This is a genomic window from Sphingopyxis granuli NBRC 100800 (genome assembly GCF_001591045.1).
Classification (GTDB): domain Bacteria; phylum Pseudomonadota; class Alphaproteobacteria; order Sphingomonadales; family Sphingomonadaceae; genus Sphingopyxis; species Sphingopyxis granuli.
This window is the reverse complement of the sequence record NZ_BCUA01000002.1, coordinates 57672-115342: the sequence shown is the minus strand read 5'-3', so window position 1 is coordinate 115342 and position 57671 is coordinate 57672. Positions and strand designations below refer to the sequence as shown.

Sequence of the window (57671 nt, the reverse complement as noted above, 5' to 3'; positions counted from 1 at the left end):
CGCCGCCCAAGCTGGTCGTGATGATCGCGGTCGATCAGTTCTCCGCCGACCTGTTCGCCCAGTATCGCAGCCATTTTACCGGCGGCCTCGCGCGTCTCGCTTCGGGCGTGGTGTTTCCGTCGGGCTATCAGGCGCATGGCGCGACCGAAACCTGCCCCGGCCATTCGACGATCCTGACCGGCAACCATCCCGCGCATACTGGCATCGTCGCCAATAATTTCTTCGACCTGTCGGCCGCGCGCGAGGACAAGCGGCTCTATTGCGCCGAGGACGAGACGGTGCCGGGCACGAGTTCGCGCAGCGGCCAATATGCGCCGTCGGTCGATCATCTGATGGTCCCGACGCTCGGCGACCTGATGAAGGCGAACGACCCGCGGGCGCAGGTCGTCTCGGTCGCGGGCAAGGATCGTGCCGCGATCATGATGGGCGGACGCCAGGCCGACGAGTTGATGTGGCTCGCGCCGGCCGGACTCACCAGCTATCGCGGCCGGGCGCTGTCGCCGACCGCGACGCAGGCGGGTGCGGCCATCGCCGCCGCGATCGCGCAATCGCGCCCTGGCCTGACGCTGCCCGCCGACTGCGCCGCGCACGACATCGCGATCCCGATCGACAAGGGCGGCACCGTCGGCACCGGCCGGCTGGCGCGCGACGGCGGCGATTTCCGTCGTTTCATGGCCTCGCCCGAAGCTGACGGCGCGGTGCTCGCGGCGGCGACCGCGCTGCGGCAGGCGCGCAGGCTCGGCGAGGGCGAGGCGACCGACCTGCTGATCCTCGGCCTGTCGGCGACCGACTATATCGGCCACGGCGTCGGCACCGAAGGCAGCGAGATGTGCCTCCAGATGCTCGCGCTCGACCGCGAACTCGGCGATTTCTTCACCCGGCTCGACGCGACCGGCATCGACTATATGGTCGCGCTGACCGCCGATCACGGTGGGCACGACATGCCCGAGCGCAATCGCCAGAACGGCTGGCCCGCCGCCGAACGCGTCGCGCGGACGCTCGACCCCGCGGCGATTGGCAAGGCGGTGGCCGAGAAGCTGGGCCTGCCACAGCCGCTCTTCCACGCCGACGGTCCGTTCGGCGACATGTATCTGTCGAAGGCGCTGACCCCGGCTCAGCGCAAGACGGCGCTGGCCGAACTCGTCGCCCGTTATCGCGCGCATCCGCAGGTCGAGGCGGTCGTGACCGCCGAAGAATTGGCTTCGCGCCCGATTTCGAAGCGCGCCGCCGACACTTGGAGCCTGCTCGACAAGCTGCGCGCCTCCTACAACGCACAGCGGTCGGGCGACTTTATCGTCGTGCTCAGGGACCGCGTGACGCCAATCCCCGAATCGGGGCTCGGCTATGTCGCGACGCACGGGTCGGTCTGGGATTACGACCGGCGCGTTCCGATGCTCTTCTGGCGCAAGGGGCTCGCCGGGTTCGAGCAGCCCAATGCGGTGATGACGGTGGACATCCTGCCGACGCTCGCCGCGCTGATCGGCCTGCCGCTCGACATGAGCAAGGTCGACGGCCGCTGCCTCGACCTGCTGTCGGGGCCCGAGAGCAGTTGCCGCTGAGGGACGAGAGACAAGGATCATGACAAAGGTTTTGCGGGATTTTTCCGGCCGGATGCTGCTGGTCGGCTGTGGCAACATGGCGGGGGCGATGCTCGACCGCTGGCTGGCGGCGGGGCTCGATCCGGCGCGCGTCGCGGTCGTCGATCCGGCCGCGAAGCTCCGCGACGGGGTCGCGCTCCATGCGACGCTCGCCGACTGGCAGGCGGCCGACGGCGCTGCCGACTGGGTGATGCTCGGCATGAAGCCGCAGCAGCTTGGCGAGGTCGCGGACGCGCTGGCGCCGGTCGTGACCGGCGATACCCATCTCCTGTCGATCCTGGCGGGCGTCTCGCTCGCGGACCTCGCCGCGCGCTTTCCGGCGGCCCGGGCGCAGGCGCGCATCCTGCCCAATCTCGCGGCGCGGATCGGCGCGGGCGTGTCGGCGCTCGCCACCAGCGGCGATGCCGACGGCGCCATGCTGACGGCGATGCTGGCGGCGCTCGGCCAGGTCGTCACGCTTGCCGACGATTCGTCGATGGACCTGATCACGGCCTTCACCGGCAGCGGTCCCGCCTTCGTCTTTCGGCTGATCGAGGCTTATGCCGCCGCCGGCGAGCGGCTCGGCCTGTCGAACGAGGATTCGCTGACACTGGCGGCCGCGACCTTCGGCGGCGCGACCGCGCTGCTCGACGCCAGCGGCGAAAAACCCGGTACGCTCGTCGCGCAGGTCGCGAGCAAAGGGGGGACGACGCAGGCGGGACTCGACGTGCTCGACGAGGATGGCCAGCTCGTCGCGTTGATGACCAACGTCCTGCGCGCGGCGCGCGACCGCGGCCGCGAGCTCGCCGACCTGGCGCGCGGCGAGGAATAGGCTTTCCGGCCGCGCCCTGGAGTCAGGCTTCTTTCCCCAGTTTCGCGATCCGGCCGCGATCGCGCGGCGGCAGCAGCGCTTCGTTGACCTGCCAGAAACCGGTGACCGCCGACTGCCCCGCGTGGGTGTAGGCGCGGCTCATCGCGTCGCGGAGTTGCGAGAAGATCGCGCTTTCGAGCTGGCGTCCCTCGGGGGTCAGCCGCAATTCCTTCTGCCGTCGGTCGCGGTTGCCCGGCCGCGTCGCGAGCAGCGCGCGCGCCTCCATCTCCTTGATCACGCGTCCCAGCGACTGCTTGGTGATACCGAGCAGCGCGAGCAGGTCGGAGATCGTCAGCCCCGGCTGGCGCGCGATGAAATAGAGCGCCCGGTAATGCGCGCGGCCCAGGCCGTTTTCCGCCAGCCGTGCGTCGATCGTCCGCCACAGCGCGGCGTGGCCGAAAAACAGATATTCGATGCCCCGGCGGACTTCTTCCTCGCGTAAGAAAAGAGCGGAAGCGGCGGGGACTTGCGACAGGAAATTTTCCTCGGCCATGGCGACTCCCGTTGCGCCTGCGCCCTTGCTTTGGCAAGAGGCGCGCACCGATCCACCCCCAACGAACAGGTCATCCATGTCCGCTCCCGCCTTTGCCCGTCTGCCGCATCCCAATCCCACGGCACAGGATGCCCGTGCGGCGGCGATCGCGGACCCGGCGTTCGGGCGCGTCTTCACCGACCATATGGTGTCGATCCGCTATGCGGAAGGAAAGGGCTGGCACGATGCGCAGGTGATGCCGCGCGGCCCGTTGCTGCTCGACCCCGCGACAGCGGTGCTCCATTATGCGCAGGAGATATTCGAGGGGCTCAAGGCCTATCGGCTCGACGACGGGGCGATGGCGCTGTTCCGTGTCGAGGCCAACGCTGCGCGCTTCAACGCCAGCGCGCGCCGCATGGCGATGGCCGAACTGCCGGAGGAATTGTTCATCGAGGCGGTGAAGCAGATCGTGCGCGTCGACGCCGACTGGTTCCCGCAGGTGGAGGGCGGCGCGCTCTATCTGCGTCCCTTCATGTATGCGAGCGAGGTGTTCCTCGGCGTCAAGCCGGCGGCCGAATATCATTTCCTCGTCATCGCTTCGCCGGTCGGCAACTATTTCAAGTCGGGCGCCCCCGCGGTCTCGCTCTGGGTGTCGGAGGACTATACGCGCGCCGCGCCGGGCGGCACCGGCGCCGCCAAGTGCGGCGGCAACTATGCCGCGAGCCTCGTCGCGCAGCAGCAGGCGATCGCCAAGGGGCACGACCAGGTCGTTTTCCTCGACGCGGCCGAGCATCGCTGGATCGAGGAACTGGGCGGGATGAACATGTTCTTCGTCTTTGCGGACGGCAGCCTCGTCACCCCGCCGCTGACCGGCAGCATCCTGCCCGGCATCACGCGCGACGCGATCATGACGCTGGCGCGCGACGCCGGCCTGACGGTGCGCGAGGAACTCTATGCGATCGACCAGTGGCAGGCCGATGCGGAAAGCGGACGCCTCACCGAAAGCTTCGCCTGCGGCACCGCCGCGGTGGTGACCCCGGTGGGCAGGGTGGCGCGCGGCGCGGGCAGTTTCACCATCGGCGCCGGCGGCCCCGGACAGGTGACGGCGATGCTGAAGGAAAAGCTGGTCGACATCCAGCGCGGCCGGGCGGCGGACCCCCACGGCTGGGTGACGCGCCTCTAGGGCCGCCTTGCCAACCCTTCGCGAAACGCTATAGAGCGCGCTCGCACCGGCCGTTGGGGCGTAGCCAAGCGGTAAGGCAGCGGTTTTTGGTACCGCCATGCGCAGGTTCGAATCCTGCCGCCCCAGCCAGCCGGATACTGGTCGAATCACTTTAAGATTCGGCCGAAAAGGTGGGTTTTCAGGCAACAGACGGGTCAGAGGGATCGAGACAGATTCCGCCAGTTTCGGACTGGTTTGGACAGATATTGTTACTCGATTTGTTACCTGTTTTCCTGCCTCGGGGAGCCGGCGATGGAGTCGGTCATGTCCAGGAAAGGTAGTTTTACGCCTGCGTCGATCGACGCGCTCAAGACAGGTTCGCTCGGTGATCCCTTGATGCCGGGCTTGAGGATCGCCCCCGACCTGACGCGCCAAAAACTCGCGCGCCCATTCGATCGCGCTCGGCCCTTGGGGATGGACGTTGATGGCTTCGAGCAAAAAATGCACAAAATTTACGGCAATTCTTCCGTCGTGCATCGTTGGGGTGAACGGGAGCGAAAAAGACGAATGACGTGAACCGGGAGAAGCGCGCGAGAATCATGGCTTGGGTGGGGCGGGAAATCCTGCCGCACGAAGCCGCCACGGCTGAAACTAACGCCGTCCCGTGCCGTAATCGATTCTGATACGGACCCAGGCGCCGACCAATAGCTGTCCGCCGCGTCGCGGAGGTCGCACCCTGAATTGCCAGGCTGCGGCAAGCACCGCGCGATTGATCTGCGATCCGCTTGGATATTCGTCGAGTCCGACGCAATCCTCTACACGGTAATCGAGTGCTGTGCGGCAGGCGATCAGGCCCCAGCCGGGGCCGCTGGCGGTGGATAGATAGCCGCGCAGTTCGTTGTCACTTGGCTCGCGATACCAGGCGGCGGCATAAAGCGGTTCGCCGTTGGGTGCCGTTCCAACCTGTTCCGTATCGCGGAAAGCAGAGGACCGGCTGCCGCTGTTGGGCGGCCCGTAAACCTTTCCGTCGGACGGTCGGAGGACGGGCTGAGGAGGTTGCGGCGCGGGTGGCCGCTCACTCGGGGTTGGCGGGGGCGGCGCGGCTGTCGGGTTGAGGATTGGCGTGGGCGGAGGCTTAGGCGTTTCCGGTTGCGGCTCGGCAGCCGGCTGTGTCGGCGCAGGTTTCTCTTCGGCTTGCTCGCGTTCCCGGTTGTCCGGTTCGGGCGCTTCTTCGGAATTTCCAGCGGCCTCCAGGGTCACGATCGTGACGCGCTCCTCCCTGTTATCCGTCGGTTTCCCTACGCCGAAGGTGAGGAGCATGAGCAACAGGCCGCCGGTGATCAGCAGGGCCAGGCTTATGGAAAGCGTCCGTCGCCCGGCGCCAATGCCGAGCGGTTCCGCATAGGGAGTGGCCGGAACAGGGATGAATGGAAGCCTTCTTCGGTGGCGGCGGCGTTTGCGCGGGATAGGGGCGCGTCAGGCCGATGACAAGAGCGAGGGCGGGCAAGATCGCGCAGGCGCCGGCCGCCATCATTCGGCTTCAACCGACAGCGGTTTTTGGAGGCCTGGAGAACGTAATCGGCCGGGGTCGTCATGTCGTCCTCGCCGATGACGAACTGGCAGTTGCGCGTTACGCCGGCCGCCCGGCGACCTACGGCGTCACCGTCTCGTTCAAATATTGACGGTATCGGCTCGCGATGATCGGTGCCGGCGGGTGCGCTAACGCATCGCCGGCGCTGATCTCGCCGTCATGGCGACAAATGCGCCGGGCGCCACCGGCGCTGCACGCCTCAAGCTTCGTGCCCCATGGGGGCGCGATCATCATCCCGCTCCGCCTCCGGATGCCGACTCCGCCCGGTCCGTGCCGGCCGTGTTCGATCGGCCGGCCGGTGTCGTCGTTCGATTCCCAATGGATTGACGCGCAAAAAAATTCTTCTAAATAGTCATTAGAATTAATAGCGACACGGGCCAGCTTGAACATCGGCCGCAGGGATGAGGGAAGAAATGCAAATGTTCGAAAATTATTCGTCCCACTGGATGGATGGCGACCTCGAACAGTTCGAGGCGGTGGTCGCGCGCTTCTTTCGCGAACAGGTCGAGCCGAACGACCTGAAATGGCGCGAAGCGAAGCGAACGGGGCGGGACGTGTGGCGCAAGGCAGGCGAACTGGGGATCATCCTGCCCGACGTGCCCGAACAATATGGGGGATCGGGTGGCACGCCGGCGCATATGGCGGTTGTCATCCGCGAGCAGGCGCGCGTCGGCGATGCCGCGTTCGGGGTGATGCTCAGCCACATCGTAGGACACTATATCCTCGCTTTCGGCACCGAAGCGCAGAAGCTCCGCTGGTTGCCCGGTATCGCGAGCGGCGAGGTCATCTGCTCGATCGCGATGACCGAGCCCGGCACCGGGTCGGATTTGCAGGCCATCCGCTGCCGTGCCGACCGGGTCGGAGACGCCTATGTCGTCAATGGCGCAAAGACCTTTATCACGAACGGCCAGCAGAGCGATCTCGTCCTGGTCGTCGCGCGGACGGGCGCCGAGGGGGCGAAGGGGATTTCCCTGATCCTCGTCGAGACCGCCACGCCCGGATTCCGGCGCGGGAAATGCCTCGACAAGATCGGCATCGAAGGCGCGGATACGTCGGAAATGTATTTCGACGATTGTAGCGTGCCGGCGGACAATGTGCTGGGAGGCGTCGAGGGGCAGGGCTTTTACCAGCTGATGGGGCAGCTTCCCTATGAGCGGGCGGCGATCGCGATCTCCGCGCAGGGCGCGATGGAGCGGGCACTGGCGCTGACGCTGGATTATGTGAAGGAGCGCAAGGCGTTCGGCAAGGCGATCGTCGATTTCCAGAACACGCGCTTCGAACTCGCCGACATCAAGGCCACCGTGCTGGCGTGCCGGACCTTCTGCGATCATGTGATCGAGAAATGGGTCGACGGGACGCTCGATCCCACGCTCGCCTCGATGGCGAAATTCTGGCTCACCGACCGGCAGGTCGAAGTCATCGACCGCTGCCTGCAGTTTTTCGGCGGCTATGGCTATATGCGCGAATATCCAATCGCCCGCATGTACACCGATGCCCGCGTGCAACGCATCTATGGCGGCGCCAACGAGATCCAGCGCGAGCTGGTGGGGCGGTCGCTGTAGCGTCCAAGGCCGGCCGAGGGACTCCGGCAGGATCGGTGACGATCCCTTTTTCGGCAAGGAATCGTTCCCCGGCGAAAGCCGGGCCCACGCGGGGCTGCGCTACGCCATCTGGACCCCGGCTTTCGCTGGGGAACAAACCCTTACCTGCCTGAGCTGCCGCAAGGCGCATCCCCTTGGACTGGCCAAGACCTCAGGCCGTAAGACCGCGCAGAAAGATGGCAAGGAAATCGTCCGCGACCTGACTGGGTGCGCGCGATCCCGGGCGATACCATCGGACGATGCCGTTGAACGCGCCGAACAGGATGCGGCTTATATCCTTCTGGTCCGCATCGCGGAGCGTTCCGTCCGCGATGCCGGCCGCGATCATGGCTTGCACCGCCTCGTGCAGTTCGCGCTGACCGACCCTGGTTCGTATCTGGGCGGGCTCGGCCAGTTCCCTGATGTTGAGCCGGACGAAGAACCGTCCGAAATCGTCGCAGATGATCTCCGCATATCGGCGGAAGAAGGCGACGATCTGTTCGCGGCCGGTCTGGTGCCGCTGCGCGCTTTCGACCGCCTCGTTGAATTGCTCGGCCGCCTTGTCCGAACATTGGGTTGCCAGTTCGTCCTTGCTGCGCGCGTAATAGTAAAGGGCGGCGCGGGTGATATCGAGCGCATCCGCGATATCCTCCAGCGTCGCATGCCGAAATCCCTTCTCGGCGAAGACGCGCGCGGCGGCGCGGATAACCTCGTCGTGCCGGTCGAAGAATTTCTGCTTCCGCGGGCGCGGCGACCGTTTTGCAGAGACTGCGTCCATCTTTCGTCCTTCGTTACGGTTGCAGGTGTCGTGGGCGGCAATGACAAACGTCGGGCCCCGTGCCACGCCGGGATGCCCGTTGGTGCCGCCTCTTAATCCGATCCTGCGAAACGATTAATCAGCTTCAACGTCAAATAAACCGCGCGTTGAAATTTGCAATGACGAAGGCCTCTTTATGGCAGAAAGAGGTGCCACCGATTGACAACGAAGCCCAATAAATCTACTAACTGTTCAGATGAAAATAGAGAAGCGGGATGAGGGTATTGCTTCTGGCGGCCATGCCGGGATGCGCTATCAGGTGACTGGAATGCGTGAAGGGGCGATGATGATCGAAGGGGTCGACCTGGCCGCGCTGCGGGTATGGATGGATGGACAGGGCATCGGGACGGGCCCGATCGTCGACGCGCATCCGCTATCGGGCGGCACGCAGAATATCCTGCTGCGCTTCACGCGCGGCGAAGAGGTCTATGTGCTGCGCCGTCCTCCGTTCAATCTGCGCGCCAACTCCAACGAAGCGATGCGGCGCGAAGCGCGCGTCCTGGCGGGCCTTGCCGGAAAGGGCGTTCCGCATCCGCGGTTGATTGCCGCATGTCCCGACGAGGCGGTGATCGGCGCGGCCTTCTATTTGATGGAGCCCGTGGACGGCTTCAATCCGGTGGCGGGATTGCCGCCGTTGCATGCCGGCGACCCGGTGATCCGCCATCGCATCGGCCTGTCGATGGTGGAAGCGATCGCGGCGCTGGGGGCGATCGACTATCGCGCCGCCAGGCTCGAAGGGTTCGGCAAGACCGACGATTATCTGGAGCGGCAGGTCGGCCGCTGGCGGGCGCAGCTTGCCTCCTACGCCGATCTGCCGGGCTGGCCCGGCCCCGATGCGATCCCGGGCGTCGATACCGTCGGGCGCTGGCTCGACAGGCACCGGCCGGCGGATTTCCGCCCCGGGATCATCCACGGCGATTTCCATCTCGCCAACGTCATGGTCCGCCCCGACGGCGGCGACCTGGCCGCCGTCGTCGACTGGGAACTCAGCACGATCGGCGATCCGCTGCTCGATCTTGGCTGGTTGCTCGCGACCTGGCCCGAGGGCGACGTTCCGCGCGCGACCGACGTCGCGGCGACGCCGTGGCAAGGCTTTGCGACGCCGGCGGAACTGGTCGCGCATTATGGCACCGTCAGCGGACGCGACCTCGCCGCGCTCGACTGGTATGTCGTGCTCGCCTGCTTCAAGCTCGGCATCATCCTCGAAGGCACTTACGTCCGCGCCTGCGCCGGAAAGGCGCCGCGCGAGACGGGCGATCGGCTCCATGCCCATAGTGTCGACCTGTTCGCGCGCGCATTGCGCCGCATTGGCTGAAAGGAAGAAGATGAAGGACGATACCGACTTTTCCGGCAAGCGCGTGCTTGTCGTCGGCGGGTCGAGCGGAATCGGCAACGGCATCGCGCACGGGTTCCGCGAACGCGGCGCGCGGGTCCATGTCTGGGGCACGCGCGCCGATGCCGCGGATTACGACCCCGCCGACGGGTCCGACCTGTCGGGCCTCGGCTATGATTGCGTCGATGTCGGCGACCCCGACGCGATCGAGGCCGCGCCCGCGCCGGCTTCGTTTGACGGGGGCCTCGACGTGCTGATCCTGTGCCAGGGGACCGTCGTCTATCGCCGCGGCGAATTCGAGCGCGCGGGTTGGGACCGGGTGATGGCGGTCAATCTCGACAGCCTGATGCACTGCGCGCGCAAGTTCCGCGCGGCGCTGTCGGACGGCAGCGGATCGATCGTCATCGTCAGCTCGGTTTCGGGGCTGAAGGCGAATATCGGCAACCCCGCCTATGCGGCGTCGAAGGCCGGGGCGATCAGCCTGACCAAGACGCTGGGGCAGGCGTTCGCCGCCGACGGCATCCGCGTCAACGGCCTCGCGCCCGGTCTCGTCGATACCAAGCTGACGAAGGTCACGACGCAGAATCCCGCCCGGCTCGAAGGCGCGCTCGCGAATATTCCGCAGCAGCGGCTGGGGACACCCGCCGACATGGCGGGCACCGCCATTTTCCTCGCCTCGCCGCTCGCTTCCTATGTCACAGGCCAGACCATCGTGGTCGACGGCGGGCTGATGCTGTAACGAAAGGCAGAAACATGGATTTCGAATATAGCGCCAGGGTCGCGGCCCTGCTCAAGACGCTCGAAGCCTTCATGGACGAGCATGTCTATCCGAACGAGCGGGCCTATTACGACTTCGTCCACGACCAGAACAATCTGTGGCAGGAATGGCCGCAGATGGACGCGCTGAAGGACAAGGCGCGCGCCGCCGGGCTGTGGAACCTGTTCCTGCCGCACGAATATGGCGAATTCTCTCCGGGGCTTTCCAACCTCGAATACGCGCCGCTGGCCGAAGCGATGGGGCGCGTGCCCTGGGCGAGCCAGATCTTCAACTGCTCGGCGCCTGACACCGGCAATATGGAGGTGCTGGCCAAATTCGGTTCGCCGGACCAGCAGGAACGCTGGCTGAAGCCGCTGCTCGCCGGCAAAATCCGCTCGGCCTATGTGATGACCGAGCCGCAGGTCGCTTCGTCCGATGCGACCAACCTCGAACTGTCGATCCTGCCCGACGGCGACGAATATGTGATCAATGGCCGCAAATGGTGGATATCGAACGCGATGCATCCGCGCTGCGACATCTTCATCGTGATGGGCAAGACGCATTTCGACGCGCCGCGCCATATCCAGCATTCGCAGATCCTCGTCCCGCGCGACACGCCGGGGGTCGAGGTGGTGCGCCATCTGACCGTGTTCGGCTCGCACAATTCGCCGGGCGGCGAGGTCGAGCTGAAGTTCGACAATGTGCGCGTGCCGAAGGAAAATCTGATCCTGGGCGAAGGGCGCGGGTTCGAGATCGCGCAGGGGCGGCTCGGGCCGGGGCGCATCCATCACTGCATGCGCTCGATCGGGCAGGCGCAGCGCGCGCTCGAACATATGGCGCGCCGCGCCGACAGTCGCGTCGCCTTCGGCAGGAAGCTGGCCGACCAGAGCAGCATCCGGCAGGATGTCGCGCGCAGCTTCTGCGAAGTGGAGATGGCGCGGCTGCTGACGCTGAAGGCGGCCGATGCGATGGACCGGTACGGCAACAAGAAGGCGAAGGACCTGATCGCCGCGATCAAGGTGATCGCCCCGACGATGGCGCAGACCGTCGCCGACCGCGCGATCCAGGTGCACGGCGGCATGGGGGTGAGCGACGATACGCCGGTCGCCGGCTTCTTTACGCTCAACCGCTATGTCCGCATCACCGACGGACCCGAAGAGGTGCATATGTCGCAGCTCGGCAAGCAGAAGATCGCCGAATATGTCGCGATGAACGCGCGATAGGCGGCGCATCCGGATTCCGGCGATGCCGGGCGGTGGACGCCCGGCATCGCCTTTCCGTGAACCGCGCTAGCGGGGAAAGCCGTCCGGAAGGGGCGGGTGGATCAGCCCGTTGACCAGCATCATCAGCATGGCGTCCATCAGTTCGCCCGCGGTTTGCGGGCCGTCGCTCGCATACCAGCGGGCCAGCGTGTTCGCCGCCGCATAGAGGGTGAACGCCAGAAGCCGGTCGTCGCAGCTCTGGATCGACCCTTCGGCGATGCCCTCCCGGATCAGCCGCCGCACCATGTCCGTGAGCTCGCGCCGCTGCTCCAGGCTCTTTTCGCGCAACGGCGACGGCAGGTCGTTGGGCGTGGTGAGGGCGAGGCAGCGACCGAAGTCGTCGGTCATGCATTCGGCGTAGAACCGGAAATATGTGATGATCTTCCGGAGCGCGGAGCTGTCCGTATCTTCGCAAATCTCCAGAAAAGCCTTTTTGATCTTCCCGGCGGCATAGATGTTCGCTTCGAGAAGAAGCTCGTCCTTCGACCGCACATAATAATAGAGCGCTGCGGGCGTCATACCCAGTTCGTTCGCGACGTCGTTCAGCGACGACCCGTGATAACCCAGCCGTGCAAACACCCGCGCAGCCCCCTGGATCACGTCGAGCTTCCTCGTGGCGTAGCGACGATTTCTTTTGGGACCGACGGTGGGTGACTGCATGGCGATTCCTAAATGATGGCGAGCGGCCGGCGGGTCGGCCGGGCCGGATCATGTTCCGCCCTCCGCGCGACGACCTGCATGTCGCGGGTGAGCCCTTGGTATCCTTGATGTGGGATCATCCCCCCGGCCGTCCCCCGGCCTTGTCCACCCCCTTTTTCAGAAGACCGTAGCACAGCGGCATGCCGACCCCAAAGGCCGGTATGAATCGCTCGCGAGAGACGGGACACGGGGGTGTTCCTGCCGTTGCGGGGCGCTATCGTAATTGCTGTCCAATGAGTCAAATTAATATGCAGGCTTCCAGGTTCCACAAATGGACATCGTATGGGGTTATTCACAATATTCCGAGAAAAATCGCCGTGATTTTGTACCATCATTGACAGCCCGCTCAAATTATTCTAATGATCGTTTAGGAAAAAAATAGAGGATTCGGGTTGGCGGGCCAAGGCTCTCCCGGATCGCAAATGGAGAGGATGCTGGGATGGATAGAAAACGCATGTTCATGCTGTCGGGCGCGGTTTTCGTTGCGATTTCGGCCGGCGCCGCTTCGGCGCAGGAGGCGCAGCCCGCGCAAGGCGAAAACGAGATCATCGTGACGGCGCAAAAGCGCTCCGAGAATATCCAGGACGTCCCCATCTCGATCGCGGCCTTTTCCAGCGCGCAGATGGAGCAGGCCAATATCGCCGATATTGCCGACCTGGGTCGCGTGGCGTCGAACTTTTCGGTCACCAAGCCGGGACAGGCCGCGAACGTCCGGATTTCCGTCCGCGGCATTGCCTCCTCCAGCAACACGGCGACCGAACCGAGCGTCGCGTCGTTCGTCGACGGCATCTATATCCCGCGCCCCGGTGCCGTCATCACCAGCTTTCTGGACATATCGGCGGTCGAAATCCTGCGCGGGCCGCAGGGAACGCTGTTCGGGCGCAATGCCAGCGTCGGCGCCCTCAGCCTTCGCACGGCGGAGCCCGAGCAGAGCTTTTCCGGCCGCCTGACCGGAGAGATCGGCAACGCCGACCGCTACAAGATCGACGGTTACATCAACGTCCCGCTGTCGGGCAATGTCGCGGTTCGCGTGGCGGCGCTGCGACAGTGGTTCGGCGGATATTGGCACAACCGCCTCGACGGCAAGCAGTTCGGGGGCGCGGACGATTTCGTCACGCGCGGATCGATCAAGGCGGAGTTTGGAAACATCACCTGGCTGGTGCGCGGCGACTATGCCGAGACCAGGGGAGACGGCGGATATAATGCCGACTTCATCGCTTCGTCGATCAGCCCCGCTCAACTCGATGCCTTGCAGGCGCGGCTCGGGGGGCTTCTCCCCGACACCGAAATCGGGGACCGCAACGCGAATTTCGTCCGCGTCGGCGACTTGCGCGACCGGCAATGGGGTGTCAGCAGCGACCTTTCGCTGGATAGCGGCGGGTTCACCTTCCGGCTGATCAACAGCTACCGGGACTGGACCTCCTCGCAGATCGACGGCGACCTCGGCTATCTGCCGGTGCCGCTGGTGACGCGCACCGGCGATTACGACAGCGAGAGCCAGAGTCACGAGCTTCAGATCATTTCGCCCAGCGACGAGCTTCTCGGCGGGAAGCTGGATTTCGTGGCGGGGCTTTATTATTTCGAAGAGGATTATCGGATCGGGGAAGGCTTCAACCTTCAAAGCGGCTTCTGCGGCCTCGCCGCCAGTGCCGCGCAGAGGCCGGCTTGCAACGCCTCCCTGGTTTCTCCCGGCGGCGACGGGGCCACGGACCTTCAATTCTCGCAGAACGTCAAGAGCTATGCCGTCTACGGCCAGTCCACCGTTCATCTGACGGACCGGCTCGACGCCACGCTTGGCGTCCGCTGGACGCGCGATGAAAAGCGCGGCCTGTTCGATCAGAAGGTCAACAATCCCTTCGGCGCGGCGCTGCGGGCCACCGAGCTTACGCCGCTGTCCCTGAACGACAGCAAGGTGACGTGGCGGGCCAATCTGTCCTACAAGCCGACCGACGACCTGATGCTCTTCGCCACCTATTCGACGGGATACAAGTCGGGTGGATTCAATTCGGGCGGCGGCACGCCGGCGCTTGGTCAGCGGCGCCTGTTCGCCCGCGAAGAAGTCGACAATTACGAGCTCGGTGTGAAATCGAGCTGGCTGGACGACAGCTTGCAGGCCAATCTGACGCTCTATCGCATGGACATCGGCGGTTATCAGGACCGCGGCTTCGACGGCACCAGCTTCGTCGTCCGCAATGCCGGCAGCCTGCGGCAGCAAGGCATGGAATTCGACGTCGTCATGCGGCCGGTCCGCGATTTCTCGGTCACTGCGTCGCTTGCCTATCTGGACTCGAAGTTCACCAGCTATGAATTCGGGCCCAACCTGCCCGGCCTTTCGGGAACGCAGGACCTGAAAGGGCAACGTGTGGCCTTCGCGCCGGAGTTCACCGGCAATGTCGCGGCGGAATGGCGCGGCGACATCGGGTCGAACCTCGAATGGAGGATGAACGGCAATATCTCGTTCCTCTCCGACTATTTCAGTTCGGTCAATGACGGGAACCCGCAAACCATCATGGACGGCTTCGCGCAGATCGGTGCCCGATTCTCGATCGGAAGCATGGACGAGCGCTGGACCCTCGCCCTGTTCGGCAACAACCTGACCAACCAGTCCTTTTGCTCGTCCACCGCCTATCAGCTTCTCGACGGTCCCCTGGGACTGCGGAACGGGGTCTTCCCCGGAAGCACGGCGATCCGCTGCATCCACGGCGAGCCGCGAACCTATGGCGCATCCGCCACGGTCCGCTTTTGAGGATCGGCAGCGTGACCGGGTCGGTTGAAAACGGGGGCGGCAGCGTGGCCGCGGTTCGCGCCGCGGTCACAGGCTGCGCCGACCGCCCCGCGATCATAACCCGGCATGCCGAACTCGACTGGGGCGGCACGCTGGAGAGCGCGGCCCGCATCGCCGGCGCGTTGCGGTCGCTGGGTGTCGGGCGCGGCGACCGGGTGGCGATCCTGGCGGCGAACGACGGCCTCTATGTACAGCTTTATCTGGCGATCCCCTGGATCGGGGCCGTGCTGACGCCGTTGAACTGCCGGTGGAGCGTGGCGGAAAATGCCTTTGCCCTGGCCGATTGCCGACCCGCGCTGATGATCGTGGGCGAAGGGTTCGAACAGGCGGCGCAGGACGCGATCGCGCGAAGCGGGCTTTCGCTTCCAGTCGTTTCGTCCGGCGCGCTGCGCCCCGAATGGGTACCGGCCAGCGAGTTTTCGGGACACGCGCCCGTCCCCCCCGAACAGGTGGACGGCGATGCACTGTGGGGCATTTTCTATACGGGCGGGACCACCGGCCGCGCCAAGGGGGTTATGCTCAGCGGAGCGAACGTCGCCGGCAACTCGCAAACCGTGCGCACGCTTGGCGTGTTTCCCGATGGCTGTCGCGCGCTCATCGCGGCGCCGCTCTTTCACCTCGCCGGCGCATCGGCGCTCATGTCGACGATGCTGGCCGGGGGCGCCGCGGTCGTGGCGCCGGGCTTCCATCCCGCCGAAACGCCGCGACTGATCGCCGACAAGGGCGTCACCGACGCCTTTCTGGTTCCGGCGATGATCCGGATGGTCCTCGACGATCCGGGTTTCGATCCGGGCCTGCTGTCGGGCGTGCAGCGGATTCTCTATGGCGCCTCGCCAATGTCGGAGGCGTTGCTCGACCGCATCGCGGCCGCGGCTCCGCACGCCCAGTTCTACCAGGCCTATGGAATGACGGAAACCTCCGCGGCGGCGACGCTGCTCACCCCGGACATGCACCGGGGCGTGAATCGCCGGGCGGGCAAGCACCGCAGCGCCGGCCGGGCGATCCCCGGCACCGAGGTACGCATCGTCGACCCGGCCGGCCGCCCCGTCGCGGCGGGCGATGTCGGCGAGATACTAGTGCGCGGACCGGGCGTCATGCTCGGCTATTGGGAGCAGCCCGAGACGACGGCCGCTGCGCTGGCCGACGGCTGGATGCACACCGGCGACGGCGGATATCTGGACGAAGGCGGATTGCTGTTCGTCGTCGACCGGATGAAGGACATGATCGTTTCGGGCGGCGAGAACGTCTACTCCGCCGAGGTCGAAGCCGTGCTCGACAGTCACTCGGCCGTCGCGCAGTGCGCCGTGATCGCGGTGCCGGACGCCCGCTGGGGCGAGCGCGTCCATGCCGTCGTCGTCTTCCATCCCGACACGGACGCCGGCGAAGATGAGCTGGGGGCATACTGCCGGGACAGCATAGCCGCCTATAAATGCCCGAAATCGTTCGAGTTCGTCCCGGCTCTGCCGCTGTCCGCCGCGGGCAAGGTGCTGAAGGCCGAGTTGCGGGCGCGGCACTGGGCGGGGCGGTCGTCCAACGTCTCCTGACCGAGTTCCATCATTTTTCCAAGGAAGTGAACCGATGAAGAATGTGCATGTTGCCGGTGTCGGCATGATCCCCTTCACCAAGCCGAGCCAGGCCGAGGACTGGGACGTGATGGCCGAAAAGGCGGTTCGGCTCGCGCTGGCCGATGCCGGGATCGGCTATGACCAGGTCGAGCAGGCCTATGCCGGTTACGTCTATGCTGATTCGACCGCGGGCCAGTCCGCGCTGTACCGCGTCGGCATCACCGGCATCCCGATCGTCAACGTCAACAACAATTGCTCGACCGGGTCGACCGCGCTGTATCTCGCGCGGCAGATGGTGGCGTCGGGGGCCGCCGAATGCGTCCTCGCCGTCGGGTTCGAACAGATGAGTCCGGGCGCCATCGGCATGATCTTCAACGACCGGAAACGGGTGATGGACCTGCACCAGTCGGTGCAGGAGGAGATTCAGGGCGTGGCCGAAGGCGTGCCCTTCGCCGCCCAGCAGTTCGGCGGCGCCGGCATCGATTATCAGCAGCGTTACGGCATCGGCGACGAGGTTTTCGGGATGATCGCGGTGAAGGCGCGGCGGCACGCGGCGGGCAATCCGCTGGCGCTGTTCCGCGATCCGCTGACGCTGGAAGAAGTCATGGCCGCCAAGCCGCTCTACGGCCCGGTCACGCGGCTCCAGGCCTGCCCGCCGACCTGCGGCGCGGCCGCGGCGATTCTCGTTTCGCCGGCTTTCGCGGCGCGGCACGGTCTCGATGCGTCGGTGGAAATCGTCGCGCAGGCATTGACGACCGACACTGCCGCCGCCTTCGAAAACCGATCGATGATGAGCGTCGTCGGCTACGACATGTCGAAGGCCGCCGCCGATCAGGTCTATGCGGCGGCGTCGATCGGGCCCGACGACGTCGACGTGGTGGAACTGCACGACTGTTTCACGCCCAACGAGCTCATCACCTATGAGGCGCTCGGCCTGACCGCGGAAGGGACCGCCGAGCGCTACATCCGCGACGGTCAGAACAGCTATGGTGGCAAGCATGTCGTCAATCCGTCGGGCGGCCTGTTGTCCAAGGGACACCCGCTCGGCGCGACCGGCCTCGCCCAATGCTATGAACTGACGCATCAGCTTCGCGGCACGGCCGACCGGCGGCAGGTCGAAGGCGCGCGCGTCGCGCTCCAGCACAATATCGGGCTGGGCGGCGCCTGCGTCGTCACCCTGTACCGAAAGGCCGGCGCGGCATGATCGATCGCGAAAAGCATATCGGGCAGGCGTCCGAACCCCGCACGGTGGAGGTCGAGCGCGGCTTCCTGCGCTTCTTCGCGGAGGCGACCGGGGAAACCGACCCCGTCTATTTCGACGATGCGGCCGCGCTGGCCGCCGGGTTCCGGGCCCTCCCGGCACCGCCGACCTACCTCTTCTCGCTCAACATGGCCGTCCCCGCGAAAATCGGCGCGGTCCTCGATCCGGTGAACGGGATGGGCGTCGATATGAGCCGCATTCTGCATGGCGAACAGAGCTTCACCTATCACCGCCCGATCTGCGCGGGCGATCGCCTGACCTTGGTGACGACGACCCGGGACATCTACGCCAAGAAGGGCGGGGCACTGGAATTCGTCGTTCAGGACACCACGGCGCACGACGAGAACGGCGTGCTCGTGGCGGAAATGGAAAGTGTGACGGTGGTGCGCAATGGCTGAGTCTCTCGCAGTGGGCACCATATTGCCCGAACTCGTTCGCGGTCCGATCGATCGCACCACCCTCGCATTGTTCGCGGGCGCCAGCCACGATCATGTCCGGCTCCATATCGACAGCGACTATGCCCACGACGCCGGGATGGGCGACGTCTTCGCGCACGGCATGTTGTCGATGGCCTATCTTGCGCAGGCGCTGCGCAGCTGGGCGCCGCAGGATCGCATCCGGCGCTGGAACGTGCGGTTCACCGCGATCACCCCGCTCTACGCGACGGTCCGCTGCACCGGCGAGGTGCTGGAGGAAATCGAGATGGACGGCGAGCGCGCCCTGCGCATCGCGATCGCCGCCTTCATCGACGACGGTACGCAGACGCTCGCGGGCGAAGCGCTGGTCGCGGTCGCTTGAAACAACAAGGAAGACGGATATCATGGCATTGAAACTGGAAGGCAAGGTTGCGCTCGTATCGGGATCGGGACGCGGCATCGGCCGCGCGGTCGCGCTGAAGCTGGCTTCGGAAGGCGCGGCCGTCGTCGTCAACGATCTCGACGAGGCGCCGGCGCTCGAAACCATCGCGGCGATCGAGGCCGCGGGCGGCCGCGCGGCGGCGTGCATCGGCAATGTGACCGCGCCCGATTTCGGTGAGCGCTTCGTCCAGACGGCGCTCGACCGGTTCGGCGGCCTGCATATCATCGTCAACAATGCGGGCTACACGCGCGATGCCGTGATCCAGCGGCAGAGCGACGAGCAGTTCCAGGCGATGCTGGACGTGCACACCGTCGCGCCGTTCCGCATCCTGCGCGCCGCCGCCGAGCCGATCCGCCTGTTCGCTAAGCAGGAGGCGGCAGAAGGCCGCGAGGTCATCCGCAAGGTCGTCAATATCTCGTCGATCGCCGGCACGAACGGCAATGCCGGACAGGTCAATTATTCGGCCGCCAAATCGGCGCTGATCGGCATGACCAAGACGATGTCGAAGGAGTGGGGGCGCTATAAGGTCTGCGTGAATTGCGTCGCCTTCGGCTTCATCGAGACGCGGCTGACCAAACCCAATGACGATCCGGATTCGCGCATCGGCATCGAAGGACAGGAAATCCAGGCGGGCGTCCCTCGCCAGATGCTGGAGATGCTGAAGACCGCGGTTCCGCTGGGCCGAGCTGGTCTGCCCGAGGAAGCGGCCGGCGGCGTCTATCTGATGTGCGCGCCGGAGAGCGATTATGTCAGCGGTGAAATCCTGTTGGTCGGCGGAGGCGTCAGCCTCTAGCCATCCTGGGTCGGGCATTGGGAGAAAGAGGGTGAAGGATCGATTCCGCGTGGCGCTGCCAAACCTCGAAAGGACAGTATGATGATCAGATCGATAGCCGCAGCCATTCATGCGGGCTGCCGGTTCGAACTCAGGCAGTCGCGCCTGGGGTTGACCATATTGCTGGGGGGTCTGGCGGTCGCCAGCTTCACCCCATCGGCTATGGCCGCTTTCCATTCGCAGCGCGGACAGGGCGCCAGTGCGTGTTTCTGGTTTGGGCCGTATGTCAAAGACAATCCGGGATTCAATGTCGGTTTCCCCGATACCGGAGCGGCATATTGGTCGGCGAACATCGCCATGCCGGTCGGGTCGAAGATCGTGCTTAGGGGGCAGTACGCACATGCCCGCTACCAATCGGTCAGCGCCTATGAAGCAAATGGCGCGGCGCTTGATTCGCTGACCGACTACCAGATTGCCCCCGACCGGGGCTCGCGTAACCCTTTCCTTCCCGGCGAACGGCGAACGGGTGAGAAAAATCGATCATTCACCGTGGAAATCCGGAACGAAGCTGTCCCTGCCTCAGATCGGGCATCCAACACATTATATGCGAAGGCATCAGCGAGCGATCGGCAAATCCTGATCTTCCGTCTGTATGTTCCCGACCAGAACCGAGACCTGACCGGCGGCGTGGGACTGCCGACGCCAGAGCTCGTGCTCGCCGATGGACGCCGTATGACCGGCAAGGCCGCTTGCGCCGCGCTCAACGTCGCGGCGGAGATCGTACCGATCCCGATACCCACCAAGGCGCAGTACGCGGCGCTTCGCGACCGGCCGGGGGCACCGGATGGTTTCCCGGCCCAGAATCCGCCGGTATTCCATGCCTTCTATAATCCGAAGTTTCGAACCGCGTGCCTGTACAGCCTGAATCCGGGGGTCGACTGTCGTCCCGCCACGGCCCCGGCGCGCGCTGGCGGCCTCTACCCGAACATCGACAACAATTATATCGCTGCCTATTTGAGCCGCCGCTACGGAAAGGTGCTCGTGTTCCGGGGGAAATTGCCGACGGTGCCGACAACCTACAACCGCAACCCGCGGTCGTCGGAGGGGCAGCTGCGCTACTGGTCGATCTGCCAGACCGAAAGCATCGCAACAACCCGGACCACGTCCTGCCTTTACGACGAGCAGGTTCCCATCGATAGCGATCGCAACTATGTGATCGTCAGCAGCCTCGACAGCGACCGTCCCAAGAACGCGACCGCGAAATGCGGCGTTGGCTTCCTGTCATGGTCTGCCGTCGGCGACGGGGCAGGTCATCTCGACGACGCCTATATATATGTGCGCAACTTGCTTCCTTCGTCCAGTTTCTCCCATGCGAACCAGAATACGAAGCTGCCGGGCGATGAGGCGGCGGTGCTGGGCGATTACCTCCCCCGGGGGGAGTATATGAGCATCGAGGAGTTCGAGAAAATGGGGTGCCCGGCCAGTCGCGACGAGCGCTAGCGGGGTATGGCCGACCTGTAATGGCGCAAGGCTGCATGCGCGCTACACGCCGAGGGCGCCAAGGCAGTCGTGGTCCGCCGCCGCGGCGGCAAATCGTCCGGCGACCGCGATGTTGTTTTCCTCGGACTGCATCTCGACCGGGTTCACGGTCCAGAAGAACAGGCCGTAGGCATCGTGCAGGATATAGTCTTCCCATGCCGTCCGCAGCGCGATCGCGGGGCCGCCGAGTGCGTGCAGTTCGGTCAGATAGTCCTGCAGGAGATCGCGCTCGCAATGCCGTCTGTCGTCGATGCTCAGGGTCGAGCCGACGAGATAGTTCACGTCATGCGCCCACGACCCGCGCGCCAGCGTCTGCCAGTCGTAGAAGCCCAGCGCTCCCTCCTCGTCGATATAGGTGTTCCCGATATGCGGATCGCCGTGGAGCAGGCAGAATGGTTCCGTCAGATGCGATTGCCGCAGCCTGTCGAGCGCCGCGCCCATTCGCGCGACGTCGCGCGCAAAGGCGGGAAGCTGGGCCGCGCGCGGCAGCGTCATGATTTTCGCCCAGGTCACCGGCTCGCGCTGCCGCGCTTCGTGCCCGCCGCCCGGCAGGGCGGGGCCGAGGCTGGTGATGGTGTTGAGGAACGCCCCGTTCCACCATCTGGCGTGGATTTTCGCCAGTTGCCGCAACCCGCTGCGCACCGCGTCGACCGCCACTGTTTCGGTGGCGAGGTTGAAATGGATGTCCCGCAGCGTAAGGTCTTCCATGACGATGACCGACTGGCCGGACGCGTCGAATTCGGCGAAAAAAGCCTGCGGACAGCGCATGCCGAGTTCGGGCTGGAGCGATTTGTAAAAGACCGCCTCGTTGATGTAGCGGCCCCGCGGCATCAGATATTCGCTGTTCGGCGAATAGGCGCCCTTGACGCAGACCGATGCGGGCAGGGGGCGGTCGGGGGTGCCGCCCTCGGCGACGATTTCCATGAGCATCTTGGTCCCGGTGCCCTGGATGACGAGGGTGGGTTTCGCCGCATGCACCCTGGCCGCGGGCGCGTGGGTCCGCAGCGCCTGCTGCATCCAGTCGGCGGTGAAATCGTCGAGCGTCTTGGGAAGTGCGAATGCTGCCATCTGTCCGTCCTTGAAAATCATGCCGCCGTGCCGGGTCTTCCCGGGCCGTCGCGGTCGGCGAGAATCATGTCGGCCGCCTTTTCGCCGATCATGATGGCGGGGGCGTTCGTGTTGCCCGAGATGAGCCGGGGCATGATCGACGCGTCGGCGACGCGGAGACCCTCGACGCCCCGGACGCGCAGCCGCGGGTCGAGCACGGCGAGGGCGTCGTCGCCCATCCGGCATGTTCCGACCGGGTGATAGAGCGACGTCCCGCTGGATCTGGCATAGTCGAGAAGCTCGGCGTCGGTCTCGATTCCGGCGCCGGGCCGCAATTCGCTCTCGATATAGGGCCGCAGGGCGGGTTGCGACGCGATGGCGCGCGCCCAGCGCAGGCCCTGGACGGTGACGGACCGATCCTCGGCCTCGGCCAGATAGTTGGGCGCGATGGCGGGATGATCCCGCGGATCGGACGACCGGATCGTCACCGAACCCCGCGATTGCGGCCGCATGTAATAGGCGGAAAAGGTCATGCCGGGCTGGCGTTCGAGCGTCATCGCGATGAACCGCTTGCGCCCCGTCGCCGCCAGGTCGGCGGTCGCGGGCAGGATGTGGAACTGGATATCGGGCGTCTCCAGCTCCGGCCGTGACTTGCAGAAGGCGCCGACCGCCGCCGCCGCGAAGGTCAGAAGGCCGCGGCGCCGGAGCGCATAGCGGGCGATCTGGCCCGCAAGCCGTATCCCTTGCGTCAGCTCGTTGACCGACTTCACGCCGGGACGCAGCCGGAAGGCGGTGGCCACGCCGAAATGATCCTGCAGATTCCGGCCGACCTGCGGACTGTGGAAAACGGGTCGGATCCCGAGGGCGCTCAGCAGGCTGGCGTCGCCGATGCCGGAAAGCTGAAGCAACTGCGGCGAGTTGATCGCGCCCCCGGCGAGGATGATTTCGCGGCGCGCCAGAATCCTGTGGATCGCGCCATGCGCCGAATATTCCACGCCGACCGCTCGCCCGCCCTCGAAGAGTATCCGCAAGGCAAGCGCATTGGTCCGCACGTCGAGATTGGGGCGCGTCATCACCGGATGGAGGTAGGCGACCGCGGCGGAGCATCGCCGGCCGTTGCGCGTGGTCTGCTGATACCAGGTCGCGCCTTCCTGTTCGGCGCCGTTGATGTCGTCCCGCCGCGGTATTCCAGCCTGCCGGCAGGCATCGAGCAAGGCTTCGCCGACCGCGAATCTTTCGCGCTGGTCGCCGACATGCAGCGGCCCGCCGACGCCGTGCCATTCATCCTCGCCATTCTCCTGGTCTTCGGCGCGCCGGAAATAGGGGAGCACATCCTCCCACGACCAGCCGGTGCATCCGAGCTGACGCCAATGGTCATAGTCCTGCGGCTGGCCACGGACATAGATCATGCCGTTGATGGAGGATGTGCCGCCGAGCACCTTTCCGCGCGGCCAGGAATAGACGCGGTTTCCGGTGGACGGGTCGGGCTCGGTGCGGAAGTTCCAGTTGACCTTCGGGTCCGCGAGCGTCTGGGCATAGCCGGCCGGAACGTGGATCATCAGGTTCGACAGCCACTGCCCGGCGTTGCGATGCGGCCGGTCGTCTCCCCCCGCCTCGAGAAGGACGACGCGGTCGTCGGGGCGGGCGGACAGCCGGTTGGCGAGCACGCACCCGGCCGATCCCGCGCCGACAATCACATAATCCGCAACCGCAGGCTCCATCGGCGGGCACCCGTTCCAACCCGGCCGCCCGTCGCGACCGTTTCACACATCACCTTGGCCGAAAAAAAGGTATGACACAATACGATATTGTTCTAGACTAAATCGGGATGCTACGATAAATCCCGTTTCCGAAACGGCGAAAACGCCGGCGGAGCCTGGTGGAGAGGAGAGCCATGAAGGCCATTGTCGATGTCGGGAAATGTAGCGGACATGCGCGCTGCGTCGCGGTCGCGCCGCATGTCTTCGTGCTCAATTCGGACGGTTACAACGAACGGGCGATCAACCCTGTGCCCGCCGGACATGAGGTAGAGGGGCGCCGCGGCGCCCGCGCCTGTCCGGAACGGGCGATCCGCATCGTCGAAGACGGCGAAGAGGCGGAGGCGGGCCGGTGAGTGGCGGATGCCCGTCGCGGCCCGACATCGCGCCGGACATGGTGCGGCGCTGGGATCTGGCGCGCGAAACCGAAGCGGTCGGCTGCCCCTTCGTTGCCGCCAGCAAGCTGCACGACGGCCCCGACATCTTCTTCAACCTTTCGGACGACCTGAGGAACGTCGACGGCGGAAGCTGGATCGTCACGCGCGCCGACCTGCAACGCGAGGTCCTCCAGAAATCCGAACTCTTCTCCAGCCGCGGCATTTCGGGATTCTCGGCCATATTGGGCGAAAGCTGGCCGCTGATGCCCGTCGAGCTCGATGCGCCCGATCACATGCGGTACCGCAAGCTGATCAACCCGCTCTTTTCGCCGCGGCGCATGGACGAGATCGAGGCCGGCGTGCGCGAATCCGCGATCGAACTGATCGAGGCGGTCCGGCATCGCGGCGGATGCGAATTCATGACCGCCTATGCCCGCGAACTGCCCGTCAACGTCTTCCTCCGGCTGATGGGGCTGCCGCTGGCAGAGGTCGATACCTTCCGGAAATGGGAGGACGAGATGATGCACAGCGACGATGTCGCGGTTCGCGCCGGCGCCGCGCATGCGCTCAAGGCCTATCTGCTCGACATCATCGGCCGCCGCCGCGCCGAGCCGACCGACGATCTGATCAGCCATCTGGTCACCGCGACGCTCGACGATCGGCCGCTCGACGACGATGCTGTCCTCGGCCTGTGCTTCTTCCTCTATATCGCGGGGCTCGACACGGTGGCGGCCACGCTGAGCTTCATCTTCGCGACATTGGCGGAGCAGCCCGACCTCCAGAATCGCCTGCGATCGACGCCGGCCGAAATTCCCGAGGCGGTGGAGGAACTGATCCGCGCCTTCGGCACGGTGGTGACCAGCCGCTATCTGACCGAGGACACGGTGTTCCACGGCGTCGCCATGCGCAAGGGGGACAGGGTGATCACGCCGCTCGGCGTCGCATCGCGCGACCCCGCCGAATATGAGGACGCCAACACGCTGAACATCGACCGGCTGAGCACGCGGAACATCTCCTTCGGGGCGGGGCCGCATCGCTGCATCGGATCGCATCTGGCGCGGCGCGAGATCACGCTCACGCTCGAGGAATGGCTCGCGCGTATCCCCGAGTTCCGGCTGGCGCCGAACGGCAAGCCCGTTCCCAACGTCGTCACCGTCTGGGGCCACGACACGCTGCAGCTCGAATGGTGAGCCCGGACCGGTCCATGCGCCGGCGCGGCCGGATCGCTTGCCGCGGGTTGCCGGGAGCCCCCGAACGGCCGGAGTACGACCTTTGAACGATCACCGGCGGATCGCCCCCGTGGCGCGGCCCGACGCGCTCTATATCGACGGGGCGTGGACGCGCGCCTTGACGGGCCGGCGGATCGCGGTCGCGGATGCGGCCACCGCAACAGTCTTCATGGAGGTGGCCGAGGCCGGAACCGACGACATCGCGCTGGCTGTGCGGGCGGCGCGGGAGGCATTCGACGCGGGCCCCTGGACGCAGATGACTCACGACGAGCGGGCCGCTTATCTTCGCGCGATCGCGGACCGGCTGGAGGGGCGGCTCGCCGACCTCAAGTCGCTCTGGATCGCGGAGACGGGCATCACGACCACGCATGCCGACCGGGTCATGCCTTCGATCCCCGACGGCTTTCGCTCCTATGCCGGCCTCGCCGACAGCTTTCCCTTCAGCGAGGAGCACGCCTCCTCCGTGGGCGGCCGTGCCTTGCTCCTGCGCGAGCCCGTCGGCGTCGTCGCCGCGATCATTCCCTGGAACGCGCCCGTTTCGATGATCATGCACAAATGCGCGCCGGCGCTTCTCGCCGGCTGCACGATCGTCCTGAAGGCGTCGCCGGAAGCGCCGGGCGCCGCCTATATCTTTGCCGAAATCTGCGACGAGGTGGGGTTGCCCCGCGGCGTGGTCAACATGGTCACCGCTGACCGGCACGCGTCCGATGCCCTGGTGCGCGACCCGCTGGTCGACAAGATATCGTTCACCGGATCGACCGAGGTAGGCCAGCATATCGGCGCGGTGTGCGGTTCCCGCGTCGCGCGCTGCACGCTCGAGCTGGGGGGGAAGTCCGCCGCGATCGTTCTCGACGATTTCGACATAGGGCAGGCGGCCGCCACGATCGCCGGCGGCGCCACCTTCCTCTCCGGCCAGGTGTGCGCTGCGCTGACGCGGGTGGTCGTCCGCCGCGACCGGCACGATGCCATGGTGGAGGCGCTCCGTTCGGCTTTCGAAACCGTCCGGGTCGCCGATCCCTTCGATCCTGCGACGGGCATGGGGCCGGTGGCGAGCGAGCGGCAGCGCGCGCGGATCGAGCAATATGTCGAAGGGGCGGTTGCGGAGGGCGCCACGCTGGCGTGCGGCGGCGCGCGTCCCTCCAACGGCCTGGACGGCTTTTTCGTGGCGCCGACGGTGTTCGGCCATGTATCGAACGCCATGACGATCGCGCGCGAGGAGGTGTTCGGGCCGGTGCTTTCGGTCATTCCCTGCGCCGACGAACGCGAGGCCGTCGCGCTCGCGAACGACAGCCTGTACGGGCTGAACGCCGCCGTGTTCACCGCTTCCGCCGACCGCGCCCTCGACGTGGCCCGGCAGATTCGCGCCGGCAGCGTCGGGCATAACGGTTCGCGGCCCGATTTCGGCATCGCATTCGGCGGCTTCAAGCGATCGGGAATCGGTCGCGAAGGCGGCGCGGAGGGCCTGCGGTCGTTCCTCGAAACGAAGACGGTCGTTCTGGCGCCCTGAACGGGCGCTCGGCCGAATTAAGAATGCTTCAATAAAGTATTGACACATACCATATGTAACGATACATATCCGTCGAACAAATAAGGAAGCGGGGAGTCCCGCACCGAATGGGAGGGACGGAAGATGGGTTCCAAGATAGTTGCGCTCGTTGCGGGCTGCTCGATATTCGGCCTCGCCGGTGGGCAGGCCTGGGCCCAGGCTGCATCGCCGGCGGACAGCGCGCCGACCGACGCCGGCGCGCGCGCCGACCAATATGGCTATGACTCGCAGGACATCGTCGTCACCGCCCGCAAGCGCGAGGAATCGCTGAGCAAGGTGCCGGTGGCGGTTTCCGCATTTTCGGGCGCGAAGCTCGAGGAAACCGGGATCAAGTCGGCGCTCGACATCGGCAATTTCACCCCCGGCCTTCGTGTGGCGCAGAGCCTTCAGGCGGACAGCAGCGCGGTCTTCACCCTCCGCGGCCAGGCGGCGAGCGAAATCCAGCTCACCTTCGACCAGCCGGTCGGCGTCTATGTCGACGGCGTCAACTATCCGCGCGTCTATGGCCTGTCGGCAGCCTTTTTCGACCTCGACCGCATCGAGGTGCTGAAAGGGCCGCAGGGAACCCTCTATGGCCGCAACACGACGGGCGGCGCGATCAACCTCGTTTCGAAGAACGCCGATTACGACGGCGAGCACGGCTATATCTTCGCCGAGTTGGGCAACCATGCCAGCCGCCGGGTCAACGGCGCGATGAATGTCGAACTCGTCGACGACAAGCTCGCGGCGCGCATCGCCTTTCAGAACTGGACCCGCGACGGCTACGGGACATCGCGCATCACCGGTCAGGATGTCGGCGGCAACAAGAACCAGACCTACATTCGGGGGTCGCTGCAATTCGACCCGACGAGCAATCTGTCGATCGGCCTGAAGGCCGACGTCCTGCGCATTCGGGAAAACGGCCCGCTGCTCACCCCGCGCTTCTACCTCCCGATGACGAACACCGACCAGCAGGTCGCGATCGACCTGGGGCTCGACCCGACATTGCCGGCGAGCATCACGGCGGCACGCGCCGCTCTGCAGGACGCGGTGAATCGCGGAACCGCGGACTTCTTCACGTCCGACATCAACGACAAGCAATTCGACGATCTCGATGCGGTGTCGGTCGGGCTGACCATCGCCTACGACATCAGCGACGCGGTCAGCATCAAATCGATCTCGGGTTTCCGCCGGTTCAAGAACGATCGTCAGATGGACCTCGACGGCACCCGCTTCAATCTGCTGCTCTATGGCGCCGACAGCCCGGGGCCGAACTATTTCCCGCCGTACGCGCTGGTCAAGGACCGGCTGTTCACGCAGGAACTGAACATCACCGGCGAGGCGGGGCCGCTGACCTGGCTGGTCGGCGGGTTCGTCAGCGACGAGAAGGGCGACGATTCGTCGACGAACAATCTGTGGGCGGACCAGATCCGCGTCGTGCAGGGGAACCCCTATACGATCAACCAGACCCATGTGATCGACATCATCAACCGCAGCTGGTCGATCTTCACCCAGAACGACGTGCGGCTGTCCGACCGGATCACGCTGACCGGCGGGCTCCGCTACAACCGCGAGACGAAGGGGCTGACCCAGCTCAACAATCGTTTCGCGCCCTCGACGGGCCTCTATCAGTGCAACACGACCTCGACCGCCGTCGTTACCGATCCGATGCAATGCGCCGTCACGCGCCGGGCGACCTTCGAAGGCTGGTCGTGGCTCGCCAGCATCAGCAACCAGATCACCGACGACGTGCTGCTCTATGCGAAGATTTCGCAGGGCTTCAAGGGCGGCGGCTTCGACACCCGGCCGATCGCTCCGCCGTTCCAGCCGGAAAAGGCACGCGAGATCGAAGTAGGGATGAAGGGACGGCTGCTGGACGGCCTGCTGCGCACCAATATCGCCGCCTATACGACGCGCTATTCGAACAAGCAGGAAACCGCGATCGTTCCGGTCGGCAACGTCAACACCGTGCTGACGACCAACGCCGCGCGTGCGCGGATACGCGGCTTCGAGGCCGATGTGACGCTGCAGCCCGCGCAGGGCCTGTCGCTCGGCGGCACGGTGGCCTATCTGGACGGCAAGTATAACTCCTATCCGACCGCGCTGAACCGGCTCAATCAGGTCGTCGACGCCAGCGGCGAGCATTTCCCGAATCCGCCCTGGACCTATACGTTGAACGCTCGCTATCAGTTCTTTGCGCCCAATGCGCGCATCGCGATGCAGGCCGACTGGTCATGGGCCGCCGGCGCCCGGCCGACCCCCCGCCTCGTCGATCAGGCCCTTCCCGTCGCGCTCGTCGACGAACTGGTCCGCAGCGACGTCGGGCTGCTCAACCTGCGCCTCGATTACACGATCGAATCGGCCGACGTCACGATCGCCCTGTTCGCGACGAACGCGCTCAACAAGAAATATCAGATACTGGGCTCGACCCGCGCCGGCGGTGGCGGGCCTCAGCTGGCCGTGACGCGGGAACCGCGCATGTTCGGGATCTCGTTCCGCAAGTCGTTCGGCGGGGAATAGGCCGACCGGATGCGGCTCGACCGGGCGGCCCCCGATTTCCGGCGGCCGCCCTTTTTCGGTTGCCCGGCGCGGCCCGGGCGGCAGGATGGCGTGGCAAGCTGACAAGGAATCGCGCGTGGACAGGTCAAGCAAGTGGTTTCCCTATCTGGCACTGACCGCACTCGTGCTGGCCGAATTGTCGGCATCCTACGAAACGAGCATGGTGTTCGCCGCCTTGCCGACCCTGCTGCGCGAATTTCCCGATCCGATCGGGGTGAGCTGGCTCGTCACCGGCTATCTCGTCGGCTCGGCCGCCTTCGCGGCGGTCTGCGCGCGCCTCGGCGACCTGTATGGAAGGGCGCGCATCCTCGTCATCATGCTCTTGCTCTCCGCCATCGGCTCCGCGATGGCCGCATGGGCGCCGACGCTGGCATGGCTGATCGCCGGCCGGGCGTTGCAGGGCTCGGCGGGCGCCGTGCTGCCGCTCTGCTTCGGACTGGCGCGCCTGCATCTTCCGGCGCCGATGCTGCCGATCGGGATCGGCGTGCTCGCGGGGACGGCGTCGCTGGGCGCCGGCCTGGGGTTTCTGGCCGGCGCGATCATCGTCGACCATATCTCATGGCGCTGGATGTTCACCCTCAGCTTCGGCCTCGCTCTCGCCGGTGCGGCCATCGCGGCGTGCTTCTTTCCGCTGCGCGGCGCGGGGGCACGGCTGCAGGGCGACCTCGACGTGCTCGGCGGCATCCTCTTCGTTCCCGGCGTGGTGGGGATATTGCTGGCGGCGACCGATGCGTTCCGCTGGGGCGTGCTCGATCCGCGCAGCCTGGCCCTCGGCATCGCGGCGCTGGGCGTGCTCGCGCTCTGGGCGCGCTACGAACTCCGGCATCCGGCGCCGCTGATCGACATCCGCCTTCTGGCGCGCCGGGAGATTCTGCTGGCCAACGGCGTCTTTTCGATGTGCGCCTTCGGCGCGATGCAGACCACGATCATCGTGACGATGCTCGTGCAGCAGCCGACATGGACCCTCGTCGGGCTGGGCGCGACCGCGACGGCCGCCGCGCTCGTCAAATTCCCGGCCTATGCCGTGGGCACCGTCGGCTCGCCCTTCGGGGGATTGCTGACGAGCCGGATCGGCGGCCGGGGCGCGGCGATATGGTCGGCGTCGATCATGACCGGCGGATTGCTCGCCCTTCTGGCCGACCACTCCTCGATCGCGATACTGCTGGCGTTCGGTATCGTGATCCAGATCGGGATATCGATGCTCTATGCGACCGTCGGCAACATCATCGTCCTCGCCGCGCCCACCGACCGGACGAGCGAGGCGGCCGGCCTGTCGAGCGTTCTCCGCGCGATCTTCCAGGCGATCGGCTCGCAGGTCGTGCTGCTTACCCTCGCATCGTCGACGATCGCGCTCGAAGCGGGCGGAAGCCCCGCCTATCCCGACGGCCGCGCCTATGCCCTGGCGCTGATCATCATGGCGGCGGCGGGGGTGGCGGCGATCGCGATGGCCGCCGCACTGAAGAAGGAAGCGGCCGCGCCCCGTCCGGCCGCGGCGTAGCGCCGCTTATTCGGGGTCTTCGTTCGCCAGTTCGAGCAGGTTCGATTTCACGGTCTGCAGCGACCGCAGCAGATTGTCCCGATCCTCGGCCTTCACGTTTCGCAGGATACGCTCGCTCAGCGGACGCAGCCGCTGACGCATCGCCCGGATCGCCTGCCGGCCCTTGTCGGTCACATAGACGCGCCGGACGCGCCGGTCGACGGGATCGTCGCTCCGGCTGATCAGGTCGGAGGCCTCGAGCCCGTCGAGAATCCCGCCCAGCGCCGCCTTGCCGACGCTCAGCACCGCGGCGAGTTCGACCTGGCTCAGCCCGTCCTCCGCCCCCAGGCGCGCGAGCACCCATGCATGCGACCGGGTGACGCCCAGGGGTTTCATATCCTTGTCGAACACGACCCGTCGCAGACGCGCGACGTCGTGCATCAGAACCCCCAGTTCGACGTCCCACTGGTCATATTTTTCGGAATGGCGTGTCATTTGTTCTCCGGCCATCTGTTTCGTATTCAAGCATACTTCATCGCGCAATCCCATTTGGTCAAGGGGCGTCTCCCGCAAAATCGGCCTTGCCACCCGATTTCGTATGGTATAGAACCATACTAGTTCGACGGTGGAGAGGAAATCATGCCCGAATTTAAAGAGATCAAGGTCGAAATCGACGGTCCGGTCGCCACGATCTCCTTCAATCGCCCGGAGCGGCTGAACGCGCTCAACGAAACCATGCACGTCGAACTGCTCGACGCGCTGGCCGAGCTGGACCCGGGCGATGCCGTGCGGGTGATCCGGCTGAAGGGCGAGGGCCGGTCCTTCTGCGCCGGCGGCGACATGGGCCAGATCTATGACAAATATCTCGAGGAATCGCCCCCGAAGGGCGCGAATGCGGCCGATCTCGGCGAGGCGCAGCTGTGGCGCGACCGGGTCTGGCTGCGGACGCTGGCCGACCGGCATCTTCATCTGTGGAGCTATCGCAAGCCCGTGGTCGCGCAGGTGCACGGCTATTGCCTCGGCGCCGGCATCGAACTCATCGGTTCCTGCGACCTCATCTTCTCCGCCGAAAGCGCGCGGTTCGGGCACCCGCCCTCGCGCGCGCACGGCATCCCCGTCACGATCGGCCAGTGGCCGCTCAAGATCGGTTCGATCAAGGCGAAGGAGCTGCTGTTCACCGGCGACATGATCGGCGCCGCCGAGGCCGAACGGCTCGGGATGATCAACGCGGCGGTGTCGGACGATGCGCTCGATGCGCACGTCATGGCGACGTGCCGCAAGATCGCGAACGTTCCGCTCGATGCGCTGACGACGGTCAAGCATCTCGTGAACCGCTGGGACGAGATCGGCGGGCTGCGGACCGCGGTCTATGCCGGCGCGGACTATAACGCGATGTACCACACGACGCCCGCTTTCGACCGCTTCATCGAGATCGCGGCGAAGGACGGCGTGAACGCGGCGATCGCCTGGCGCGATGCGCCGTTCAAGCAAGCCGAATCCTGAACGCGGCCCGTGACGCCGCTTCCGTCAATCCTGGCCGAGGTATCGAACATGCACGATGACGCCCCGGCTCGCGAAAGCGAGCCCTCGATAGCCGACATTCTTACCGCCGCCGGATATCCGGCCGGAATCCGCTTTGCCGACATCGTCGCGAAGATCGCGGCGGCGCCGGCCGACCGGCTGGCGGTCGAATATGAAGACCGGCGGATCAGCTATGGCGAGGCGACGAAGGCGATCGGCGGCATCGCCCGCCTGCTCGAAAGCCGGGGGATCGGACGCGGCGATCATGTCGGCTACATGTTCCGGGGGCACCCGCACGCCCTGTACACGCTTCTCGCGACCACGCTCATCGGCGCGGTGCTGTGCCCGATCAACTATCAGATGAGCGGCGCGCTGCTGACCCGGCTGTTCGAACGCTATCGCCTCTCGCTGGTGATCGCCGACGAAGCCTGTTTCGAAGCGGCGTGCGAAGCCGCCGCGGCGGCCGCGTCGCCGCCGGCTGTCCTCGATGGCCATGGCCCCGAATTCTGCGGCGCGGTCGAGACGGGGCACAGCGTGACGCCCTTTCTGGCGCGCGATTATCCGGCGATCACCGACCCCGCCCTGATCATGGGCACGTCGGGAACCACGGGCGAGGCGAAGGGGGTCGTCCTTGGCCAGTCATGGGCGGGCGGCGGCCTGATCGCGGCGCGCAAATGGGGCTGTTTCGACCATCCGCCGAAAGTCTATATCGCCCTGTCCTGGGGCTATACGGCGGCGGTGTGGCAGACGTGCATCGCCTTCGCGCTCGGCGGCTCGGTGGTCATCCCTCCGCGCTTCAGCGCCAGCCGGCTCTGGCAGGATTTCCATGACCGGAAATGCGATCATATCCACCTGATGGGCACCATGCCGCGCATGTTGCTGAACCAGCCGAAAAAGCCGGAAGACGGCGCCCACGGCAGGATCGTCGTCACGTCGGCGGCGATGCCGGCCGATGCCTGGGTGCCGTTCGAGGAGCGGTTCAATGCGCAGATCTTCGAATGCTATTCCTCGGTGGATTCGGGCGGGTGCTGGATGACCAACGACGGAAGCGCGCCGCCGGGATCGGTCGGCAGGCCGTGGAAGGAATATGAGGCGCGTATCGTCGATGACGACGACCGGGACGTTCCGGACGGGGAGATCGGCGAACTCATCATGCGCGCGCGCGATTTCGCGCCGGTCGTCACCTACTTCAACGACCCCGAGGCGTCGGCGGAGAAGGTGCGCGGCGGATGGGTGCATTTCGGCGACTATTTCCGCCGCGACGCCGAAGGCCATTACTGGTTCGTCGAACGCAAGCGCGACCTGATCCGGCGGCGCGCGATGGGCATCGCGCCCAGCGAGATCGAGACGGTGATCCGCCAGATGCCGGGTGTCGCGGAGTGCAGCGCGATCGCGGTGCCTTCGGACCTGGGGGAAGACGAGGTGAAGCTTGTGATCGTGAAAGACAGCGCATCGGCCATCGCGCCGGCCGACATCGCCGCCTATTCGGCGGAGACGCTGCCGACCTACATGATGCCGAAATATATCGAGATCGTCGATGAACTGCCGCGCACGTTCGGCAGCGAGCGGGTGCAGCGGTTCAAGCTGCGCGAGGCCTGGAACAGCCCCGGAACGTGGGACGTTCCGGCGGCCGGGTATCTGGGCGCATGAGCGGCGCGGGCATCACCGCCGCCGTCGGCGCGGACGCGATTTCGCTTGCCGGACGCCATGTCGTCGTCACCGGCGGCGGGCGCGGCGTCGGCCGGGCGATCGCCGAAGGCGTTCTGGCGCTGGGGGCGAGCGTGACGGTCGTCGACCGCGACCCCGCGGGGCTGGAGGAACTGGAGGCGCAGCATGGCGCCCGGCTGATGGGCGCGGTCGCCGACGTGGTGGACGAGGCGGCCGCCGCACGATGCGTCGACGCCACGCTGGAGCGCTTCGGACGCATCGACGGCCTCGTCAACAACGCGGGAATCCTGCGCCCGGCGCTGATCGAGAAGATGACGATGCAGCAGTGGCGCGAGGTCATCGACGTCCACCTGACCGGCACCTTCATCTGGACGCAGCTCGTCGGCGAGCACATGCTTGCGCGCGCCGAGGCGGGGCACTCCGGCGGGGCGATCGTCAACATCTCGTCGGACGCCGGTCGAACGGGAACGGTCGGACAGCTCAACTATGCCGCCGCGAAAAGCGGACTCCTCGGCATGACGATGGCGACCGCGCGCGAATGGGGGCGTTTCGGCGTCCGGTGCAACAGCGTCGGCTTCGGCGTGATCGAAACCGCGATGACCGAGACGATACGCGGCGAGCGATTCGGGGCCGCGACGCTCGCCCGCATTCCGCTGGGGCGCTGGGGGCAGGTCGAGGAGGCGGCGCATCCCGTCTGCTTCCTGCTGTCCGATGCCGCCTCCTACATCACCGGCCAGCATCTTTTCGCGAATGGCGGCATGTTCATCAGTCTCGCATGATGGATCCCGCATTGCGCCGAATAGGCGGCATTCCAGAGTCGATAACGCGCGTGCCCGGTCAGGCCGCAGGGAGAATATTCATGGCTGAAGAGCTGACACTGAACGATTCGAGCCGCCCGGATTCCGGCGGAGACGGGGCAGCACCCGTGACCGGGTCCGTGGTTGTCGATATGGGGCCGGTGACCGCATTCGACATTGCGCGCTGGTCGGCCGCGCTCGGCCTGGACCTCGACCCGCCCCGCGACGGGATGGCGGTTCCGGCGGCCTTCCTCCCCGCGCTCGCGTGCGCCGCATGCGAGCAAGGCGGCCTCCTGCCGCGGCTGTTCGGCGCCGGCGGAGAGGGCGTGGCGCCGCCGCAGGTCATCCGGATCCGCACGCACCTGTCGGGCGAGATCGCCGTCGGCCAGCCGGTGCGCGTGTCGCTGTCGGCGGGACCGGTCGAGGATTACGAGGAAAGCGCGGTCGGCGCGGGGCGAGCGGTCCGGATCGCCGCCGGAATATCGGGCGATGGCGGCGCCTCGTCTTCTATCGTCGAACTCACCATCCTGCAGCGAAACGCCGGGCCTGCGCCAACGGGCCGCTCGCGATGGCCGCAGCCGCTCGTGGCCAACGACAATCGCTTCTGGTGGGACGGGGTCGATCGCGGGCTTCTGCTCATCCAGCGCTGCAAGGAATGCGGGACGCTTCGCCATCCGCCCGGGCCGAGCTGCCCCGCCTGCGGGTCGCTGTCGTGGGATACGGTCACCGCATCGGGCCGCGGCACGGTCCACAGCTTCACGATCAACCATTCGCGGCTGGGCGATCTGCCGTCGCCTTATGTCGTTGGCCTGATCGCGCTCGACGAAGGCGTTCGCATCGTCAGCAACATCGTCGGAATCGATCCCGCGGACGTCCGGATCGGTATGGAGGTAGAGGTCCGGTTCCGGCCCGCGAACAGCCTCGAACGTGCGATGCCGCTGTTCGTCCCCGCGGACGGAGACGGGATCCTTCCCGCGTGCCTCGGTGCCGAGACCGGGCTGGAGCCGGTCGATATCGAGCTTCCGGCGGCGCGCGTCGCGGGCGCCGCGGTCGCCGGCAACAACCTGTCGCCGCTGCATCGCGACCCCGCCGCCGCGCGCGCCGCGGGCTATGCGGCGACCGTCCTCGACCTCGCGAGCGCGGCCGCCTTCGCGCACGATTATCTGCGCCGTCACGATCCGGGGCGCATCGAAATGTTCGAGGTCGCGGCGGGCCGGCCCGTGCTGGCGGACACCGTCCTCACGATCCGGGGGAGTCGGTCCGGCGCGCACGACTTCGCGATTACCGCATCGACACCGCTCGGCGGCGGGTTCGAGGCGCAGTTCAGCATTCGGGATAGCGAGACAAGCAAATGACCAGTTCAACCAGCTTTCCGACCGGAAAGACCGCGATCGTCGGCATCGGCGCCACCGAATTTTCCAAGCAGTCGGGCCGGTCCGAACTGCAACTGGCGATCGAGGCCACGCAGCACGCGCTGCGCGACGCCGGTCTCAAGCCCTCCGACATCGACGGCCTGGTGACCTTCATGTCGGACACCAGTTCCGAAATCGACGTGGCGCGCAGCCTCGGCATGCAGGGGCTGCGCTTCTTCACCCGCACGCCATACGGCGGCGGCGGCACCTGCGCGACGATCATGCTCGCGTCGCTGGCCGTCAATGCCGGGCTCGCCGATTATGTCGTCTGCTATCGCGCGTTCAACGAACGGTCGGGGAACCGCTTCGGCGCTCCCGCCGTCCCGGTGGCGACCTCGCAGGGCATCAACATGGGCTGGTACACCACGTTCGGCCTGGCCACGCCCGCCTCGTTCATCGCGATGGTCGCGCGGCGCTACATGCATGAATATGGCGCGACGAGCGAGGATTTCGGGCGCGTCGCCGTTGCGTGCCGCAAGCATGCGGCCACCAATCCCAATGCCTGGTTCTACGAAAAGCCGATCACGATCGAGGAACATCAGGCCTCGCGCTGGATCGTCGATCCGCTTCACCTTCTCGATTGCTGCCAGGAAAGCGACGGCGGCGTCGCGGTGGTCGTGACGAGCGCGGAGCGCGCGCGCGACCTTCCGCATCGCCCCGTCCATATCGCAGGCGCCGCGCAGGGCGCGGCGGCGGGGCAGGAGGCGATGACGAGCTATGCGCGCGACGACATCGCCTGCCTTCCGGAAATGGCGATGGTCGGGCGGCAGCTCTGGGCGCAGAGCGGCATGGCGCCCTCCGACATCGACTGCGCGATCCTCTACGACCATTTCACCCCCTTCGTCCTGCTCCAGCTCGAGGAACTGGGTTTTTGCGCGCGGGGGGAGGCGCGGCACTTCATCGCCGGCGGCAATATCGAACATGGCGGGAAACTGCCGATCAACCTGCACGGCGGCCAGCTCGGAGAGGCGTATATCCATGGCATGAACGGCCTGAACGAAGCGGTGCGCCAGATCCGCGGCACCGCCGTCAACCAGGTCGAGGATTGCCGCAACGTGCTGGTGACCGCGGGAACCGGGGTGCCGACCAGCGGGGTCGTGCTGCGCGCCGATGCATGACATGATGGCGAGAGAGTTGGAGCCGATGCCTGTCCCTTCCGAATCCGCAGAATCCGCCCCGACATCGGCGGCGCGCCCCTACCGCCCGGCGGACGCGGGGCCGCTCTGGAGCCAGGCGGGCCAGATGACGATCCCCGGCCTGCTCGCCGAGGCGGTGCGCCAATGGCCCGATCGGACCTTTCTGGAGTTCGGCGACGTTTCCTACAGCTTCGCCGCGTTCGACCGCGAGGCGGACCGGCTCGCCCGCGGGCTGGAGGCGCAGGGGGTGGTCAAGGGCGCGACGGTCACGACGATGCTCGACAACAGCGACGACGCCGTCCTCATCTGGTTTGCGATTAACAAGCTGGGCGCGATCGCGGTGCCGCTCAACACCGCCCTGAAGGGCGGCTTCCTCAGCCACCAGATCAACGACGCGGGATCGGCGCTGCTGATCGCGGAGGCGCATTACATCCCGCGCGTGACGGCGATCCGGTCCGAACTGACGGCGCTGCGCACCATCATCGCGCGCGGGGGGCAGGGCGATGAATTTCCCGACTTCTCGCTCCTGCGCGCATGCGGCGACGAGCCCGTCGCGTCGCGGGTCGAGCCCGGCGACATCGCGCTGATCATCTACACCTCCGGCACCACCGGGCCGTCGAAGGGCTGCGCGCTCCCGCACGGCTATGTCCTGACGATGAGCGGCCGGGTCCGCGAGGCGACCGACCGCCGCCAGGACGATGTCGTGCTCAGCCCGCTGCCGCTTTTCCACATCGCCGCGACCACGAACCTGATCCTCGCCTCAATGATGGTCGGTGCCCGGTCCGTCCTGCTCGAACGCTTTTCGCTCGGCCGCTTCTGGTGCGAGGTGGAGGCGAGCGGGGCGACGCAGGTCAATCTGATGGGGTCGATGATCGCGCTGATCGCCCACGCCCCCGACAGCGATGTCGCGGCGCGCTGCTTCGGCCAGGTGCGCTGTGCGCTGGGGGTTCCCTTTCCGCCCCCGATCGAGACGATCTGGCGCGAACGCTTCGGAACGGCGATCGTCGGGAACCATGCGTTCGGCATGACCGAGGCGGCGCCGGTCGCCTATCGCCGCATCGGCCGGGAAAGGCCGGGGACGTCGGGCATCTTGTCGCCCGACTTCGATGCACGCGTCGTCGACGACCGGGGCGAGGAATGCCCGCCCGGCGTGCCAGGCGAACTGCTGCTGCGTCCGGTGCGCCCCAACGTCATGTTCACCGGCTACTGGGGGCGCCCGGTCGAGACGATGGCGGTGTTCGGCGACCTCTGGTTCCACTCGGGCGACATCGTGTCGATCGACGCCGACGGCTATCTGACCTTCGTCGATCGCAAGAAGGATTATCTGCGCCGCGGCGGCGAGAATATTTCGAGTTTCGAGATCGAGGCGGTCTTTCGCGCCCATCCCGCGATCGAGGATGTGGCGGTCCACGCCGTTCCGTCCGAGGTGTCGGAGGACGAGCTGAAGGTGGTGGCGATTCCGCGCGACGGCATGACGGTCGACGCGGAGGAATTGTGCCGGTGGTCGATCGAGCGCGTTCCCTATTACGCCGTTCCCCGCTTCATCGAGTTCCGCACCGAACTGCCGCGCACGCCCACTGGGCGCGTGATGAAGCACCGACTGCGGGCCGAGGGCATCACCGCCGCGACCTGGGACCGCGCGGCGTCGTCGATCGTGATCGAAAAAAGATGACTCGGCTTCCTCGATGGCAGGGCGGCCGCCGCGCCGCTGCGGGCGCCGCTGTGCCCGGCGGAGCGCGCGCATGATCCGCCCGCTCGAACTGACCGCCATCCCCGCCGGGGACGAGGCGCTTCGCGGCGAGGTCCGGGCCTTTCTGGACCGGGAGCTTCGCGAACTGCCCGCCGGCCGCCGCGCGCGATCGTGGCTCGGCTATGACGCCGCCTTCAGCGCCCGCCTCGCCGAACGCGGCTGGGTGGGGCTGACGCTGCCGCGCCGCCTTGGCGGCGGCGGGCGAAGCCATTTCGCGCGCTTCGTTCTCAACGAGGAACTGCTCGCCGCCGGTGCGCCGGTCGCCGCGCATTGGATCGCCGAACGGCAGAGCGCGCCGCTGCTGCTGAACTTCGGCACCGAGGCTCAGCAGGCGCATTATATTCCGCGGATATGCCGCGGCGAGGCGCATTTCTGCATCGGCATGAGCGAGCCGGGGGCGGGGTCCGACCTGGCCGGCGTCCGCACCAGCGCCACCCCGTCGGGCGGCGGCTGGCGGCTCAACGGGTCGAAGATCTGGACGACGAACGGCCATCTCGCCCACTTCATGATCGCGCTCGTCCGCACGTCGGGAAAGCCCGGCGATCGGCAAAAGGGGCTGTCGCAGTTCATCGTCGACCTTTCGCTGCCCGGCGTGACGCGCCGGCCGATCCTCGATCTGGCGGGGGATGCGCATTTTGCCGAAGTACATTTCGACGACGTCGAACTGGGCGAGGATGCGCTCGTCGGGCGCGAGGGCGAAGGCTGGGCGCAGGTGATGAAGGAACTGGCCTTCGAACGCAGCGGCCCCGAACGCCTCTATTCGAGCATGGTGCTGCTGGACCAGTGGCTGGTCTTCGTGCGCGGCCGCCGCGAAACGACCGCGACCGACCGCGCGCTCGCCGGCCGGCTGATCGCGGAGCTCGGCGCGCTGCGGCAGATGTCCCTCGCCGTCACCGCGCGGCTCGACGACCCCGAAAGCCCGGTCACCGAGGCGTCGATCGTCAAGGATCTGGGGACCCGTTTCGAACAGGATGTTCCCGAACGGATCGCCGAGCATCTCGCCTCGCTCGGCACGCCGATCCCGGCCGACCTCGCCGCGGCGCTGGACTATACCGCCGCGATGGCGCCCTCCTTCTCGCTGCGCGGCGGAACGCGCGAAGTGCTGCGCGGGATCATCGCGCGCGGATTGGGGCTTCGCTGATGACGATCGATCCGCTTCTGCTCGAACAGTTCGACCGCTGCCTGCGCGCGGCGGACGCCGCCGACCCGTGGGGCGAACTTCTCGCCGCGGGTTTCCTTGACCTGTGCCGGCCCGAATCCGAAGGCGGTGCCGGGGTCGGGATCGACGGCCTCTTCGGCCTCGCGGTCGCCGCGGCCCGGCTGCGCCCCGCGCTGCCGGTCGTGCAGACCATCGTGGCGCGCCGCCACGAGCCGGACGCGCTCGCGGTCGCGGATATCGAACGGTTTCTCGTCGATCGCGGCTGCGCCGACGTTGCCCGGCCGCTCGCCGCCCTGCTCGCCGCGGGCTCGATGGTCGGCCTCATGGAGGCGCTGCTCGACATGACCGTCGACTATGCGCGTGTCCGCGAGCAGTTCGGCGGGCCCATCGCGCGTTTTCAGGCGGTGCAGCACCAGATCGCGGTGATGGCGGAGCATGTCTTCGCTGCGCGCATCGCCACCGAAGCGGCCTTTGCCGGGTGGCGGCGTCCGCCCCGGGATGCGCTGGTGGCCATCGCCAAGTCCCGCGCCACGCGCGCGGCCCGCGTCGTCACGGCGACCGCCCATGCGGTCCATGGCGCGATCGGCATCAGCGGGGAGCATGCGCTGGGCGGTCTTGCCGCGCGGTTGCGGGCGCTCGGCATGGCGCACGGCGGCGCCACCTATTGGGACGAACGGCTGGGGGCCGCGGTGCTCGACGACGACGCACCGGCGATCGAGATCGTCGTCGGCCTGCAGCGTTCGACGTGAAGGAGAATCGAAATGGAATTGGGTCCGCATGTTTCGGCCGTCGTGACCGGCGGCGCGTCGGGTCTCGGCGAGGCGACGGCGCGGCGTCTCGCCTCGCACGGCGTCCGGGTGGCGCTGTTCGACATCGATCGTGAACGCGGCGAACGGATCGCGGCGGACATCGGCGGCCTGTTCTGTCCGGTCGATGTTTCGGACATGGAGAGCGTCGCCGCCGGGCTGGCGCAGGCCCGCGCCGCGCATGGGCAGGAGCGTATCCTGGTCAATTGCGCCGGGGTGGGCGGCGGCGCCAGGACCGCCGGCCGCGACCGCGAGACGGGCGAGGCGCGCCTCTATCCGATGGCGAATTTCGAGCGGATCATCGATATCAACCTGCTGGGGACGTTCCGCTGCATCACCAGCAGCGCGGCCGGGATGCTCGCGCTCGAACCCGACGCGGAAGGCGAGCGCGGGGTGATCGTCAACACCGCCTCGATCGCCGCAAAAGAAGGCCAGATCGGCCAAGTCGCCTATGCCGCCTCGAAGGCTGGCATCGTCGGGCTGACGCTCAATGTTGCGCGCGATCTTGCGTCGGAAGGGATCAGGGTCAACACGATCCTGCCAGGGCTGTTCGACACGCCCCTCCTTGGCCGCACGCCCGAGGCGGTGCGCCAAAGCCTGGCCTCACAGGTCCCCTTTCCGAAGCGGCTGGGCCGGGTCGACGAATTCGCGCAGCTCGCGGAGACGATGATCACCTGCGGATATTTCAACGGCGAGCACGTCCGGCTCGACGGAGCGATCCGGATGCAGCCGCGATAGGCCGGCCCGACAGGGCAGGGATCGAAACATCAGGAAAGGGAAACGGGAAATGCCGGAAGCATGGATCATCGACGCGTGCCGAACGCCGCGTGGCATCGGCAAGCAGGGCAAGGGTGCGCTCGCCGACATCCACCCGCAGCAACTCGGCGCCACGGTGCTGCGCGCGCTGGTGGAGCGAACGGGGATCGACACGCGCGACGTCGACGACGTGATCTGGGGAACGAGCGCGCAGGTTCATACGCAGGGCGGCGACCTCGGCCGGATGACCGCGCTCGATGCCGGTTTCGCGGTCGAGAGCAGCGGCATCACGCTCGATCGCTTTTGCGGCTCGGGCATCAGCGCCGTGAACTTCGCGGCCGCCACGATCATGGCGGGGCAGGAGGACCTCGTCGTCGCCGGCGGCACGGAGATGATGTCGATGCCGGGACGGCGCGGCAGCGACAAACCGTCGGTCATGGATTGCGGCAATCTGCACCTGCGCGCCGCTCATCCCCAGTCGCATCAGGGCGTCGCCGCCGACGCGATCGCGACGATCGAAGGGATTTCCCGCGCCGATCTCGATGCGCTCGCGCTGCTCAGCCAGCAGCGCGCCGATCATGCGATCCGGGGCGGCCACTTCGATCGCAGCCTTGTCCGCGTCGTGCGCGAGGGTGGCTCCGTCGCGCTCGACCGCGAGGAATTTCCCCGGCCGAACACGACGCTGGAAAGCCTGGCGGCGCTCAAGCCCTCCTTCGCCGCGCTCGCCGACATCGTGGTCGACGCGGACGGCACCACCTATCGCGACCTCGTGACCCGGGCGTTCCCCGGGCTCGAGATCGACCATGTCCATCACGCGGGCAATTCCTCCGGCGTCGTCGACGGGTCGGCCGCCCTACTCCTTGCATCGCCCGACTATGCGCGCGCGCATGGCCTGAAACCGCGCGCCCGCGTGGTTGCGATGGCCAACGCCGGGGATTCGCCGACGCTGATGCTCAACGCCCCCGTTCCGGCGGCCCGAAAAATCCTGCGCAAGACCGGAATGGAACTCGCGGACATCGACCTCTTCGAAGTGAACGAGGCGTTCGCCGTGGTGGCTGAGAAGTTCATCCGTGATCTCGATCTCGACCGCGAGAAGGTCAATGTGAACGGCGGGGCCATGGCGCTCGGCCATCCGATCGGCGCCACCGGTGCGATCCTGATCGGCACGATCCTCGACGAACTCGAACGGCGCGACATCGAACGCGGGCTGGTCACCATGTGCGCGGCCGGCGGCATGGCGCCCGCGATCATCATCGAACGGATCGGCTGATCCCGATCGCCGAGAAGGAAGGGGTTTCGAGTGGCTGAGGACAGCGAACTGGAACTGCTGCGCGAAAGCGTCCGGCGGCTCGTCGAACGGAAGCGGCCGGCGATCTGGAATTCGGCCGGTGCGACCGGGCGCTGCGATCCCGACGTCTGGGCCGCCGTTCGCGACAGCGGCCTGCTGCTCGCCGGGCTCGACCCCGCGCATGGAGGCTTCGACCGGGGCCTGGCCGCGGCGGCGGTCGTGCTCGAAGAAACGGGGCGCGGGCTTTTCGACGCCCCCGTTCTGGCGAACATGATCGGCCTCCAGCTTCTCCAGCGCGCGGCCGATCGATCCGCCCGCGCGGCCGCCTGTCTGGCGTCAGTGATCGAGGGCAGCGAGCGGCTGGCGTTCGGCTGGTCCGAACCGGGGGCTCGTTTCGGCCGGACGGGCACCACGGTCCACCATGTCGACGGCGATCGCATTCGCCTGTCCGGATGCAAGACGGTGGTGATCGGCGGCGGCGATGCCGACACGCTGATCGTCGCGTCGCGGTCGGCCGAGGGGTCGCCGGCCTTGCTGCTCGTTCCCGCCGCGACCGCCGGCGTCGAGTGCGACGGCTATGCGCTGATCGACAATCAAGGTGGCGCCGATATCCGCTTCGACGACGTCGGCCTGCCGCTCGATTGCCTGATCGCGGAGGGGGCGGAGGCGCAGGCGATTCTCGACGATGGGCTCGACTTCGCGGCGCTCGCCGCGACGAGCCAGGCGCTTGGTGCCATGCAGGCCCTTTTCGACCTGACGCTGGACCATGTGAAACAGCGGGTGCAGTTCGGGCGTCCGATCGGCGCCAACCAGGTCGTCCAGCATCGGCTCGTGGACCTGCTGCGCATGATCGCCGAAACGCGGGTCGCCACCGGGGCGGCTTTCGCAGCGCTTGCGGCGGGCACGGCGGACCGAAGCCTCGCGGTCGCGACCGCCCGCGTGCTGGGATGCCGGGCGGCGCGCAAGGTCGGTCAGGACGCGGTGCAGTTTCACGGCGCGATCGGCACGACCGACGAAAGCATCGTCAGCCATTATTTCCGAAAGCTCATCTTCCTGTCGACGATCTTCGGCGATGCCGGGCATCATTGCGACCGGTTCGCGGCGCTCGACGATGGCGAACCAGGCGGGACGGCGGGGCCGCTCTCGGAGGCCGAGGCGACGTTCTGCGAAGAAATCCGGGCCTTCGTCGAGGCCGAATTGTCGCCAGAGACGCGGGCCATCACGGCGGCTGGAGGCACGCCGCCGCAGGCCCTTCGCCTCGAATGGGAGCAGGCTCTGGGCCGCAAGGGCTGGTTCGCGTACAGTTGGCCCGAGGCGGAGGGCGGTCCGGGCTTTTCGGTGGTCGAGCAGTTCCTGTTCGAGACCATCACCGCAGAGATGAACGCGCCGCGGCTGCCGCTGTTCGGGATCAAGATGGCCGGGCCGATCCTCAATGCGTTCGGCACCGCCGAGCAGAAGGCGCGCCATCTGCCGGGGATCATGGCGGGCACGACCTCCTGGTGTCAGGGCTATTCGGAGCCGGGTGCCGGCAGCGACCTTGCCTCGCTCCAGACGCGCGCGGACCGGCACGGCGATCATTATGTCGTGAACGGCCAGAAGATCTGGACCACCGCGGCGCAGCACGCCGACTGGATATTCATGCTCGTCCGGACGAGCCGCGAGGAAAGGCGACAGGACGGCATCACCTTCCTGCTCGCCGACATGCGCTCGTTCGGCATCACGGTGCGGCCCATCATCTCGGCCGACGGACATCACGGCTTCAACGAGGTCTTCTTCCGGGACGTCGAAGTGCCCGTCGAGAATCGCGTCGGCGAAGAGGGGCGCGGCTGGTCGATCGCCAAATATCTGCTGTCGCACGAACGATTGGGGGTGCTCGGATCGCTCGCCCTGCGTCAGGCCATGGGCCGCGCGGTCCGTTCGGCCGGGCGGCTCGACGCCGCCGGTCGCCCCTTCGGCGACCACCCCGCCCTGAAGGCCCGGCTGACGATGCTGAAGATACGGATGCGCGCCCTCGACGCGTGGATCGCGCGCCTGCTCGCCGACATCCGGGAAACCGGCTCGGTGGGGCAGGATGTGTCGATGGCGATGATCGCCGCGACATTGCTCGGCCAGGATATCGCCGAGTTCAACATGGAGATGCTCGGCGAGGACGCGCTGCCCTTTTCGTTCGCCGACAGCCGCGCACCCGAACGCCGGTTCGGTCCGGCGGAGGATTTCACCCGGACGGCGACCGCCAACTATATCTACCAGCGCGTCTTCACCATCCTGGGCGGCACCACGGAGATCCAGAAGAACATCATCGCCAAGTCGATCCTCGGGCTTCCGTCCTGAGGCGGCCACCGGACAGGATCGCAAAAAGCGCTTGCCATCATGATCCTGTTCAATATGGTATAGAACCATACGGAATAGTCGACTATGATCGGTCGGCTCGGGCGTTCGATGTCCGTGCGGTCGCGCACGGTTTGAGACGCTTCGACAGCGGAGGTCACGGGTGAGGGAATTTGTCACTACGCAAACCGACGGGCGTGTCCTGACGGTCACGATCAACCGGCCCGACGTGATGAACGCGCTTCATCACGCCGCGCACGAGGAGCTCGCCGCCACCTTCGATGCGTTCGCGGCCGACGCCGATCTGTGGGTCGCGATCGTGACCGGAGCGGGCGACCGGGCCTTCTGCGCGGGCAACGACCTGAAGGCCACCGCCGCGACGCCGCTCAAGGACCGCAAGCCCTTTCCTCCCTCGGGTTTCGGAGGCATCACCCATCGCAGCGATCTCACCAAGCCGGTGATCGCGGCGGTCAACGGCATCGCCTTCGGCGGCGGCTTCGAGATCGCGCTTGCAAGCGACATCATCGTCGCGTCGGACAGGGCGGTATTCGCCCTGCCCGAACCGCTGGTCGGGCTGGCCGCCGTCGCCGGCGGAATCCACCGGCTCGCGCGCATGATTCCGATGAAGCAGGCGATGGGCATGCTGCTCACCGGGCGGCGCGTCGATGCGGCCGAAGGACGCGAGCTCGGTTTCGTCAACGAGGTCGTTCCGCACGACCAACTGATGGCGAGCGCGCGCGACTGGGCGGACCGAATCCTGAAATGTTCGCCGCTCGCGGTGCGGGCGACCAAGCAATGCGCCTATGCGGGGCTCGAGCATGGCGGCGTCCATGCGGCGCTCGCGGCCGAATATCCGGCGCTCAAGGCCATGCGCGCGAGTGAGGATTTCATCGAGGGACCACGCGCCTTCGCCGGCAAGCGCCAACCCATATGGGTCGGCCGTTGAGCCCGGCGTCGGCAGGGATTCACCAACAGATCGAGGGATGAGCATGACAGGAACATCACAGGCGAAAGGCCAGCCCGACGGCGGCGCGCTCTCGAAGGCGGTCATCGGCACCTATGAGGAAGGGCTGAAGATCGTCGGCAGGAAAAGCGACGTGCACACGGCCGATTTCTCGGCGACCGAGGCGATCACCCAGTTTTTCGCCGGCAGCATCGAAGACGCCAATCCAAGCTATTGGGACGCCGAATATGCCGAGGCGCAGTGGGGCGGGATCGTCGCGCCGATGGGGCTGCTGGCGACCCTGTCGAAGGCGCTTCCATGGCGGCCGGGCGGCGTCGAAACCCGCCGCAACATCGTGTTCAGCGTCCCGCTTCCGGGTGCGACCGTGATCAATGCGTCGGCCGAAACCGAATTCTTTCGCCCGATCCTGCTCGGCGACCGGATCAGTTCCTACGACGAAGTGTCGGGCATCAGCCCGGAAAAGACGACGCGCCTCGGCACCGGCCACTTCGTCACCGTCGTCACCACCTATCTGAATCAGAATGGCGAGATCGTCGCCCGGAACACCAACAATGTGTTCCGCTTCATTCCGCACGAAAAGGGAGACGCGTGATGGCGATACGGCCGAACAGGACATGGGACGATGCGGCGGAAGGCACCGTCGTGCCGCGGATCGAGCTGGATTTTCCCTACACGCGCGTCGTCTGGGGTGCGGTCGCGTCGATGGACATGTTCCCGGGACATCATGAAGCGGCCTATGCCCAAAGCCAGGGGCAGAAGACCATCTATGTGAACACGATGGTCTATCAGGCGTTCATCGACCGCGTGGTGACCGACTGGGCCGGGCCGGGCGCCTTCATCATCAAGCGAAAGATGACGATGCAGCGTCCCGTCTATGGCGGCGATCGCATGTATGGCGAAGGCGTGGTGACCCGCCGCTATCGCGACGATCGGGGGCGGGCGCTGGCCGACATCGACGTCGATGTCGGCAATGCGGAAGGCGTCTGCTGCCCCGCCAAGGTGACGGTGATGCTCGACGTCGCCCCGCGATCCCTGTCGTGACGGCGTTCGCTCGCCCGGGACAGAACCCGGGCGGGCGACCCGGCGTGGACGGCGACGCGGCGAGCCGTCCCGTCAGGAAAGGACGAAGCCGGCATAACCGTCGCGCGCGACGTCGGCGCAATGGGCGGTGTACCGGCCGAGCCCACCGACATAGGGCATGAATATCTCCGGCTTTCCGGCGATGTTGGAGCCCGAATACCAGGATTTCGTCCGGGGATAGAGCGTCGCCTGCGCCACCTCGTTGACATGCTCGACCCAGGCGTCTTGCGCGTCGGGCGACGCCTCGATCGTCTCGAACCCCCGGTCGCGCATATGGTCGAGGCAGTCCGCGATCCAGTCGACATGCTGCTCGATCGACAGGATGACATTGGCGAGCACGGAGGGGCTGCCCGGGCCGGCGACCACGAACAGGTTCGGAAAACCGGCGATCGACAGACCGAGATAGGTCCGCGGACCATCGGACCAGGCCTCGCGCATCGTCCGGCCTCCGCGTCCCGTGATGTCCATCGCCAGCAGCGGGCCGGTCATCGCGTCATAGCCGGTCGCGAAGACGATGGCATCGACTTGGCAGGTCCGTCCCGCGGTGACGATGGCGTCGCCGGTGATGGTCGATATCGGGTCCTCGTTCACGTCGACCAGCGTGACGTTCGGACGGTTGAACGTCTCGTAATAGCCGCTGTCGAGGCAGATGCGTTTCGTCCCGATGTGATAATGCGGGGTCAGCTTGTCGGCGACGTCGGGCCGCTCCACCATGTCGCGGATCTTGCGCTGGGCAAATTCGGTCGCCGTCCGGTTCGAATCGGCGTTGATCAGGAGGTCGGTGTACGTCCGCATGAGCAGCGTACCACCCCTGTCCCACCATTTCTCATAGTCCGCGGCCCGCTGCTCCGCCGGCACGTCGAGGGCCGATCGGGTCGCGACGTCGGACGGCGGCCTGTAAAGCCCGCTGGGGGACGCCTTGTTCGATCTCGCGATATCCGCGAAATTGCGTCGGCGTTCTTCCACCTGTTGCTCCGTCAGGGGGGCATTCCGGGCGGGAAGGCTGAAATTCGGCGTGCGCTGAAAGACGTAGAGGCGCTCGGCTTGCGCGGCGATGTTCGGGATCGCCTGGATTCCGGACGAGCCGGTCCCGACGACCGCCACCCTGCGCGCGGTGAAGTCGACGCCGTCGTGCGGCCAGCGCCCCGTATGATAGACGTCGCCTTTGAAATCCTCGATTCCCGGCAATGGCGGCGTTTGCGGCAGCGACAGCGCGCCGGTCGCCGCGATCAGGAACGGCGCGACGTGGCGCGACCCGTCATCGGCTTCGACCTCCCACTCGGCCGCCGCTTCGACGAAGCGTGCGCGCGTGACGCGGGTATCGAAGACAATGTCGCGGCGCAGGTCGAAGCGATCGGCGACATGGTTGATATAGGCCAGGATTTCGTCCTGCCGGGCGAAGCGCTCGCTCCACGTCCATTCGCGCTGAAGCGCGTCGGAGAATGTATATTGATAGTCGAGGCTTTCGACGTCGCAACGCGCGCCCGGGTATCGATTCCAGTACCAGGTTCCCCCGACGTCCGACCCGGCTTCGATGACGATCGCCCGTCGGCCGGTCTGCCGCAGCTTGTGGAGCATGTAGAGCCCCGCCAGTCCGGCGCCGATGACGATGACGTCGTGGCGCATGGCGTCGTTGTCGGTCATGATCGGCTGTCTCCATTGGTGCGCGATGCGAAAGCCGCGGTTCGGCCGCGGCGCACGAGGCGTCCGGGAAGCCGGCCGGTGGGGAGGCCGTCGCGATAGGTCACTTCTCCGCTGACGATGGTCGCGGCGATTCCGTCGGCCCTTTGCCGCAACCGCCTCCCGCCCGCCGGCAGGTCGTGAAAGACGGCGGGGCCGTGGAGGCGGAGCCGCTCGAGATCGATGATGTTGAGATCGGCTTTCTTTCCGACCGCGATCGTTCCGCGATCGGACAGACCGACGGCGTCCGCGGGTATCGCGGACAGCTTGCGCACCGCGTCGGGCAGCGTGAGCCCGGCGCCGGGTGCGGCATCGCGGACCCAGTATGTCAGCAGGAAGGTGGGATAGCTGGCGTCGCAGATCATCCCATAATGCGCCCCGGCATCTCCCAGCGCGACGATCGTGTTGGGATCGCGCAGCAATTCTCCGGCGGCGTCGAGCCTGTGGTCGATGAAATTTCCGCTGGGGCAATAGAGGATGGCTTTGCCGTCGTCCTCCAGCAGGCAGTCGTACAGCAGATCCGCCTTGCTGCGCCCCGCGCGCGCCGCCAGCCGGCCGATCTCCTCGTCGGGCGTCGGATCGTATCGGGGCGGATCGCCGAGCCGATAATGTTCGCGGTCGAGCGAGACCATGCGAAGCGCCGGAAGATTGTCGGATTGCGGCGTTTCGGCGAGCAGGCGTGCACGGATCGTCGGATCGCGCATTCGGGCGACGCGCTCGGGCAGCGGCAGATCGCGCAGCGGGGCGTAAGAGGGGTTCAGCGAAAAGGGATGATAGGAAAGGTCGAGGCCCAGCAGCGTGCCGATCGGGCGCGGGAATATCTGCCCGCGAATGGGGGCGCCGGCGGGCTGGTCGGTGGCCAGCCTGTGCCGGAAGACGCGCCATGCATCCTTTTCGCCCGGATAGTTCGGCAGTTGTTCGGCGACGAGCGTGAACGACAACGGACGGCCGGACTTTTCGACCAGGCGCCGCATGAGCGCATATTCGTCCGCAGCGGTCGAATCGACGGCGGCGATGAGCTGGAAGACGCCGTCCCCGGCGCGCCGCAGCCCTTCCGCAAGGCCGAGCAGTTCCTGTTCCGCGGCGTCGACGCTCGGCGACAATTTGCCGGCTTTCGTGCGGTGCAGCAGGAAACGCGAGGTGGATACGCCGATCGCGCCCGCCCCGATCGCCTCTTCGACCAGCGCCGCCATGCGTTCGATTTCCCCGGGCGTCGCCGGCGCCCGGTCGACGCCGCGCTGGCCCATGACGAAGACCCGAATGGGGGAGTGGGGTATCTGCACCGCGACATCGATGTCGAATTGCCGCTGATCGAGGAAATCGAGGAACTCCGGAAAGCTGGTCCATGTCCACGGAAGGCCGGCGGCCATGACGACGTCGGGGACGTCTTCCACGCCTTCCATCAACGCCAGCAGCGCGTCGCGGTCGCCCGGCCGGCACGGCGCGAAGCCGACGCCGCAATTGCCCGTGACGACCGTCGTCACGCCATGCTCCGACGAAGGGGCAAGCCGGTTCTCCCATGTCGCCTGTCCGTCGAAATGCGTGTGGATGTCGATGAAGCCCGGCGTCAGGATGCGGCCGCGCGCATCGATCTCCTCTCGCGCCGGTCCGGCCCGGCCGACCGTCGCGATTCGCCCCGACGCGATCCCGACGTCGCCGGAATAGGGTTCGCCGCCCGTCCCGTCGACGATCAGCGCGCCCCTGATGGCCAGATCGAGCATCGTCACATCCTCCCGGCTCCATTATGTATGCTTGAATACTATATTAGTCCATACTATTGTGCGGGCGCGCGTCCGGAACGCGTCAAGAAAGGCGATTGGCATGGACACCCGCTACCCGGCCCGGATCGAAGATTTCCGCAAGGAGGTCAGATCCTATTTCGAGGATCTTGTGCGCCGCTTCGGCGGCGACGGCTCGACCGAGAACCGCACGCATTACCGGGCGCTGGTTCGACAGCTCGGCGCCGACGGGTGGCTCGGGATTTCGCTCGCCGAGGAATGGGGCGGCGGCAACCGGTCTGCGGTCGAGCAGCTCATCGTTTCCGAAGAGGCCGAACGCGCCGGGGTCTCGCTGCCCTTTCTGACCACCCATACGGTCGGACCGCTGATCCAGCGTTTCGGCAGCGCCGAGCAGAAGCAGCGGTTTCTCCCCGCGATCGTCCGGGGGGAGATATTGTTTTCGATCGGCTACACCGAATCCCAGGCGGGCACGGACCTCGCCAGCCTCTCCACCTCGGCGGTTCCGCACGCGTCGGGCTATGTGGTGAATGGCGAGAAGCTGTTCACCAGCTTCTCCAACGTCGCCGACTATGTGTGGCTCGCGGCGCGCACCGATCCGCAAGCACCGCCCCATCGCGGCATTTCAGTCCTGCTCGTCCCCACCGATGCGCCCGGCTACTCGTGGACCCCGCTGGACATCCTCGATCACTATCCGGTGTCGGTGACGCGGTATCAGGATGTCGTCGTGCCGTCGGACAATCTGGTCGGCGGCGAGGGGAACGGCTGGAAGCTGATCATGGGGCAGTTGAGCCGCGAGCGGGTCCTGTGCTTCACGGTCGCCGGCACCGCGCATATGGTCGAGCAGGTGACACAATGGGCGTGCCGGACGGTCGGTATCGACGGCCGCCGCATCATCGACCGGCCGTGGGTGCAGACGAACCTCGCCCGGATGCGCGCGCATCTGGAGGTGTCGCGCCTTCACGCCGCCGAACTCGCCGCGGCGCTCGATCAGGGCGAGATCGGCTTCGCCCAATCGTCCAGCTACAAGGTCTTCGCGAGCGAAACGCTGATCCTGTGCCAGCGCCTGCTCCTCGAAATATTGGGGGCGCAGGCGCCGCTGCGCGGCACCTCGCCGATGGCGGTCCTCGAGGGCAGGCTCATCAAGGCCTATAACGGCTATCTGGTGAAGCAGTTCGGCGGCGGGGCAAACGATATATTGCGCGGCCTGATCGCGACCGACGCGCTCGCCTTTCCGCGCATTCGCTAGATTTCGAGGGAGCAACCCAATGGACTTTCAGCCTACCGACCTGCAACGATCGGTCGCCGATCTGGCCGATCGCCTTCTCCGCGATGCCGCCGGCGAAGGCCGGTCGATCGCGGCGCTGGATTCGGCGCAATGGTATGACGCGGCGCTGCATCGGCAATTCGCCGACAGTGGGCTTTACGGGATCGGCGTACCCGAAGCGCTCGGAGGCAGCGGCCTCGGTATGCGGGAGGCCTGTTCGGTGCTCGAACGGATCGGCGCGCACGGGGGGCGGGTCCCCTTTCTGTCCAATGTCGTGCTCGCCGCGATGCCGCTCGCCCGCTTCGGCCGGTCGGCGAGGCAAAGCGATGTCGCCCGCCGCATCGCATCGGGATCGCTCTGTGCGACGGCGACGCTCGACGAACCGGCGATGGAAACGCCGTTCGGGCTCGCCACGACGGCGGTGCGATCGGGCGACGGCTTCCTGCTCTCGGGGATCAAGACCTCGGTCGCGGCCGGCATGATGGCCGACTTCGTCCTCGTTCCCGCGCGGATGGAGGACGGGGAAAGCGGCCTGTTCCTGGTCGATGTGATGTCGTCCGGCGTCGCGTGCGAATTGCAGGTTTCGGCCGACGGCTCGCCGGAGGCGCTGATGACGCTCGACGCGGTTCCGGTCGCGGGCGACATGGTGCTGGGGGACGAGGCGGAGCGCGCCTCGGTGCTCGACTGGATCGTGCAGCGCGCCCGCGTCGCCGTCGCCGCCTGCCAACTCGGCGCGGCGCAGCGCGCGCTCGGCATCACCGCCGAATGGGTCAACCAGCGCGAACAGTTCGGGCGGTCGCTCGCGAGTTCGCCGATGGTCGCGCTGCGTGCCGCCGACGTCTACATCGCCATCGAGGCGCTGCGCCTGACCATGTGGCACGCCGCGGACCTGCTGGCGGCGGACATCCCGGCGGCCGATGAAGCATCAAACGCCAAATATTGGGCGAGCGAGGTCGGCAGCCTGACTGCCGCGACGACCCATCTGCTGCAGGGCGGGATCGGCGTGGTCATGGAGTCCGAACTGCCATGGCTCACGCTCAGGCAGCGGCACCTCGAATTCCAGTTCGGGGCCGCGCGCCAGCAGCTCGCCGAAATGGGCGCCCGGCTGGCGGCTGCCTAGCCGCTAGGCCTGCTGACGCCACTCCGACAGGATGGCTTCGGCTGACGTGCGGGATTGTGCGACGGGTCGCGGTCCTGCCGAGGGATGGTTGGAAAAGCGGGGGGCGGGGGCAGGCTGCACGACGCCCTGCTCGACCCGATGCACGCCGCGTTCGATCATGTGGGGATGGCGGGATGCTTCGTCGAGACTGAGCACCGGCGCGAAGCAGGCGTCGCTTCCGTCGAAGATCGCTTCCCATTCGGCCCTCGTCTTGCCGGCCACGATGTCCGCGAACCTGCTGCGCAAACCGGACCAATCCGACTGCTCCATCTGGCGTCGCGGGTCATGGTCCAGGCCCAGCTTCTCGCACAATATGGCGTAGAATTGGGGTTCGATCGCGCCAAGGGCGATGAATTTGCCGTCGGAACAGCGGTAGGTGCCGTAAAAATGGGCGCCTCCGTCGAGGATGTTGGTTCCCGGCGTGTCCGACCAGCGGTCGCGCGCCCGGAGCGAGTAGAAGGTCGACAGCATGTGGGACACGCCATCGCACATGGCGGCGTCGACCGTTTGTCCGCAGCCGGTGCGGCGCGCCTCGATCAGAGCCGCCAACACGCCGACGACCAGATAGAGCGAGCCTCCGCCATAATCGCCGACGAGGTTGAGCGGCGCCACGGGAGCGCCATCGGAGCAGCGAATCGAATCGAGGGCGCCCGTCAGCGCGATATAGTTGATGTCGTGCCCTGCGATCCGGGCAAGCGGCCCCGCCTGTCCCCACCCCGTCATCCGCGCATATACGAGCGCCCTGTTGCGCGCCGCGAGCCGGTCCGGCCCCAGGCCCATCCGCTCCATGACGCCAGGCCGGAACCCCTCGATGACGACATCGGCGGCGCAGGCGAGATCGAAGGCCCGCAGGCGGTCCTCCTCATCCTTGAGGTCGAGCTCCACGACCCGCCGCCCGCGAAAGATGAAATCCTCCGGCGTCTTGATCCCTGTATCCGGTCGCGCGATCGAGACGATCTCCGCTCCCATGTCGGCCAACATCATCGCGGCGAAGGGGCCCGGCCCGATCCCCACGAATTCGACGATGCGGATTCCTTGCAAAGGTCCGGTCATATCCTGCGATTGCATCGGAATGCCTTTCAATAGTATTGAATAATATGGTATTATACAGTATCATATCCTACTATAGCCAGAGAGAAATCGTATGCGTGGTGGAGGAGGGGAGCGGAATTGACTGGTGCCGATTCGTTCGATGCGTTACTGGCCGCGCGAAGCAGTTGCAGGGCCTTTCTTCCCGATCCCGTCGATCGGTCCATCATCGAGGCCATCCTTGCCAGCGCGCAGAAGACGGCGTCCTGGTGCAACAGCCAGCCCTGGCAACTCTTCATCACCACGGGCGCAGCGACGGATCGCTTTCGTGCGGCCTATGCCGCGGCGGCGGAACGGTCGGAGCCCGCCCCCGACTTCGAATTTCCGTCCGAATATTCCGGCGTCTATGGTCAGCGGCGCCGGGAATGCGGGCGCCTGCTATACGAAAGCCTGGGTATTGAGCGCGGCGATCGCGCACGCGCGCAGGAGGCCGCGCGTGATAATTATCGATTTTTCGGGGCGCCGCACGTCGCGATCGTGACGTCGCCGGCCGACCTCGGTCTCTATGGCGCGATCGATTGCGGAGCCTATGTCCATAATTTCATGCTTGCGGCAAAAAGTCGCGGCGTCGCGAGCATCGCTCAGGCAGCCCTGGCGCGCCATCCCGAGGTGATACGCCGTCATTTCGGAATGGCGCCCGATCGCCGGGTCGTTTGCGGCATCTCCTTCGGCTACGCCGATCCGGCCCATCCCGCGAACGCCTTCTGTACGCCGAGGGCCGCTATCGCCGAAGCGGCGCACTTTTTCGAGGTGTAGCGGGTGCCGGCGTGAGCGATCGGCCGGGCGGCCTCAACTTTGCGCCGCTGTTTAGCCGGCGGAAATCGACGCGCCTGGTCGTCTGACCGAAATGCCCAGTTCCTCCCGATCCCAGTGAAACTCGCCGTTGGGCCGGTTTCTGAGTTCATGCTTGCGTATGCGCATGCTCGGCGTTTTCGGAAATTCATCCGTGAGCGCAGCGAAGCGGGGGACCATGAAATAGGGCAGACCATGCGCGCAGAAGTGAAAGAACGCGTGGGGATCGAACGTGCCCGGATCTTCGACGACCAGCCACACCTTTACCTCGTCGTCTCCGCCGTCCGACACCGCCCCGACGCAGGCGGCCTCGATGACTCCCGGAAAGAGCGCCACGGCCTTCTCGACTTCCACCGACGAGATATTCTCCCCGCGACGGCGAAGCGAATCCTTGACGCGGTCGACGAAGAAGAACCTGCCGAGCGCGTCCCGTCGCATCACGTCGCCGGTATGGAACCAGCCGTTGCGCCAAGCCTTTGCGGTTGCGGGGCTGTTGCCGATATATTCGCAGATGATTTGCCACGATTGTCGCGTCCGCAGGATCAGTTCCCCCGGCGTGCCTTCCGGAACGTCGAGGTCGTTTTCGTCGACGAGCCGGCATTCGTAGTCGGGGGTGAGCCGCCCGCAATAGCCGTCGCGCAGTTCGTCGTCGGGATGGCTTGCGAGCGGACCCGGGACCTCGGTCGAGCCATAGCCCGTCCGGATTTCGGCAATGCCGAAGCGCTGCTTGAACGCCTCCGGATCGCGGGGCGGCGGGCTGGCGAGGACGATGCGCACCTTGTGATCGCGATCCGACGGGCTCGGGGGCTGCTTCGTCAGAAACGGCACCATGCTGCTGATCAGCGCGGTCATCGTGACCCCGGCGCGGGCATTGTCCTGCCAATAGGTCGAGAGCGAAGGGGCCGAGCGCACATGCAGGCGCACCCCGCATCCCAGCGCGGCGACGACGAAGCGCAAGGCGGCGCCATGATAGAGGGGGATGTCGACGAGCAGGCAATCCTCGCTGCCCCGCGATCCGTCCGCGACGAAATTCGCGCCGCCGCGCAGACCGTGCAGATAGGTGCAGCTTGCCAGCTTCGACGGCCCGGTCGTTCCCGACGTCAAAAGGCAGATCGCCGTGTCCCAATATTCGATCGGCCGGTCCAGCCGGGGCGGCGTGCGGTCGGCCCCGTGCATCTCCTCTGCAAGCGCGATCGGGATCGAGAGGTCTTCTTCATCGAATACTGGCGCGAAGCTCGCATTCGTGACGATCAGCGCCGGCGCCGACAGCTCCAGAAGATGCCGCAGCATCGCGCCGCGGAAGCCGACGTGCGCGGGGACGATAACCGCTCCCAGACATGCGATCCCCCACCAGACGCGCAGGAAATCGGCGCCGTTCGGCAACATCACCAGAACGCGGTCATCGCGGCGGATGCCCCGCGCGCTGAGTTCGTTCGCGAAGGCATAGGCCGTCCCCAGCGCCTCGGCGCGGGTCAGCGTCCCGCCATCCTCGAAGCTCACCAATATCTCGTCGGGCGAGCGACTTGCCCCGCGTTCGAGCAGGGATCTGACGACGACCTCTTCGGACTTGATGACTCGTTCGGTCATTCCGGAACCCCCGCGCATCTGCATGTCTTCGGCATCGAATGCGGAGAGCCGGTCAGGCCTCCAGCAATGTGATCATGCACGCGGCCGCACCATTGAAGATGCTGCCACCGGCATTTTCGGCGAGGCCGATCCGGGGATTCGCGATCTGCCGCGGCCCGCATCGCCCGCGCAACTGATTGGCCAGTTCGACGATCTGGGCGGCGCCCGTGGCTCCGACGGGGTGTCCACGCGCAGTCAGGCCTCCCGAGGGATTGATCGGCAATCGCCCGTCGATCCGGCTCGCTCCGCTGCGGATGAGCGACGGGCCGTCCCCTTGCGCGACCAGCAGCAGCTCCTCCGGCACCATGATCTCGGCCGGCGCGGCGGCGTCGTGCAGCTCGACCAGGCTGACGTCCTCGGGCGATATGCCCGCCGCCTCGAACGCCTTGGCGGCGGTCCGCGAGACGATCTCGTGATTGTCCTCGATTTCGGCCGACGCGAGCAGGCTCGTCCGCACTTTCGGGCCCTTCTTGCCCTTTGCCCTGGCGAAGCCGGAGGAGCAGAGGACGATCGCCGCCGCGCCGTCGCCGATGCCGGCGCACATGGGACGGGTGAGCGGTGCCACGATCTCCCGCGCGTTCAGGACATCCTCGCGTGAGAGCGGAACCTTGACCTGCGCGATCGGGTTCAGGCTGCCGTTCCGGGTATTCTTTGCCACGACGTCCGCAAAATCCTCCGCCGTCGCCCCCGAGCGCGCCATGTAGTTTCGCGCGTTGGCGGCATAGATTTCCATGAAGACCGGGCGGGGCTTGCCGCCATCGCCGGCCGTCTCCTGTCGCAGCGAC

50 protein-coding genes and 1 tRNA gene (2 of these 51 cut by a window edge) are annotated in these 57671 nt (G+C 66.5%); 38 read left to right on the top strand and 13 right to left on the bottom strand.

The features are described from left to right. Positions 1–1559 carry the 3' portion of an alkaline phosphatase family protein gene (locus SGR02S_RS01330; protein ID WP_255211357.1) on the top strand. 115 nt of this gene lie to the left of the window's left edge, so only the last 1559 of its 1674 coding nucleotides appear in the window; its start codon lies off the left edge, out of view; its stop codon occupies positions 1557–1559. Between the two features lie 19 nt (positions 1560–1578). Then, on the top strand, positions 1579–2409 hold the full coding sequence (proC, locus tag SGR02S_RS01325) for a pyrroline-5-carboxylate reductase (protein WP_067105217.1): 831 nt from the start codon (positions 1579–1581) through the stop codon (positions 2407–2409). Between the two features lie 22 nt (positions 2410–2431). Here proC and SGR02S_RS01320 read toward each other — a convergent pair whose 3' ends face one another. Beyond that, entirely contained in the window at positions 2432–2941 is a 510-nt protein-coding gene (locus SGR02S_RS01320; protein ID WP_067105216.1) for a MarR family winged helix-turn-helix transcriptional regulator, read from the bottom strand. A gap of 76 nt (positions 2942–3017) precedes the next feature. On the opposite strand from SGR02S_RS01320, the gene SGR02S_RS01315 reads away from it, so the two are divergent. The 3 genes from SGR02S_RS01315 (at position 3018) to SGR02S_RS01305 (ending at position 4658) form a co-directional block, all read left to right on the top strand. Next, positions 3018–4103 carry a branched-chain amino acid aminotransferase gene (locus SGR02S_RS01315; RefSeq protein ID WP_067105215.1) on the top strand — a complete coding sequence of 362 codons (1086 nt, stop codon included), beginning with the start codon at positions 3018–3020 and terminating at the stop codon, positions 4101–4103. A gap of 54 nt (positions 4104–4157) precedes the next feature. Continuing rightward, a tRNA-Gln gene (locus SGR02S_RS01310) sits at positions 4158–4232 on the top strand. A 162-nt stretch (positions 4233–4394) separates the two neighbouring features. Then, positions 4395–4658 (top strand): hypothetical protein, encoded by a 264-nt coding sequence (locus tag SGR02S_RS01305; RefSeq protein WP_067105214.1) that lies wholly within the window; start codon positions 4395–4397, stop codon positions 4656–4658. 75 nt (positions 4659–4733) lie between these two features. On the opposite strand, the gene SGR02S_RS19385 is transcribed toward SGR02S_RS01305, so the two are convergent. Together SGR02S_RS19385 and SGR02S_RS19800 are read right to left on the bottom strand one after the other, a co-directional pair. Beyond that, positions 4734–5402, bottom strand: a complete 669-nt coding sequence (locus SGR02S_RS19385; protein WP_255211361.1) for a hypothetical protein — start codon at positions 5400–5402, stop codon at positions 4734–4736. Between the two features lie 331 nt (positions 5403–5733). Beyond that, positions 5734–6063, bottom strand: coding sequence for a hypothetical protein (locus tag SGR02S_RS19800; RefSeq protein ID WP_156482912.1), 330 nt, complete (start codon positions 6061–6063; stop codon positions 5734–5736). Positions 6064–6086: 23 nt separating this feature from the next. Between SGR02S_RS19800 and SGR02S_RS01290 the strand changes: the two genes are divergently transcribed. Beyond that, positions 6087–7235, top strand: coding sequence for an acyl-CoA dehydrogenase family protein (locus SGR02S_RS01290; protein ID WP_218000078.1), 1149 nt, complete (start codon positions 6087–6089; stop codon positions 7233–7235). A gap of 190 nt (positions 7236–7425) precedes the next feature. Here SGR02S_RS01290 and SGR02S_RS01285 read toward each other — a convergent pair whose 3' ends face one another. Next, positions 7426–8031, bottom strand: a complete 606-nt coding sequence (locus SGR02S_RS01285) for a TetR/AcrR family transcriptional regulator (protein WP_067105210.1) — start codon at positions 8029–8031, stop codon at positions 7426–7428. A gap of 307 nt (positions 8032–8338) precedes the next feature. On the opposite strand from SGR02S_RS01285, the gene SGR02S_RS01280 reads away from it, so the two are divergent. Genes SGR02S_RS01280 through SGR02S_RS01270 form a run of 3 tightly spaced genes read left to right on the top strand, consistent with a single transcriptional unit; the run spans position 8339 to position 11383 of the window. Next, positions 8339–9385 carry a phosphotransferase family protein gene (locus SGR02S_RS01280; RefSeq protein ID WP_255211360.1) on the top strand — a complete coding sequence of 349 codons (1047 nt, stop codon included), beginning with the start codon at positions 8339–8341 and terminating at the stop codon, positions 9383–9385. A 10-nt stretch (positions 9386–9395) separates the two neighbouring features. Continuing rightward, positions 9396–10142: an SDR family NAD(P)-dependent oxidoreductase gene (locus tag SGR02S_RS01275; RefSeq protein WP_067105209.1), complete on the top strand. Its 747-nt coding sequence runs from the start codon at positions 9396–9398 to the stop codon at positions 10140–10142. Between the two features lie 14 nt (positions 10143–10156). After that, entirely contained in the window at positions 10157–11383 is a 1227-nt protein-coding gene (locus SGR02S_RS01270) for an acyl-CoA dehydrogenase family protein (RefSeq protein ID WP_067105208.1), read from the top strand. A gap of 66 nt (positions 11384–11449) precedes the next feature. On the opposite strand, the gene SGR02S_RS01265 is transcribed toward SGR02S_RS01270, so the two are convergent. Further along, entirely contained in the window at positions 11450–12082 is a 633-nt protein-coding gene (locus SGR02S_RS01265; protein WP_082796873.1) for a TetR/AcrR family transcriptional regulator, read from the bottom strand. 478 nt (positions 12083–12560) lie between these two features. Between SGR02S_RS01265 and SGR02S_RS01260 the strand changes: the two genes are divergently transcribed. The 7 genes from SGR02S_RS01260 (at position 12561) to SGR02S_RS01230 (ending at position 20862) form a co-directional block, all read left to right on the top strand. After that, positions 12561–14867, top strand: a complete 2307-nt coding sequence (locus SGR02S_RS01260; protein WP_082796872.1) for a TonB-dependent receptor — start codon at positions 12561–12563, stop codon at positions 14865–14867. Between the two features lie 11 nt (positions 14868–14878). Beyond that, positions 14879–16450 (top strand): AMP-binding protein, encoded by a 1572-nt coding sequence (locus SGR02S_RS01255; protein ID WP_156482911.1) that lies wholly within the window; start codon positions 14879–14881, stop codon positions 16448–16450. Positions 16451–16484: 34 nt separating this feature from the next. Further along, on the top strand, positions 16485–17675 hold the full coding sequence (locus SGR02S_RS01250) for a lipid-transfer protein (protein ID WP_067105204.1): 1191 nt from the start codon (positions 16485–16487) through the stop codon (positions 17673–17675). Further along, positions 17672–18130, top strand: coding sequence for a MaoC family dehydratase N-terminal domain-containing protein (locus SGR02S_RS01245; protein WP_067105203.1), 459 nt, complete (start codon positions 17672–17674; stop codon positions 18128–18130). The genes SGR02S_RS01250 and SGR02S_RS01245 overlap by 4 nt, the downstream gene beginning before the upstream one ends. Then, positions 18123–18530 (top strand): MaoC/PaaZ C-terminal domain-containing protein, encoded by a 408-nt coding sequence (locus tag SGR02S_RS01240; RefSeq protein ID WP_067105202.1) that lies wholly within the window; start codon positions 18123–18125, stop codon positions 18528–18530. Before SGR02S_RS01245 ends, SGR02S_RS01240 begins: the two co-directional genes overlap by 8 nt. 22 nt (positions 18531–18552) lie before the next feature. After that, entirely contained in the window at positions 18553–19383 is an 831-nt protein-coding gene (locus tag SGR02S_RS01235; protein WP_067105201.1) for an SDR family NAD(P)-dependent oxidoreductase, read from the top strand. An 81-nt stretch (positions 19384–19464) separates the two neighbouring features. After that, positions 19465–20862 carry a hypothetical protein gene (locus SGR02S_RS01230; protein WP_156482910.1) on the top strand — a complete coding sequence of 466 codons (1398 nt, stop codon included), beginning with the start codon at positions 19465–19467 and terminating at the stop codon, positions 20860–20862. Positions 20863–20904: 42 nt separating this feature from the next. Here SGR02S_RS01230 and SGR02S_RS01225 read toward each other — a convergent pair whose 3' ends face one another. Both SGR02S_RS01225 and SGR02S_RS01220 read right to left on the bottom strand, forming a co-directional pair. After that, on the bottom strand, positions 20905–21969 hold the full coding sequence (locus SGR02S_RS01225) for a phosphotransferase (protein ID WP_169799609.1): 1065 nt from the start codon (positions 21967–21969) through the stop codon (positions 20905–20907). Between the two features lie 17 nt (positions 21970–21986). Beyond that, on the bottom strand, positions 21987–23669 hold the full coding sequence (locus SGR02S_RS01220) for a GMC family oxidoreductase (protein WP_067105198.1): 1683 nt from the start codon (positions 23667–23669) through the stop codon (positions 21987–21989). 173 nt (positions 23670–23842) lie between these two features. On the opposite strand from SGR02S_RS01220, the gene SGR02S_RS01215 reads away from it, so the two are divergent. The 5 genes from SGR02S_RS01215 to SGR02S_RS01195 all read left to right on the top strand — a co-directional run bounded on the left by SGR02S_RS01215 (position 23843) and on the right by SGR02S_RS01195 (position 30893). Beyond that, positions 23843–24061 (top strand): ferredoxin, encoded by a 219-nt coding sequence (locus tag SGR02S_RS01215; protein ID WP_067105197.1) that lies wholly within the window; start codon positions 23843–23845, stop codon positions 24059–24061. Then, positions 24058–25272 (top strand): cytochrome P450, encoded by a 1215-nt coding sequence (locus SGR02S_RS01210; RefSeq protein WP_067105196.1) that lies wholly within the window; start codon positions 24058–24060, stop codon positions 25270–25272. Before SGR02S_RS01215 ends, SGR02S_RS01210 begins: the two co-directional genes overlap by 4 nt. Positions 25273–25354: 82 nt before the next feature. After that, complete coding sequence (locus SGR02S_RS01205) at positions 25355–26818, top strand: aldehyde dehydrogenase (protein ID WP_067105195.1); 1464 nt, start codon at positions 25355–25357, stop codon at positions 26816–26818. A 123-nt stretch (positions 26819–26941) separates the two neighbouring features. Further along, positions 26942–29356, top strand: coding sequence for a TonB-dependent receptor (locus SGR02S_RS01200; protein WP_067105194.1), 2415 nt, complete (start codon positions 26942–26944; stop codon positions 29354–29356). A gap of 115 nt (positions 29357–29471) precedes the next feature. Beyond that, entirely contained in the window at positions 29472–30893 is a 1422-nt protein-coding gene (locus tag SGR02S_RS01195; RefSeq protein ID WP_169799608.1) for an MFS transporter, read from the top strand. A gap of 6 nt (positions 30894–30899) precedes the next feature. Here the strand turns inward: SGR02S_RS01195 and SGR02S_RS01190 are convergent, their stop codons facing one another. Next, entirely contained in the window at positions 30900–31367 is a 468-nt protein-coding gene (locus SGR02S_RS01190) for a MarR family winged helix-turn-helix transcriptional regulator (protein ID WP_067105192.1), read from the bottom strand. Between the two features lie 144 nt (positions 31368–31511). Here SGR02S_RS01190 and SGR02S_RS01185 point away from each other — a divergent pair, with 144 nt between their 5' ends. The 14 genes from SGR02S_RS01185 to SGR02S_RS01120 all read left to right on the top strand — a co-directional run bounded on the left by SGR02S_RS01185 (position 31512) and on the right by SGR02S_RS01120 (position 47498). Beyond that, complete coding sequence (locus tag SGR02S_RS01185; RefSeq protein ID WP_067105191.1) at positions 31512–32375, top strand: enoyl-CoA hydratase-related protein; 864 nt, start codon at positions 31512–31514, stop codon at positions 32373–32375. A gap of 48 nt (positions 32376–32423) precedes the next feature. Next, entirely contained in the window at positions 32424–34043 is a 1620-nt protein-coding gene (locus tag SGR02S_RS01180) for an AMP-binding protein (protein ID WP_067105190.1), read from the top strand. Beyond that, on the top strand, positions 34040–34840 hold the full coding sequence (locus SGR02S_RS01175) for an SDR family NAD(P)-dependent oxidoreductase (RefSeq protein WP_067105189.1): 801 nt from the start codon (positions 34040–34042) through the stop codon (positions 34838–34840). The genes SGR02S_RS01180 and SGR02S_RS01175 overlap by 4 nt, the downstream gene beginning before the upstream one ends. Before the next feature lie 80 nt (positions 34841–34920). Next, positions 34921–36213, top strand: coding sequence for a Zn-ribbon domain-containing OB-fold protein (locus SGR02S_RS01170; protein WP_067105188.1), 1293 nt, complete (start codon positions 34921–34923; stop codon positions 36211–36213). Continuing rightward, on the top strand, positions 36210–37388 hold the full coding sequence (locus SGR02S_RS01165; protein WP_067105187.1) for a lipid-transfer protein: 1179 nt from the start codon (positions 36210–36212) through the stop codon (positions 37386–37388). Before SGR02S_RS01170 ends, SGR02S_RS01165 begins: the two co-directional genes overlap by 4 nt. Before the next feature lie 124 nt (positions 37389–37512). After that, complete coding sequence (locus SGR02S_RS01160) at positions 37513–39078, top strand: AMP-binding protein (protein WP_067105245.1); 1566 nt, start codon at positions 37513–37515, stop codon at positions 39076–39078. Between the two features lie 70 nt (positions 39079–39148). Beyond that, positions 39149–40297 carry an acyl-CoA dehydrogenase family protein gene (locus SGR02S_RS01155; protein WP_067105186.1) on the top strand — a complete coding sequence of 383 codons (1149 nt, stop codon included), beginning with the start codon at positions 39149–39151 and terminating at the stop codon, positions 40295–40297. Continuing rightward, positions 40297–41064 carry an acyl-CoA dehydrogenase family protein gene (locus SGR02S_RS01150; protein WP_067105185.1) on the top strand — a complete coding sequence of 256 codons (768 nt, stop codon included), beginning with the start codon at positions 40297–40299 and terminating at the stop codon, positions 41062–41064. The genes SGR02S_RS01155 and SGR02S_RS01150 overlap by 1 nt, the downstream gene beginning before the upstream one ends. A gap of 12 nt (positions 41065–41076) precedes the next feature. Continuing rightward, positions 41077–41859, top strand: coding sequence for an SDR family NAD(P)-dependent oxidoreductase (locus SGR02S_RS01145; RefSeq protein WP_067105184.1), 783 nt, complete (start codon positions 41077–41079; stop codon positions 41857–41859). A gap of 49 nt (positions 41860–41908) precedes the next feature. Next, positions 41909–43147 carry an acetyl-CoA C-acetyltransferase gene (locus tag SGR02S_RS01140; protein WP_067105183.1) on the top strand — a complete coding sequence of 413 codons (1239 nt, stop codon included), beginning with the start codon at positions 41909–41911 and terminating at the stop codon, positions 43145–43147. A 30-nt stretch (positions 43148–43177) separates the two neighbouring features. After that, a complete protein-coding gene (locus SGR02S_RS01135) occupies positions 43178–45496 on the top strand; it encodes an acyl-CoA dehydrogenase family protein (RefSeq protein WP_067105182.1) in 2319 nt (772 codons plus the stop codon). 160 nt (positions 45497–45656) lie between these two features. Next, positions 45657–46439: an enoyl-CoA hydratase-related protein gene (locus SGR02S_RS01130; protein WP_067105181.1), complete on the top strand. Its 783-nt coding sequence runs from the start codon at positions 45657–45659 to the stop codon at positions 46437–46439. A 43-nt stretch (positions 46440–46482) separates the two neighbouring features. Further along, complete coding sequence (locus SGR02S_RS01125) at positions 46483–47049, top strand: FAS1-like dehydratase domain-containing protein (protein ID WP_067105180.1); 567 nt, start codon at positions 46483–46485, stop codon at positions 47047–47049. Next, positions 47049–47498, top strand: a complete 450-nt coding sequence (locus tag SGR02S_RS01120) for a hotdog family protein (protein WP_067105179.1) — start codon at positions 47049–47051, stop codon at positions 47496–47498. Before SGR02S_RS01125 ends, SGR02S_RS01120 begins: the two co-directional genes overlap by 1 nt. A gap of 72 nt (positions 47499–47570) precedes the next feature. On the opposite strand, the gene SGR02S_RS01115 is transcribed toward SGR02S_RS01120, so the two are convergent. Next, positions 47571–49181 (bottom strand): flavin-containing monooxygenase, encoded by a 1611-nt coding sequence (locus tag SGR02S_RS01115; RefSeq protein WP_067105178.1) that lies wholly within the window; start codon positions 49179–49181, stop codon positions 47571–47573. Next, entirely contained in the window at positions 49178–50938 is a 1761-nt protein-coding gene (locus SGR02S_RS01110) for an N-acyl-D-amino-acid deacylase family protein (protein ID WP_067105177.1), read from the bottom strand. The genes SGR02S_RS01115 and SGR02S_RS01110 overlap by 4 nt, the downstream gene beginning before the upstream one ends. A gap of 100 nt (positions 50939–51038) precedes the next feature. Between SGR02S_RS01110 and SGR02S_RS01105 the strand changes: the two genes are divergently transcribed. Continuing rightward, positions 51039–52202, top strand: coding sequence for an acyl-CoA dehydrogenase family protein (locus SGR02S_RS01105; RefSeq protein ID WP_067105176.1), 1164 nt, complete (start codon positions 51039–51041; stop codon positions 52200–52202). A 19-nt stretch (positions 52203–52221) separates the two neighbouring features. After that, positions 52222–53340, top strand: coding sequence for an acyl-CoA dehydrogenase family protein (locus SGR02S_RS01100; protein WP_067105175.1), 1119 nt, complete (start codon positions 52222–52224; stop codon positions 53338–53340). A gap of 3 nt (positions 53341–53343) precedes the next feature. Here SGR02S_RS01100 and SGR02S_RS01095 read toward each other — a convergent pair whose 3' ends face one another. Further along, complete coding sequence (locus SGR02S_RS01095) at positions 53344–54432, bottom strand: CaiB/BaiF CoA transferase family protein (protein ID WP_169799607.1); 1089 nt, start codon at positions 54430–54432, stop codon at positions 53344–53346. Between the two features lie 117 nt (positions 54433–54549). On the opposite strand from SGR02S_RS01095, the gene SGR02S_RS01090 reads away from it, so the two are divergent. Then, positions 54550–55224, top strand: a complete 675-nt coding sequence (locus SGR02S_RS01090; protein WP_067105174.1) for a nitroreductase — start codon at positions 54550–54552, stop codon at positions 55222–55224. A 51-nt stretch (positions 55225–55275) separates the two neighbouring features. Here SGR02S_RS01090 and SGR02S_RS01085 read toward each other — a convergent pair whose 3' ends face one another. Together SGR02S_RS01085 and SGR02S_RS01080 are read right to left on the bottom strand one after the other, a co-directional pair. Next, positions 55276–56847, bottom strand: coding sequence for an AMP-binding protein (locus SGR02S_RS01085; RefSeq protein ID WP_169799606.1), 1572 nt, complete (start codon positions 56845–56847; stop codon positions 55276–55278). 52 nt (positions 56848–56899) lie between these two features. Further along, positions 56900–57671 carry the 3' portion of a thiolase family protein gene (locus SGR02S_RS01080; protein ID WP_067105172.1) on the bottom strand. The gene runs 398 nt beyond the window's last position, so only the last 772 of its 1170 coding nucleotides appear in the window; its start codon lies beyond the right edge, outside the window; the stop codon is at positions 56900–56902.

Bases quoted from the DNA above. Each gene is read 5' to 3' on its own strand.
- SGR02S_RS01280 (WP_255211360.1), top strand. From the start codon at position 8,339: ATGCGTGAAGGGGCGATGATGATCGAAGGGGTCGACCTGGCCGCGCTG.
- SGR02S_RS19385 (WP_255211361.1), bottom strand. From the start codon at position 5,402: ATGCTCCTCACCTTCGGCGTAGGGAAACCGACGGATAACAGGGAGGAG.
- SGR02S_RS01315 (WP_067105215.1), top strand. From the start codon at position 3,018: ATGTCCGCTCCCGCCTTTGCCCGTCTGCCGCATCCCAATCCCACGGCA.
- SGR02S_RS01235 (WP_067105201.1), top strand. From the start codon at position 18,553: ATGGCATTGAAACTGGAAGGCAAGGTTGCGCTCGTATCGGGATCGGGA.
- SGR02S_RS01250 (WP_067105204.1), top strand. From the start codon at position 16,485: ATGAAGAATGTGCATGTTGCCGGTGTCGGCATGATCCCCTTCACCAAG.
- SGR02S_RS01160 (WP_067105245.1), top strand. From the start codon at position 37,513: ATGACGATCCCCGGCCTGCTCGCCGAGGCGGTGCGCCAATGGCCCGAT.
- SGR02S_RS01110 (WP_067105177.1), bottom strand. From the start codon at position 50,938: ATGCTCGATCTGGCCATCAGGGGCGCGCTGATCGTCGACGGGACGGGC.
- SGR02S_RS01120 (WP_067105179.1), top strand. From the start codon at position 47,049: ATGGCGATACGGCCGAACAGGACATGGGACGATGCGGCGGAAGGCACC.
- SGR02S_RS01275 (WP_067105209.1), top strand. From the start codon at position 9,396: ATGAAGGACGATACCGACTTTTCCGGCAAGCGCGTGCTTGTCGTCGGC.
- proC (WP_067105217.1), top strand. From the start codon at position 1,579: ATGACAAAGGTTTTGCGGGATTTTTCCGGCCGGATGCTGCTGGTCGGC.
- SGR02S_RS01115 (WP_067105178.1), bottom strand. From the start codon at position 49,181: ATGACCGACAACGACGCCATGCGCCACGACGTCATCGTCATCGGCGCC.
- SGR02S_RS19800 (WP_156482912.1), bottom strand. From the start codon at position 6,063: ATGTTCAAGCTGGCCCGTGTCGCTATTAATTCTAATGACTATTTAGAA.
- SGR02S_RS01305 (WP_067105214.1), top strand. From the start codon at position 4,395: ATGGAGTCGGTCATGTCCAGGAAAGGTAGTTTTACGCCTGCGTCGATC.
- SGR02S_RS01240 (WP_067105202.1), top strand. From the start codon at position 18,123: ATGGCTGAGTCTCTCGCAGTGGGCACCATATTGCCCGAACTCGTTCGC.
- SGR02S_RS01085 (WP_169799606.1), bottom strand. From the start codon at position 56,847: ATGACCGAACGAGTCATCAAGTCCGAAGAGGTCGTCGTCAGATCCCTG.
- SGR02S_RS01145 (WP_067105184.1), top strand. From the start codon at position 41,077: ATGGAATTGGGTCCGCATGTTTCGGCCGTCGTGACCGGCGGCGCGTCG.
- SGR02S_RS01220 (WP_067105198.1), bottom strand. From the start codon at position 23,669: ATGGAGCCTGCGGTTGCGGATTATGTGATTGTCGGCGCGGGATCGGCC.
- SGR02S_RS01155 (WP_067105186.1), top strand. From the start codon at position 39,149: ATGATCCGCCCGCTCGAACTGACCGCCATCCCCGCCGGGGACGAGGCG.
- SGR02S_RS01260 (WP_082796872.1), top strand. From the start codon at position 12,561: ATGGATAGAAAACGCATGTTCATGCTGTCGGGCGCGGTTTTCGTTGCG.
- SGR02S_RS01290 (WP_218000078.1), top strand. From the start codon at position 6,087: ATGCAAATGTTCGAAAATTATTCGTCCCACTGGATGGATGGCGACCTC.
- SGR02S_RS01190 (WP_067105192.1), bottom strand. From the start codon at position 31,367: ATGACACGCCATTCCGAAAAATATGACCAGTGGGACGTCGAACTGGGG.
- SGR02S_RS01170 (WP_067105188.1), top strand. From the start codon at position 34,921: ATGGCTGAAGAGCTGACACTGAACGATTCGAGCCGCCCGGATTCCGGC.
- SGR02S_RS01185 (WP_067105191.1), top strand. From the start codon at position 31,512: ATGCCCGAATTTAAAGAGATCAAGGTCGAAATCGACGGTCCGGTCGCC.
- SGR02S_RS01125 (WP_067105180.1), top strand. From the start codon at position 46,483: ATGACAGGAACATCACAGGCGAAAGGCCAGCCCGACGGCGGCGCGCTC.
- SGR02S_RS01285 (WP_067105210.1), bottom strand. From the start codon at position 8,031: ATGGACGCAGTCTCTGCAAAACGGTCGCCGCGCCCGCGGAAGCAGAAA.
- SGR02S_RS01225 (WP_169799609.1), bottom strand. From the start codon at position 21,969: ATGGCAGCATTCGCACTTCCCAAGACGCTCGACGATTTCACCGCCGAC.
- SGR02S_RS01215 (WP_067105197.1), top strand. From the start codon at position 23,843: ATGAAGGCCATTGTCGATGTCGGGAAATGTAGCGGACATGCGCGCTGC.
- SGR02S_RS01245 (WP_067105203.1), top strand. From the start codon at position 17,672: ATGATCGATCGCGAAAAGCATATCGGGCAGGCGTCCGAACCCCGCACG.
- SGR02S_RS01165 (WP_067105187.1), top strand. From the start codon at position 36,210: ATGACCAGTTCAACCAGCTTTCCGACCGGAAAGACCGCGATCGTCGGC.
- SGR02S_RS01095 (WP_169799607.1), bottom strand. From the start codon at position 54,432: ATGACCGGACCTTTGCAAGGAATCCGCATCGTCGAATTCGTGGGGATC.
- SGR02S_RS01320 (WP_067105216.1), bottom strand. From the start codon at position 2,941: ATGGCCGAGGAAAATTTCCTGTCGCAAGTCCCCGCCGCTTCCGCTCTT.
- SGR02S_RS01200 (WP_067105194.1), top strand. From the start codon at position 26,942: ATGGGTTCCAAGATAGTTGCGCTCGTTGCGGGCTGCTCGATATTCGGC.
- SGR02S_RS01230 (WP_156482910.1), top strand. From the start codon at position 19,465: ATGATCAGATCGATAGCCGCAGCCATTCATGCGGGCTGCCGGTTCGAA.
- SGR02S_RS01180 (WP_067105190.1), top strand. From the start codon at position 32,424: ATGCACGATGACGCCCCGGCTCGCGAAAGCGAGCCCTCGATAGCCGAC.
- SGR02S_RS01150 (WP_067105185.1), top strand. From the start codon at position 40,297: ATGACGATCGATCCGCTTCTGCTCGAACAGTTCGACCGCTGCCTGCGC.
- SGR02S_RS01265 (WP_082796873.1), bottom strand. From the start codon at position 12,082: ATGCAGTCACCCACCGTCGGTCCCAAAAGAAATCGTCGCTACGCCACG.
- SGR02S_RS01105 (WP_067105176.1), top strand. From the start codon at position 51,039: ATGGACACCCGCTACCCGGCCCGGATCGAAGATTTCCGCAAGGAGGTC.
- SGR02S_RS01270 (WP_067105208.1), top strand. From the start codon at position 10,157: ATGGATTTCGAATATAGCGCCAGGGTCGCGGCCCTGCTCAAGACGCTC.
- SGR02S_RS01140 (WP_067105183.1), top strand. From the start codon at position 41,909: ATGCCGGAAGCATGGATCATCGACGCGTGCCGAACGCCGCGTGGCATC.
- SGR02S_RS01175 (WP_067105189.1), top strand. From the start codon at position 34,040: ATGAGCGGCGCGGGCATCACCGCCGCCGTCGGCGCGGACGCGATTTCG.
- SGR02S_RS01100 (WP_067105175.1), top strand. From the start codon at position 52,222: ATGGACTTTCAGCCTACCGACCTGCAACGATCGGTCGCCGATCTGGCC.